The sequence below is a fragment of the Streptomyces sp. NPDC001594 genome, assembly GCF_042893675.1.
Taxonomy (GTDB): Bacteria; Actinomycetota; Actinomycetes; order Streptomycetales; family Streptomycetaceae; genus Streptomyces.
Map to the genome: position 1 here is coordinate 113,241 of NZ_JBIAVB010000021.1, position 43,257 is coordinate 156,497.

General features: G+C 74.5%; 26 protein-coding genes (1 of these 26 cut by a window edge). 13 read left to right on the plus strand and 13 right to left on the minus strand.

What is annotated here, in order from left to right; genetic code table 11:
• Positions 1-1,449 carry the 5' portion of a benzoylformate decarboxylase gene (mdlC, locus tag ACFY0O_RS33085; RefSeq protein ID WP_388953693.1) on the minus strand. It extends 162 nt beyond the left edge of the window, so the window shows 1,449 of its 1,611 coding nt (coding positions 1-1,449); it begins with the start codon at positions 1,447-1,449; its stop codon lies off the left edge, out of view.
• 488 nt (positions 1,450-1,937) lie between these two features.
• On the opposite strand from mdlC, the gene ACFY0O_RS33090 reads away from it, so the two are divergent.
• From ACFY0O_RS33090 to ACFY0O_RS33120, 7 genes are all read left to right on the plus strand, one after another.
• A complete protein-coding gene (locus ACFY0O_RS33090) occupies positions 1,938-3,272 on the plus strand; it encodes an ABC transporter substrate-binding protein (protein ID WP_388953694.1) in 1,335 nt (444 codons plus the stop codon).
• A complete protein-coding gene (locus ACFY0O_RS33095) occupies positions 3,269-4,171 on the plus strand; it encodes a carbohydrate ABC transporter permease (RefSeq protein ID WP_388953696.1) in 903 nt (300 codons plus the stop codon). Before ACFY0O_RS33090 ends, ACFY0O_RS33095 begins: the two co-directional genes overlap by 4 nt.
• Positions 4,168-5,043, plus strand: coding sequence for a carbohydrate ABC transporter permease (locus ACFY0O_RS33100; protein WP_388953699.1), 876 nt, complete (start codon positions 4,168-4,170; stop codon positions 5,041-5,043). The genes ACFY0O_RS33095 and ACFY0O_RS33100 overlap by 4 nt, the downstream gene beginning before the upstream one ends.
• A gap of 76 nt (positions 5,044-5,119) precedes the next feature.
• The gene (locus ACFY0O_RS33105; protein ID WP_388953702.1) at positions 5,120-8,143 is read left to right on the plus strand and encodes an alpha-mannosidase; all 3,024 of its coding nucleotides are present in this window, start codon (positions 5,120-5,122) and stop codon (positions 8,141-8,143) included.
• 154 nt (positions 8,144-8,297) lie between these two features.
• Positions 8,298-10,313: an FAD-dependent oxidoreductase gene (locus ACFY0O_RS33110; RefSeq protein WP_388953704.1), complete on the plus strand. Its 2,016-nt coding sequence runs from the start codon at positions 8,298-8,300 to the stop codon at positions 10,311-10,313.
• A 55-nt stretch (positions 10,314-10,368) separates the two neighbouring features.
• A complete protein-coding gene (locus ACFY0O_RS33115; protein WP_388953706.1) occupies positions 10,369-10,782 on the plus strand; it encodes a PaaI family thioesterase in 414 nt (137 codons plus the stop codon).
• 3 nt (positions 10,783-10,785) lie between these two features.
• The gene (locus ACFY0O_RS33120; RefSeq protein WP_388953709.1) at positions 10,786-12,108 is read left to right on the plus strand and encodes an MFS transporter; all 1,323 of its coding nucleotides are present in this window, start codon (positions 10,786-10,788) and stop codon (positions 12,106-12,108) included.
• A gap of 22 nt (positions 12,109-12,130) precedes the next feature.
• On the opposite strand, the gene ACFY0O_RS33125 is transcribed toward ACFY0O_RS33120, so the two are convergent.
• From ACFY0O_RS33125 to ACFY0O_RS33145, 5 genes are all read right to left on the minus strand, one after another.
• Positions 12,131-13,702 carry an alpha/beta hydrolase gene (locus ACFY0O_RS33125; protein WP_388953760.1) on the minus strand — a complete coding sequence of 524 codons (1,572 nt, stop codon included), beginning with the start codon at positions 13,700-13,702 and terminating at the stop codon, positions 12,131-12,133.
• Positions 13,703-13,881: 179 nt separating this feature from the next.
• Positions 13,882-14,334 carry a hypothetical protein gene (locus ACFY0O_RS33130; protein ID WP_388953711.1) on the minus strand — a complete coding sequence of 151 codons (453 nt, stop codon included), beginning with the start codon at positions 14,332-14,334 and terminating at the stop codon, positions 13,882-13,884.
• A 91-nt stretch (positions 14,335-14,425) separates the two neighbouring features.
• On the minus strand, positions 14,426-15,481 hold the full coding sequence (locus ACFY0O_RS33135; RefSeq protein ID WP_388953713.1) for an SCO0930 family lipoprotein: 1,056 nt from the start codon (positions 15,479-15,481) through the stop codon (positions 14,426-14,428).
• Between the two features lie 149 nt (positions 15,482-15,630).
• The gene (locus ACFY0O_RS33140; protein ID WP_388953716.1) at positions 15,631-17,094 is read right to left on the minus strand and encodes an NADH-ubiquinone oxidoreductase-F iron-sulfur binding region domain-containing protein; all 1,464 of its coding nucleotides are present in this window, start codon (positions 17,092-17,094) and stop codon (positions 15,631-15,633) included.
• Positions 17,091-18,095, minus strand: coding sequence for a hypothetical protein (locus ACFY0O_RS33145; protein ID WP_388953718.1), 1,005 nt, complete (start codon positions 18,093-18,095; stop codon positions 17,091-17,093). Before ACFY0O_RS33145 ends, ACFY0O_RS33140 begins: the two co-directional genes overlap by 4 nt.
• A gap of 513 nt (positions 18,096-18,608) precedes the next feature.
• Here ACFY0O_RS33145 and ACFY0O_RS33150 point away from each other — a divergent pair.
• Positions 18,609-19,787, plus strand: a complete 1,179-nt coding sequence (locus ACFY0O_RS33150) for a PucR family transcriptional regulator (protein WP_388953721.1) — start codon at positions 18,609-18,611, stop codon at positions 19,785-19,787.
• 33 nt (positions 19,788-19,820) lie between these two features.
• Here ACFY0O_RS33150 and ACFY0O_RS33155 read toward each other — a convergent pair whose 3' ends face one another.
• From ACFY0O_RS33155 to ACFY0O_RS33170, 4 genes are all read right to left on the minus strand, one after another.
• Positions 19,821-21,185, minus strand: a complete 1,365-nt coding sequence (locus tag ACFY0O_RS33155; RefSeq protein WP_388953724.1) for a DUF1996 domain-containing protein — start codon at positions 21,183-21,185, stop codon at positions 19,821-19,823.
• A gap of 4 nt (positions 21,186-21,189) precedes the next feature.
• Positions 21,190-21,912: a DUF4142 domain-containing protein gene (locus ACFY0O_RS33160; protein WP_388953726.1), complete on the minus strand. Its 723-nt coding sequence runs from the start codon at positions 21,910-21,912 to the stop codon at positions 21,190-21,192.
• A gap of 271 nt (positions 21,913-22,183) precedes the next feature.
• The gene (locus tag ACFY0O_RS33165) at positions 22,184-23,542 is read right to left on the minus strand and encodes a radical SAM protein (RefSeq protein ID WP_388953728.1); all 1,359 of its coding nucleotides are present in this window, start codon (positions 23,540-23,542) and stop codon (positions 22,184-22,186) included.
• 92 nt (positions 23,543-23,634) lie between these two features.
• Complete coding sequence (locus tag ACFY0O_RS33170; RefSeq protein WP_388953731.1) at positions 23,635-24,561, minus strand: AraC family transcriptional regulator; 927 nt, start codon at positions 24,559-24,561, stop codon at positions 23,635-23,637.
• Positions 24,562-24,675: 114 nt separating this feature from the next.
• On the opposite strand from ACFY0O_RS33170, the gene ACFY0O_RS33175 reads away from it, so the two are divergent.
• The 4 genes from ACFY0O_RS33175 (at position 24,676) to ACFY0O_RS33190 (ending at position 28,118) form a co-directional block, all read left to right on the plus strand.
• A complete protein-coding gene (locus tag ACFY0O_RS33175) occupies positions 24,676-25,584 on the plus strand; it encodes an MBL fold metallo-hydrolase (protein WP_388953734.1) in 909 nt (302 codons plus the stop codon).
• An 87-nt stretch (positions 25,585-25,671) separates the two neighbouring features.
• A complete protein-coding gene (locus ACFY0O_RS33180; protein WP_388953736.1) occupies positions 25,672-26,412 on the plus strand; it encodes a PP2C family protein-serine/threonine phosphatase in 741 nt (246 codons plus the stop codon).
• 20 nt (positions 26,413-26,432) lie between these two features.
• Positions 26,433-27,290 carry a DUF72 domain-containing protein gene (locus tag ACFY0O_RS33185; protein WP_388953739.1) on the plus strand — a complete coding sequence of 286 codons (858 nt, stop codon included), beginning with the start codon at positions 26,433-26,435 and terminating at the stop codon, positions 27,288-27,290.
• A gap of 135 nt (positions 27,291-27,425) precedes the next feature.
• Complete coding sequence (locus ACFY0O_RS33190) at positions 27,426-28,118, plus strand: RraA family protein (protein ID WP_388953741.1); 693 nt, start codon at positions 27,426-27,428, stop codon at positions 28,116-28,118.
• Positions 28,119-28,155: 37 nt separating this feature from the next.
• On the opposite strand, the gene ACFY0O_RS33195 is transcribed toward ACFY0O_RS33190, so the two are convergent.
• From ACFY0O_RS33195 to ACFY0O_RS33205, 3 genes are all read right to left on the minus strand, one after another.
• The gene (locus tag ACFY0O_RS33195; RefSeq protein WP_388953743.1) at positions 28,156-29,091 is read right to left on the minus strand and encodes a D-alanyl-D-alanine carboxypeptidase family protein; all 936 of its coding nucleotides are present in this window, start codon (positions 29,089-29,091) and stop codon (positions 28,156-28,158) included.
• A gap of 146 nt (positions 29,092-29,237) precedes the next feature.
• Positions 29,238-30,272 carry an LLM class flavin-dependent oxidoreductase gene (locus tag ACFY0O_RS33200; protein WP_388953746.1) on the minus strand — a complete coding sequence of 345 codons (1,035 nt, stop codon included), beginning with the start codon at positions 30,270-30,272 and terminating at the stop codon, positions 29,238-29,240.
• Positions 30,269-31,579 carry an LLM class flavin-dependent oxidoreductase gene (locus ACFY0O_RS33205; protein WP_388953748.1) on the minus strand — a complete coding sequence of 437 codons (1,311 nt, stop codon included), beginning with the start codon at positions 31,577-31,579 and terminating at the stop codon, positions 30,269-30,271. Before ACFY0O_RS33205 ends, ACFY0O_RS33200 begins: the two co-directional genes overlap by 4 nt.
• Positions 31,580-32,009: 430 nt before the next feature.
• Here ACFY0O_RS33205 and ACFY0O_RS33210 point away from each other — a divergent pair.
• Positions 32,010-43,257: type I polyketide synthase (locus tag ACFY0O_RS33210; RefSeq protein ID WP_388953750.1), on the plus strand; the 11,248-nt coding region annotated here is incomplete at its 3' end.

A 43,257-nucleotide genomic window follows, 5' to 3' on the forward strand; every position in this document is an offset into this window, starting at 1 on the left:
GATATCGAGTCCGGGCGCGCCCTGGGCCCGTTCCACCTGGGCGAACCACTGGAGGATGGCGTAGCGCTGGTTGCTCAGGACGACGAAGGTCACGGGCACCTTGTAGGCGGCTGCGGTCCACAGCGCCTGGACGGCGTAGTGGGTGGAGCCGTCGCCGACGACGCAGACCACCGGCCGCCGCGGGGCGCCGAGCTGAGCTCCGACGGCCGCGGCCAGGCCGAAGCCGAGGCCGCCGCCCGCCGTGAAGAGGAAGGAGCCGGGGGTGTCGATCCGGGTCGCGTCGTGGAACTGTCCCAGGTTGGAAGGGGATTCGTTGATCCAGAGGGTGTCGGCGGGGGCGCCCTGGGCGACGGCCGTCATCGCGGCGAGCGGGGTCAGCGCCCCGTCGACCTCCTCGAAGGACTCGGCCCGTGGGGTGCGCGGGGCGGCCGGCGGTGCCTCCCGGGCGGGCAGCGCGGCGGTCAGCGCCCGTACCGTCAGGGTGAGATCGGCGACCACGGCGTCACCGACGGGGGCGCGGGCGGCCTCCTCCGCGTCCCGGGTCAGCTGGACCAGCTCGGCGCCCGGGGGCAGATAGGCGCCGGGGAGGTAGGGGTAGTAGCAGAAGACCGGGGCGCCGATCACCAGGACCAGGTCGTGGCCCTCCAGGCAGCGGGACAGCGGCCCGATCGCCGGGGGCAGCATCCCCCGGTACTGCGGATGGGACTTGGGGAAGGCGATCCGGCCCTCGGTGGGCGCCGACCAGACCGGCAGACCGGTGCGCTCGGCCAGTTCCACGACCGCCTCCCAGGCCCCGGAGGCGTCCACGTCGTTGCCGGCGACCAGGACCGCGCTGCGGGCCCGCGAGATCCGTGCGGCCAGCCGCTCCACCACCTCGGCGGCGGGGGCGGCGGCGTGCGTCACGGTCCGGGCGGCGGTCCGCTGGGCGGCCCGGTCCTCGTCCTCGTCGAGCAGCACGTCGAAGTCGTCCATCGGGAGCGAGACGAACACCGGCCCCTGCGGCGGGGTTTCGGCGATCTGCGCGGCGCGGGCCAGGGCGGGCCCGATGTCCGCCGGGCGCGGCGGCTCGTAGGCCCACTTCACGGCGGGCTGGGGCAGGAGGGTGGGCTGGGGGTTGGCCAGCAGGGCTTCCATGGTGAGCATGGCGCGTACCTGCTGGCCGGCGGTGACCACCATCGGGGTGCGGTTGGCGCGGGCGTTGAGGATCGCGCCCATCGCGTTGCCGGTGCCCGGCCCGGTGTGCAGGTTGACCAGGCCGGTGGTGCCCGAGGCGAGGGCGAACCCGTCGGCCATGCCGACCACGACGGCCTCCTGCAGCCCGAGCACGTACCGGAAGTCCTCTGGGAACTGCTTGAGCAGGGGGAGTTCGGTGGAACCGGGGTTCCCGAACACCGTGGTCATCCCGCGGGCTCGCAGGACGTCGAGGACCGACTCACGGACCGTGCGCATGGGAGGTTCCTTCGCTGGCGGGTGGCGTCGCGACAGTGGGTGATCAATGCATCACATCGCGTTGATCCAGGCAAAATCCATGATCCTTTCGGGTCGGGACACGGAGATCCCTTGCCGGGCGTCCGCCGTGCGTGCTATCGGCCACCCGCCCGGACGGTTGCGCCGTATTGCGATAAACCGCATTAGTGCCCGCCGTGCGCATTCGTCTCCCCGCATCGCGCCGTAGCGGCGATATGAAGTCAAAAACGGCCGGAAAACGGACTGCCGCCCCCGGGCGGGGCGTAGGGCGAAAAGCCCCGGACTAAAGCGCATCAGCCGAGGTCACGTGGTACGGCGCCACCCCCGGCACGGGAGCCTTTCCGGACCCCCGGACCCGGTTTCCCCCGGCCATCGGGATTTCCGGCCGCATTGACGTGCCCCGCGCTTGCGTACAGCCTGGGGCACCGCCCTCCGGCGCCGGAGCCGGAACTCCCACGAAGGCGGCGACGATGCCCCGTTCCCCCCTGACCCGCACGGCCGTCGCCACCGCGGTGGCCGCCGGGCTGCTCACCCTCTCCGCCTGCGGCCTCGGCGGCGCCGGACACCCGGCGGGCGAGGCGCGCAAGACCGGCACGGTGGCCGGGGAGATCACCTTCCGGACCCTCCAGCTGAAGCCCGTCTACACCGCCTACGTCCAGGGCGTCATCGACTCCTTCGAGCGCAAGTACCCCGACGCCAAGGTGAAATGGGAGGACGTCCCCGGCGACGGCTACAACGAGAAACTCGTCGCCGACGCCCAGGCCGGAGCCCTCCCCGACGTGGTCAACCTCTCCACGGACTCCTTCCAGCTCCTCGCCGACCGCGGCATGCTCGCCGACGTGGCCGCACTCGACGGCGGGGTGGCCAAGGAGTACGTCCCGGGCGCATGGGAGCAGTTCAAGCTCCCCGGAAAGGGGGCAGGGGTGTACGCCTACCCCTGGTACGTCACCCCTGAGATCCTCACCTACAACGAGGACCTCTTCACCAGATCCGGGCTCGACCCCGCCAAACCGCCCACCACCGTCGAGCAGTTCTTCGACTACGCCGAGCAGATCGCCGCCCGCTCCGGCGGCCGGTACGCGGCCTTCATGGCCGACCCCAAGGGCCGGCTGCCCGGGGACTGGCAGAAGATGGGCGTACCCCTCCTCAACCAGGCCGGGGACCGTTTCACCTTCGACACCGACAAGGCCGTCGCCTGGGCCGACCGGATGAAGGACCTGTACGCCAAGGGCGCCATGCCCAAGGAGTCCCTCCTCAAAGCCGACGACATCAACCAGCTCTACGGCAGCGGCCGGCTCGTCTTCGGCCCCGGATCGCCCGGCTTCGTCAAGGACATCAAGGCCAACGCCCCGCAGGTCTACGCCCAGACCCGGGTCGCGGGCGCGGTCACCGGCACCCTCGGCCACATCGGCATCTACGCCCAGTCCCTCGGCATCCGCAAGGACACCGCACACCCGGACGCGGCGGCCGAGTTCGCCAAATGGGTCACCAACGGCCCCAACCAGGTCGAGTTCTCCCGCCGGGCCACCATCTACCCCTCCAACGCCCAGGGCCTGGCCGACCCCCGCTTCGCCGACCGCGGCGACGGCAAGGACGCCGAGACGCTGGCCCGCGCGATCGGCGCCGAACAGCTGAAGACCGCCGCGCTCGACGCCAACACCCCCGTCCAGTGGACCAGCCAGGTCGGCGACGCGGTGGCGCGCGAGATGCAGAAGGCCATCAAGGGCGAGGAGGACTCCAGGACGGCCGTGCGCAAGGCCGAGGAGGAGGCCAACCGGCTGCTGGCGGCGGCGGGCCGCAGGTGACGGCGCCGGAGGGCGGGGGAGGGCTGCCGCACCGCAGGTGGTGGAGCCCGTACCTGTTCCTCGCACCCGGGCTCGCCGCCGTGGTGCTGTTCAGCCTCTGGCCGTTCGTCAACACCGTCGTGCTGTCCTTCACCGACGCCCGGGTGCTGGAGGGCGGGGGATTCGTCGGTCTCGCCAACTACCGGCGCGCCCTGGCCGACCCCGACTTCTGGACGGCGGCCGCCAACAGCGTGCTGTACCTGCTGGTCGTGGTCCCCTGTCTGGTGGTGCTGCCGCTGGGGCTGGCCGTCCTGGTCCGGCGGGAGATCCCCGGCATCGGCCTCTTCCGGTCCGCCTTCTACACCCCGGTGATCGCCTCCGCCGTGGTCGTCGGCCTGGTCTGGCAGTGGCTGCTGCGCAGCGACGGCGCGGTCAACGCAGTCCTGGTCCGGCTGCGGGTGGTCGCGGAGCCCGTGCCGTTCCTCACGGACAGCACGCTGCTGCTCGTCTCCGCGATGATCGTCACGGTCTGGAAGGGCCTGGGCTACTACATGGTCTTCTACCTGGCCGCCCTCGGGAACGTGCCGGGAGCCCTGTACGAGGCCGCCGCGCTCGACGGGGCGGGCGCGCTGCGCCGGTTCGCCAGCATCACCGTCCCCTCCGTCAAGCCGATGATGCTGCTGGTCGGGACGCTGTCGGCGATCTCCGCCCTCCGGGTGTTCACCGAGATCTACATCCTGGGCGGGGAGAGCGGCGGTCCCGGCGGCGGCGCCCGCACCCTGCCCTTCCTGATCCGGCAGGTCGGACTCGGCTTCGCCGGCGAGACCGGTTACGCCTCCGCCCTGTCCCTGCTGCTGTTCCTGCTGACCCTGGCCTTCAGCCTGCTGGGGCGCCGGCTGTCGAAGGGGGACGAGGCGTGAGCGCGCGCGGGGTCGCCGTCCGGCGCGGGGCCGGCGCACCGCGCGGGGGCCCGGGCCGGCGCGGGGCCGGTCTCGTGGCCCGCTACCTGACGCTCTGCCTGGCCCTGGTGGTGACCACCGGCCCCCTGGTCTGGCAGTTCCTGACCTCCCTGCGCGGGCGCGGCGAGAACGTCTACGAGGGGGTGCTGCCGGCCCGGCCCACCCTCGGCAACTACGCCCGGGTCGCCGAATCCTTCCCGCTGCTCCCCTACACGGCCAACACCCTGGTCGTCGCGGCCCTCGCCGTCACCTCGAACCTGGTCTTCGCCGCGATGGGCGGCTACGCCCTCTCCCGGGAGGGCTGGAAGGGCCGCAGGACGGTCTTCACCGTGCTGACGGCCACGCTGATGTTCCCCTTCGAGTCCGTGATGATCTCGATGTTCCTCACCGTCCGCGGGATGGGCCTGGTCGACACCCTCGTCGGCGTGTGGCTGCCCGGAGCGGTCTCCGTCCTCAACATCATGATCATGCGGGCGGCGTTCCTCGCCGTCCCCCGGGAGCTGGAGGAGGCCGCGGTGCTCGACGGGGCGAACGAGTGGACCCGCTTCACCCGCGTCTTCGTCCCCTCGGCCCGCGGCGCCTTGGCCGTGGTGTGCATCACCAGCTTCATGGGGGCCTGGGACGACTTCCTGTGGCCCCTGATCGTCCTGACCGACAGCGACCACTACACCCTCCAGCTGGGCCTGAAGAGCCTGGCCGGCGCCACCACCGTCAACGACCAGCGGCTGATCGCGGCCGGGGCGATGGCCGCCCTGCTGCCGATGCTGCTGCTCTTCCTCGCCCTCCAGCGGTTCTTCTTCCGCGGCGTGGGCGAGGGAGCCGTCAAGGTCTGACCGGCGGCCGACCGCTCCGACCCGCGTCCGACCCTGCTGTGCCCCGCACCGACCCTCCCTCCCTGGAGCCGCCGTCATGCACGACGACCGCAGCATCACCGAGCAACGCCTCCGCCGGGTCCTGGGCGAACGCGTCAGGCCCGCCGTCCGCTCCCGCACCGTCCCGCTCACCGTCGAACGCTGGGACGCCCCCGGCGAGCCCGTCCCGGTCGCCGAGGCCCTGGCCGCCCCCTACGCGCCCTGCGCCGCGGGAGACCCCTGGGGCCCGGCCTGGGGCACCACCTGGTTCCGGGTCACCGGCGCCGTTCCCGCCGACTGGGCGGGCCGCACCGTCGAGGCCGTCCTCGACCTCGGCTTCGACCGGATGATGCCCGGGTTCCAGTGCGAGGGCCTGGTCCACCGGGCCGACGGATCCGAGGTCAAGGCCCTCAACCCGTACAACGACTGGGTGCGCGTCGCCGACCGGGCGGCCGGCGGCGAGCGGATCGAGTGGTACGTGGAGGCCGCCGCCAACCCCGTCCTGGTCGAGCACCGCCCCACCACCGAGGGGGACCGGCTGACCAGCGGCGACCGGCCCCTGTACCGGCTGGCCCGGATGGACCTGGCCGTCTTCGAGACCGAGGTCTGGGAACTCGTCCAGGACCTCGACGTCCTCGACGGGCTGATGGGCCAGCTCCCGGAGGACGACGCCCGCCGCCACACGGTGCTGCGCGCCGTCGCCTCGGCCCTCGACACGATCGACCTCGACGACGTCCCCGGCACGGCCGCCGCCGCCCGCGCCCGCCTCGCCGGGGTGCTCGCCGCCCCCGCCCACGCCTCCGCGCACCGGATCAGCGCCGTCGGGCACGCCCACATCGACTCGGCCTGGCTGTGGCCGCTGCGCGAGACGGTCCGCAAGGTGTCCCGGACCGCCTCCAACATGGTCGCCCTGATGGACGAGCACCCCGAGTTCGTCTTCGCCATGTCCCAGGCCCAGCAGCTCGACTGGATCAAGACCCACCGGCCGGAGCTCTTCGAACGGGTCAAGAAGAAGATCGCGGACGGGCAGTTCGTCCCCGTCGGCGGCATGTGGGTGGAGTCGGACACCAACATGGTCGGCGGCGAGGCCATGGTCCGCCAGTTCCTCTACGGCAAGAAGTTCTTCCTGGAGGAGTTCGGCATCGACACCAAGGGGGTCTGGCTGCCCGACTCCTTCGGCTACACCGCCGCGCTCCCGCAGATCGTCCGGCTGGCCGGCAACCAGTGGTTCCTCACCCAGAAGATCTGCTGGTCCCAGACCAACCGCTTCCCGCACCACACCTTCTGGTGGGAGGGCATCGACGGCTCCCGCGTCTTCACCCACTTCCCGCCCGTCGACACCTACAACAGCGACCTCGGCGGCGCCCAGCTCGCCCACGCCGCCCGCAACTACCGGGAGAAGGGCCGCGGTACCCGCTCCCTGGTGCCCTTCGGCTGGGGCGACGGCGGTGGCGGCCCCACCCGCGAGCAGCTGGCCCGGGCCCGCCGCCTGCGGGACCTCGAAGGCTCCCCGCGCGTGGAGATCGAACGCCCGGACGCCTTCTTCGACCAGGCCCGCGCCGAGTACGCGGACGCCCCCGTCTGGGCCGGCGAGCTGTACCTGGAACTGCACCGCGGCACCTACACCTCCCAGGCCGGGACCAAGCAGGGCAACCGCCGCGCCGAGTCCCTGCTGCGCGAGGCGGAGCTGTGGAACACGACGGCCGCCGTGCGCGTCCCCGGCTTCGCCTACCCCTACGAGGACCTGGAACGGCTCTGGAAGACCGTCCTGCTCCACCAGTTCCACGACATCCTCCCCGGCTCCTCCATCGCCTGGGTGCACCGCGAGGCCCGTGAGACCTACGCCCGGGTGGCGGAGGAACTGGGCGCCCTCACCCTGGCCGCGCAGACCGCCCTGGCCGGCGAGGGCACGCGCGAGCTCGTCTTCAACTGCGCCCCGCACACCCGCCGCGGCGTCCCGGCCGGCGGCGCGGACCTCCCCGCCCCGGCCCCGCAGCCCGTCACCGTGGAGGAGCGGAACTGCGGCGGCCACGTGCTGGCCAACGGGCGGCTGCTGGTGGAGGTCGACGGCCGCGGCCTGATCGTCTCCGCGTACGACCTGGAACAGGGCCGGGAGGCCCTCGCCCCGGGCGCCGCCGCCAACCTGCTCCAGATCCACCCGGACTTCCCGAACATGTGGGACGCCTGGGACATCGAAGCCTTCTACCGCAACCGGGTCACCGACCTCGACGGCCTCGACGCCCTGGAGGTCACCGCGCAAGGCCCCGACGCCTGCACCGTCACCGCCACCCGCTCCTTCGGCTCCTCCACCGTCACCCAGACGATCACCCTGCGCGCCGGGGCCAAGACCGTGGACCTGACCGCCGAGGTGGACTGGCACGAGACGGAGAAGTTCCTCAAGGCCGCCTTCCCGCTGGACGTCAAGGCCGAACGGACCTCCTCCGAGACCCAGTTCGGCCACGTCCAGCGCGCCACGCACACCAACACCTCCTGGGAGGCCGCCCGGTTCGAGATCTGCGCCCACCGCTGGATCCACGCGGAGGAGCCCGGCTGGGGCACGGCCCTGCTCAACGACTCCACCTACGGCCACGACGTCACCCGCGACGTCCGCCCCGACGGCGGCCAGACCACCACCGTCCGCCTCTCCCTGCTGCGCGCGCCGCGCTACCCCGACCCCGAGACCGACCAGGGCCGCCACACCCTGCGCTTCTCCCTCGCCCCGGGGGCGGACATCGGGGACGCGGTCCGCGAGGGCCACGCCCTCAACCTGCCCGAGCGGGTGCTGCGGGGTGCGGGCCCGGTCGCCCCGCTGCTGTCCGTCGACAACGACGCGGTGGTGGTGGAGGCGGTCAAACCGGCCGAGGACCGCGGCGGCGACGTGATCGTCCGGCTCTACGAATCCCGGGGCGGCCGCGCCCGGGCCGTCCTCACCCCCGGCTTCCCCCTCGCCGCGGCCACCGAGACCGACCTCCTGGAGCGCCCCCTGCCCCCCACGGCCGTCGGGCCCCCCACCCCCTCGGGCGCGGTCCCCCTGAACCTGCGCCCGTTCCAGATCGTCACCCTCCGCCTGCGCCGCGCCTGACCGGCCCCGGCGGCCCCTCGCGCCGCCCCTCCGGCACCCGCCGGAGGGGCATCGGGGCCGTGAGAGTCGCCACAGCTGTTTTGCACCTAGTTGCAAAACCGTCTCCCGCTCCCTTACAACAGGGTCAGGACACCGCGCGAGGAGACACGCACCCATGACCCTGTACCCGCACCTGCTGAGCCCCCTGGACCTCGGCTTCACCACCCTGCCGAACCGCGTGATCATGGGCTCGATGCACACCGGCCTGGAGGAGCACCAGGGCGGTTTCGAGCGCCTCGCCGCCTTCTACGCCGAGCGCGCCAAGGGCGGCGCCGGCCTGATCGTCACCGGTGGCATCGCCCCCAACGACGCCGGACGCCCCTTCGAGGGCGGCTCCCGCCTCACCACCGAGGAGGAGGCCGCCGAGCACCGGGTGATCACCGACGCGGTGCACGCCGAGGGCGGGAAGATCGCCATGCAGATCCTCCACTTCGGCCGCTACGCCTACCACAAGGACCTCGTCGCCCCCAGCGCGATCCAGGCCCCCATCAGCCCCTTCGTCCCGAACGAGCTCACCGCCGAGGAGGTCGAGCAGACCGTCGAGGACTTCGTCCGCGCCGCCCGCCTCGCCAAGCTCGCCGGCTACGACGGCGTCGAGATCATGGGCTCCGAGGGCTACCTGATCAACGAGTTCATCGCCGCCGCCACCAACCGGCGCACCGACGCCTGGGGCGGCGCCTACGAGAACCGCGTGCGCTTCCCGCTGGAGATCGTCCGCCGCACCCGCGCCGCCGTCGGCGAGGACTTCATCCTGATCTACCGCCTGTCCATGCTGGACCTGGTCCCCGGCGGCTCCACCCTCGACGAGGTCGTCCACCTCGCCAAGGAGATCGAGGCCGCGGGCGCGACCATCATCAACACCGGCATCGGCTGGCACGAGGCCCGCATCCCCACCATCGCCACCTCCGTCCCGCGCGGCGCCTACACCTGGGTCACGCGAAAGCTGATGGGCGCGGTCTCCGTCCCCCTCGTCACCAGCAACCGCATCAACACCCCCGAGAAGGCCGAGGAGATCCTCGCCGACGGCCGCGCCGACCTGGTCTCCCTCGCCCGGCCCTTCCTCGCCGACGCCGACTTCGTCGCCAAGTCCGCCGCCGGCCGCTCCGAGACCATCAACACCTGCATCGGCTGCAACCAGGCCTGCCTCGACCACACCTTCAGCGGCAAGATCACCAGCTGCCTGGTCAACCCGCGCGCCTGCCACGAGACCGAACTCGTCCTCTCCCCGACCCGGACGAAGAAGACCGTCGCCGTCGTCGGCGCCGGCCCCGCCGGACTCGCCTGCGCCGTCTCCGCCGCCGAACGCGGCCACGCCGTCACCCTCTTCGAGGCCTCCGGCCACATCGGCGGCCAGCTCGACATCGCCCGCCGGATCCCCGGCAAGGAGGAGTTCGAGGAGACCATCCGCTACTTCGGCAACCGCGTCCAGGCCCTCGGCATCGACCTGCGCCTGGACACCCGCGCCGACGTGGAGACCCTGCGCGGCTACGACGAGGTCGTCGTCGCCACCGGCGTCACCCCGCGCACCCCCGCCATCGAGGGCGTGGACCGGGAGAACGTCGTCAGCTACCTCGACGTCCTGCGCGACGGCGCCCCCGTCGGCGAGAACGTCGCCGTCGTCGGCGCCGGCGGCATCGGCTTCGACGTCGCCGAGTTCCTCACCGACAGCGGCGAGGGCGCCTCCCAGGACCCCGCCGTCTACTTCCGGCACTGGGGCGTCGACACCGCGTACGCCGGCCCCGGCGGCCTCACCGCCCCCGAACGCCCCGCCACCCCCCGCCGGGTCACCCTGCTCCAGCGCAAGACCACCAAGGTCGGCGCCGGCCTCGGCACCACCACCGGCTGGATCCACCGCGCCGAACTCAAGCACCGCGGGGTCGTCTCCGTCGCCGGCGCCACCTACGAGCGGATCGACGACGAGGGCCTGCACATCACCGTCGACGGGCAGCCGCGCCTGATCCCCGCCGACACGGTCGTCCTGTGCACCGGCCAGGAGCCGCGCCGCGACCTGTACGAGGCGCTGCGCGCCGAGGGCACCGCGGCGCACCTGATCGGCGGCGCCGACGTGGCCGCGGAACTCGACGCCAAGCGGGCCATCCGCCAGGGCACCGAGCTGGCCGCCGGCCTCTGATCCCTCCGGGGAAAAGGGAGTTGTGGCGGTCCGGCCGGGCCGCCACAATCTCCGGGTGACGCTGACACCCGCAGAAGCCGACAAGATCCTCGCCGACCACTTCGCCCCCTGGGTGCTCGCCCTCGGCCTCACCGTCGAGGAGACCGGGGAGCGGCACGCCGTGCTGCGGCTGCCCTGGTCGGACTCCCTGGCCCGCGACGGCGGCGGCCTGTCCGGCCAGGCCCTGATGGCCGCCGCCGACACCGCCACCGTCATCGCGGTCTCCGCCGCCCGCGGGGCGTACGGCCCCATGACCACCGTGCAGCAGTCGACCAGCTTCCAGCGGCCCGTCGTCGGCGCCGACGTGCTGATCACCGTCCGGGTCACCAAGCTCGGCAAGCGCATGGCCTTCGCCGACGCCACCATGACCCCCGACGGGGCCCAGGACCCGGCCGCCACCGCCTCCACCGTGTACGCCCTGCTGGGCTGACGGGTGCCGGAACCCTCCTCGCTCTGGCGCAACCGCGACTTCACCGTCTTCTGGCTGGGCCAGGCCCTCTCCGTGGTCGGCGGCTCGCTCTCACTGGTGGCGCTGCCCCTGCTCGTGCTCGCCGCCACCGGGTCCCTCGTCCAGATGGGCCTGATCACCGTCGTCACCGGGGTGACCGGGATCCTCACCGGGCTGTTCGCCGGCCATGTGGTGGACCGCTCCGACCGCCGGCGGCTCATGATCGCCTGTGATCTGGCGCGGGCCGTCCTGCTCGGCGCGGTGCCGCTGGTCTGGCTGACGGCCGGGCCGCTGATGTGGCCGCTGTACGTGCTGACCGTGCTGGTCACCGCCCTGAAGACGGTGTTCGACGTAGCGTACGTGACCGCCGTCCCGCACCTGGTGGGAACCGGGGAGCTCACCGCCGCCAACGCGCGGCTCATGGGCACCTTCGCCCTCGGGACGCTGGCCGGGCCGATCGCCGCCGGGTTGATCACGGGCGGGCCGGGCGGTGAATGGGCCCTCGGGATCGACGGGGCGACCTTCCTCGTCTCGGCGGTCAGCCTGCGACGGGTGACCTTCGGCCGCGCCGCTCCGCCCACGGACGAGACCCCCGCGCCGGCCCCGGCCGCCCCGGCCGGAGGGCTGCGCGAGGTCTTCACCGTCGGCTTCCGCTTCCTGTGGGGCCACGTACTGCTGCGCCCCCTGACCGTCCTCCTCACCCTGCTGACCTTCGTCACCATGGGCGCCACCGACCTGCTGGTCTACCGGCTGACGGAGGACCTCGGGCGGAACGCGGCCACCGTCGGCTACGTGATGGCCGTGAGCGGGCTCGGCGTCATCGCGGCCGCCCTCGCGGCCGGCCGGCTGCGGCGCGTCCTCGGCTTCGGGCCTTGCTGGCTGGGCTCCGTCGGACTCGTCGCGGTCTCGGTCGCGGGCATCGGCCTCAGCCGCAGCGTGCTTGTGATCGCCCTGCTGGCCGCCGTGTTCATGTTCGGCTCCACCCTCGGCGGAGTCAGCTCGATGACCCTGCGCCAGGAGGTCACCCCTGACGAGCTGCTCGGCCGGGTCACCTCGGCCTTCTGGACGGTGCACAACGCCGCGGGCCCCCTGGGCGCCGCCGTGCTGACCGTCCTGGGCGCCCGGTACGGGGTCCCGGCGGCCAGTGTGGCGGGCGGCGCGATCTGCCTGCTGATCCTCGCGGCGGGACTGACGACCCCGCTGCGGGGCGCCCGCGGCGGGCCCGTGGTGAAGGGGGCCGCCGACGGTGCGCGGACCCCGGGCGCAGGCCGGAGCCGGCGGGCCGGGGAGACGACGCCGGGGGCGTGAGCGGCGCCCCCGGCGGCGGGGCTCAGAACCGCCCGGGTCCGGCCGGGAAGGGCAGCGGCGACGGGCCCGGCACCGCCCCGCGCCGCTCGGCCTGGGCCGGGACGGTCGTGCAGGTCACATCGTGGCCGGGCAGCCGGCCGGTGGCCAGATAGGTGTTCACGGGGCCGTTCACACAGGACCCGGGCTCCGACAGGTACACCGTGTGCCCCTCGCCGCCGAGGGCCGTGACCATCCGCGAACCCCGCAGGACGGCGTGCATCCCCTGCCCGCTGACGAGCGGGGTCTGCGAGTCCCACTCGTTCTGCACGGTCAGCACGTCCGCCCGGAGCCGCATCGGCACGGCCGCCTCGGCCGGCCGCTGCCAGAAGGCGCACGGCTTGATGTTCGAGGCCATGTCCCCGTACAGCGGGTAACGGGCCTTGTCCCGCTCCGCGTCACGCCGGTACCGCTCCGGGTCGCGCGGCCAGGCGTCGGTGTCCCCGCAGACCACCGACCAGAACACGGCCGTGGCGTTGTCCGAGGCCGGCTCGGCCGCGCCGCCCCGCAGGGCCGCACCGATGTCCGGGACGGCCGCGGCCCGCGGCGGCGGGGTGCCGTCGGCGGCGGCCTTGAGTGCGCTGACGACGGGGGCCGCCTGGGCGGGGGAGAAGAACAGCGGCCGGGCCCTGCGGATGTCGTCCCCGGTGATCTTCCGGCCCTGGAACTCGACCGGATCGCGGTCCGCCCGCGCCACCAGGGCCCAGAACGCGGCGGACACCGCCTCCGGGGTGGCCCCCAGGTGGTACTCGGCGTCCCGTTCCGCCGTCCACCGCGTCCAGCGCGCGAACGCCGGCTCGGCCTCCGTGGCCCACACCTGGAGCATGCCGCGCCAGATCCGCTGCGGGTCGACGGCGCTGTCCAGCACGAACCGGTCCGTCCGGGACGGGAACAGCTGCGTGTACACCGCCCCCAGATAGGTCCCGTACGAGTAGCCCAGGTACGAGATCTTCCGTTCGCCCAGGGCCACGCGGACCGCGTCCATGTCGCGGGCGGTGTTGCGCGTGGTGACGTACGGGAGCACCGCACCGGCCTTCTCCCGGCACTTGTCCGCGACCCTGCGCGCCCAGGCCACGTCGGAGGGGAAGGTCTCGGGCCGGTAGGCGCGCTGGAACTCCTGCTCCGCGTCGGTCAGTCCGCAGCTGATCGGGCTGCTGGCGCCGACCCCGCGCGGGTCGAAGCCGATCAGGTCGTACCGCTCGCGGACCTCCTTGGGCAGGGCCCCGTCCGCCATCAGGGGCAGGTCCAGCCCCGGGCCGCCCGGGCCGCCGGGGTTCATCAGCAGGACCCCGCGCCGCTTGGCGGGGTCGGGGGCCTTGACCCGGGATATCGCTAGGTCGAGGGTGCGCCCCCGCGGCTGCCGGTAGTCGAGCGGCACCTTGAGCGTGGCGCACTCGTACGCGGCCGGCTGCTCGGCGGCGCACCGGTGCCAGGCGGGCTTGGGCGGGGCGTACTCCTGGGCGGCGGCGGGGTCGGCGGAGGCCTGGCCGGCCGTCAGCAGGGGGAGGGCGCCGGCGAGCAGCCCGGCGGTGGCGAGCAGGGGCGCGAGACGTTTCATCCGCAGCACGGAGGGGCCGTTCCTTTCGGAGTGGGGCGATACCCTGCCCACCCTGGAGGACCGGCGCGCGGGGCGAATCATCCCTCGCGACGGCTCTTGTCCTCCTCGCGAACGATCCGATTCCGGACAACTGGCCGACGCGCCGCAGGATCTGGCGGCGCGTCGGCAAGGGGCCCCGCTCAGTGGCCCGTGTGCTGCGTCCCCTTCTCCACGCTCCCGCCGAAGCGCTCGCGCAGCCCTGCTAGGGCGTCCTCGGTCGGGGCGGTGACCACCCAGCGGTCACCGACGAGGTAGACGCCGCCGTAGGGTTCGGCCTCCGCCAGCCAGGAGCGCAGGCCCTGCGCGGCGGCGAACGTGGTCATGCGGTAGGCGCCCTGCCCGGTCTCGCAGGAGCCTTGGCGCAACTCCTCCGCCTGGATGCCCAGTTCGGCGGTGCAGCCGAGGGCGGAGGCGAGCTGCTCGACCGTCGCCGCGGCGGCGGGGGCGGTGCTCGCCGCGGGGGCGGCGTGGGCCGCGTGCGCGGACCCCGGGCGGGCCGGCGCGGCGGCACAGGCACCGGCCGCCAGCGCGGCGCACAGGACGGCGCCCAGCGCGCACGCGCGGCGGATCCGGCGCTTGTCGGACGGGGACATGGCAACCTCACGGGCTGGTCGGGAAAGGACCGTGGTGCCCGGCGGGGGAGGGGGGCCGGGCACCACGGGGTCTGAGGGTGAGCGGGGCGGCCTAGCCGGCGGCCTTCGCCTTCTTGCCCTGGTCGGTGACGGCGAACCAGAGGTTCTGCTTGCCCTGCCCGTTGACGTCGCCCGGCTGCTTGTCACCGGTGAACGTGTAGACCGGCCAGCAGTCGATCGTCAGCTGCTCCGAACCGTCCGGCCGTTTCACCGAGCCGACCAGTTTCGCGGGAATTCCGGAGACCTGCGTCTTGTCCACCGGTGCGGCGGGCTTCCAGGTGTCCAGGCAGGCGTCGAGGCAGCCGAATTTCATCGGCCAGGCGCTGTCCTTGTCGAAACGGTAGAGGGTCCAGCCCTCCGCGTTCTGCACGATGGAGCCCAGTTGCGCGTTCTGCCGGACCGAGAGCGAGACCTTCTTCCCGTCCGCCGTGGAATTCGCCCCGGAACCCATGTCCATGGACATTCCGGCGCTCATTCCCGATCCGGAACCCATTCCCGCCCCCATTCCGGAGCCGGAGCCCGCGGCCTTGCCGGCGGCGGCCGGCTTGCCGTCGGGGCCGAGGGCGTGCCAGGTGCCGCCGACGCCCTCGCCGAGCGCGTCCCCGGCCTTGGTGTCCTTCGCGTAGCGGTACACCGGCCAGCCCCCGACCGTCAGCTGCTTCGTCCCGTCGGCCCGGGTGACCGAACCCAGCGCCGCGGCGTCCACACCCGCCCCGGCCTGCGCGTCGTCCGCGAGGACCACCGGCCAGGCCTGGGCGCAGTCGCCCTCGCAGTTGGACTTGGGGGGCTTGGCCGTGTCCTTGTCGAACCGGTAGAGGGTGAAGCCCTCGCCGTCGGTGACCGCGGAGCCCACGCCCGCCACCTCCTGCGCCTTCAGCTGTCCGGCCGGGCCGCTCTTCGCACCCCCGCCGGCCGGGGCGTCACCGGAACCGGAACCGGAACCGTAGCCCGACCCGTAGAGGTCGAGCTGCTTGCTGTCGCCCACCGGCTTCACCGCGTCCTGCTTCGCGGCGGAATTCCCGCCGGAACCGCAGCCGGCCGTCAGCAGAAGTACCGCGACCGCCGCCGATCCGGCGAATATCTCACGGCGCATTGTCCTGGTCTTCACGATCTCTCCTCGAGGTTCTGGTTCGATCCCGTGGGCTCGCTGCCTTCGCCCATTGATACGGGCCCCGGACCGGGCGGAGCCGAATTCCCCGGGAATTTGTCAGATCGCGACAGGAATGAACTCGGGTGCCCGCCGGGGCCGTGCGCGGCTCATTCCCGGAACCGCAGCGCGAGCGCCGGACAGCGCCGTACCGCCCGCAGCGCCTTGGGCCGCAGCCGCGCCGGGACCGGCATGGAGGCCTGGGCCGGGTAGCCGTCCGCGTCCAGCCGTACGACGTCGGGCAGCACGTCCACGCACAGCCCGTGCCCCTTGCACAGCGTCCAGTCGACGACCAGCCGCTCCGCGCCCCCGGCCGCCTCCTCGTCCGGCGGCAGGGGCAGCGCCCCGGTCACCGGGCGGCCGCAGCCGCTGCCGAGGGCGTGGTCGCGGAACTCGTCGGGGAACGAGGCGAGGGCCGAGGCGACGAAGTACGACGTGCCGTCCGGATGGCTGCACGCACCCCGGCGCCGGACCCCCCTCAGCCGGGCCTCCACCGCCTCCAGCGCGGCCCGGCCCCCGCCCCGTACGGCGTCCTCCAGGACGTCGGCCAGTGCGGGCAGCCCCCGGACGCACGGCCCGCACTGGCCGGCCGACTCCTTGGCCATCCAGCGCGTCACCGCCGCCACCTCCCCGGCCGGACAGGTCTCCTCGGGCAGCGGCAGCACCGCCCCGGCGCCCAGCACCGCGCCGAAGGCGGCCAGGGACTGCCGGGACAGGTCGGCGGAGCGGGCCGCCCCGGGATCCAGCCAGCGGCCGTGGTAGCCGCCGACCAGCACGCCCTGGCCGACGCCGCTCCCGCACAGGTCCAGGACGTACGCGAGGGAGGTGCCGGACGGGGTCTCGACGACCGTGGACCCGGCGACCGTCAGCAGGACGGTCCCCGGTTCGGAGGGCAGGCCGACCGAGCGGTAGGCCGGCGCCCCGAGCCGGGCGGCCACGGCGAGCTGCGCATAGGTCTCGGTGTTCGACAGCAGGGTCGGCACCCCGCCCAGGCCCCGCTCGCTGGTCCGCACCCGCTGCCCGGACGGCAGCGCCGGGCCGCCGTTCAGCCCGTTGACGAGGGCGGTGCCCTCACCGGTGACGAACCGCTCGGGCAGCCGGGCCACCCGAACCCGCCGGCCGCCGGGGCCGCGTTCGTCGACGGCGTCGCGCACCGAGCGCTCCACGTCCGCGCGGGTGACGGCCACGACCACCTCCTCGGCGGACACGGCGGCGGCCGCGAGCAGGGCGCCGTCCAGCACCAGGTGCGGGGCGTGCAGCAGGAGGGCCGTGTCCTTGAGGCAACTCGGTTCGCCCTCGCTGCCGTTGACCACGACGGCGGTGGCGGACTGCTTCTCCGCGGCCGACCGCATGACGGCCTGCAGCTTGCGGGCGAAGGGGAACCCCGCGCCGCCGCGTCCCCGCAGGCCGATGTCGGAGGCCAGGTCGGTGAGTTCGTCCGGGTGGAAGCGGGGGAGGGGGCCGTGCGCCGCCAGATGGGCCTCGCGGTCGAGCCACCCGGTGCGGTCCAGCCCGGTCAGCAGCCGGGGAGCGCCCACGCAGCCGAGTCCCGGGCGCTCCGCCGGGCCGCTCACAGCCACCCCTCAGGGCCGGCGCCCCGCCCGGAGCCCGCGCCGCCGCCCGGGCCCGCGGGGGCCGTGGCGGCGGCGTACGGCTGGGAGCCGGGCCGGGGTGGCGGCGCGGTCGGCCGGGCGGCGGACGAGGTGCTGCCCGCGGCGCGCTGCCCGGGCACCGACGGCATCCCGGTGAGGGGGATGTCCTGGACGAACTCAGCTCGCTCGCGCGGCTGTTGGGCTGCCGGTGCGGCGGGGGCGGGCTGCGGGGCGGCGGCCACCCGCGGGGGCGCGCCGATCCTCCTGGAGCGCAGGCGCAGCACGATGACCCCGGCGACCCCGGCCAGGCACAGGGCGTAGGAGGCCGTCACCCAGGCGTCCGCGGCGCGGCCGGCCTTCAGCCCGTGCACCAGGGACGCGCCCCATGCCGGGTAGGCGCCGATGTGCAGCGCCCGCCACCACACGGAGCGGTTCTTGACCGCGAACACACTACGCACGGCTCCGGAGACCGCGACGGCGACGAAGAGATATCCGGCCAGGGTGCCGAGGCCGATCAGGACGGGCCGGTCCGCGTCGGCGAACGGCAGGAACGCGCCCGCGGCCGTGGTGTGCCCCTGGGCCACCTTGACCCAGACGTGCAGGGCCAGGAATCCCAGCCCGGCCACGGCCAGCCCGCGGTGCACGCCCTGGGCCAGCAGCCGGTGCCCGGAGCCGAGGACGGCCCGGTCGGTGGCGGCCAGGCCCCACAGGACGGTGGCGGTGAGACTGACGAGCGAGAGCACGCCCACGCCGTAGTCGAGGAACTCCCACAGATGGGACAGGGCCCCCGCGCGGACCGCCACGAGGAGCGAGACGAGTGCGGCACCGGCGGCGCAGAGCGCGCTCGGGCGCAGCCGGCCGGAGGCGGGCAGGAGCGGGGGCCGCCGGACGGCCCGCCGTCCCGCGGCCGGGGCCGCCGCCGCGTGGCGGCTCCTGCGTCGCGACCGGTGGGAGCGGGGTATGTGCGGCTGGGGCAGGGGCATCCAGTTCTCCTGTGCACCGGGGCTCCGAGCACAGTCCACCTGGCGCTCGGCACCCGGGATCGTGGTGGTGACGGCCGGCAGCGCTGTGGAATTCCCGCGCCGGCCGAAGGGGCTCGGGGCCGGAGTGCAGCAGCATCGTGGAGCTGCGCAGCATCTCCACAGGATTTATCGAAACGTGATAATTTCTCGCACCGCGTCTCCGGCGCATCGAACAACGCCGGAAGATTCCCCTCCAGTGGAGGTCGTGACAGGCCGCCGCGTCGCACGCCATCCATGCGTCCCCCGGGGCAAAAACAAGGCAAACCCGCGGGGCGCAAAAGTGGCCGGATCCCTCCAGAAGGGCGCGTGGGAGCTGCAACTCTCTTGACAGGCTGGGTTGTTGGCGAGGCAGACAACCCTGACGGGCTTGTCGCTCCTCCACTGGACAGGCCTCACCCCGGCAAGAACGAGGAAACGATGTGCGAACTTCTGAACCGCATCTGGTCCCGCCCGCGAGGAGAGTGGACGCGTGTCGTGCGCAGGGAACTCCCCGCACTGGCCGCGGAGATAGTGGAGGAGCTCCTGCAGGGAATTCCCGGATTCTCCACACTTGTCGACGGTAATGACGCCGTCGGCGACGAACTGATCCGGCAGCGGGTGGAGGAGGCCCTCCTCACCGCCCTCGGCTACCGCGACGAACCCGCCCGCGACGAGGCCGGGGGCGACGAACCCGCCCGCGACCGGGCCGCAGGCGACGCCGGACACGAGGTCCGGCACGACGGCCGCCGCGAGCACCCCCGCGGCGGCGCCCCCGAGGCGGTGCGCGGGGCCGGCCACGAGCACGGCCACGCACACGGCCACGCCCACCCGCACGACCACGGCCACGGGATCCGGCACGAGGCCGGCACCGGCGCGCCCGACCGGCTGCGCCAGGAACTCTTCAAGGCCCTCACCGACGACCGGGCCGCCTCCCAGGACTCCCTGGACGACCTCGCCCGGGCCGCCGGCTGGCCGCTGCCCGCCGCCGTCCGGGCCATCGCGCTCGCCACCCCCGGCGAGGCCCAGCAACTGGCGGCCGTCCTCGACGACGCCCTCGCCGGCATGTTCGCCGGCCGCCCCTGCCTGCTGCTCCCGAGCCCCGACGCCGACGCCCGCGCGGTCCTGGAACCCCCGCTGCGCGGCCGGGTCGCCGCCGTCGGACACGCCGTCCCCCTCCGCGACACCGCCTCCTCCCTGCGCTGGGCCCTGCGCCTGCTCACCCTCGCCCCCGCCCGCGGCGGCCTCGACGCCCGGGCCGTCTTCGTGGACGACCACCTCTCCACCCTGCTCCTCCTCCAGGACGAGCCCCTGGCCCACGCCCTCGCCGCCCGCTGGCTGCGGCCGCTGGCCGACCTGACCCCGCGCCAGAGCGAACGCCTGGAGGTGACCCTGCTCGCCTGGCTGGAGGGCGGCGGCGCGCCCGAGGCCGCGAAGGCCCTCAACGTGCACCCGCAGACCGTCCGATACCGGATGCGCCAGCTGGAGAAGCTGTTCGGGCCCGGACTGCGCGACCCCCGGACCCGCTTCGAACTGGAGATGGCCCTGCGCAGCCGCCGCCTGATGGCGCAGGTGCGCCGCCAGCACTCCCGGGTGGCCCGCCGCGCCGCCCGCGTGGTCGGCGCCGAGTTCCCGCCCCTGGCCGTCGGACGGATCGCCCGCGTCAACGGCCTGTGACCGCCGGGCCGGCCGCCGTGCGTCGCGGGCGGGTCAGCGGCAGGACCGCCCGCCGTTGATGCAGCCCACCGCCCGGGCCATCAGACCGTCCGACATCACGTTGATGAAGTCGCCGTGGTCGGTCACCGGCTTGTGCAGCTGCTCGGGGAAGCTGTCCACCGCGAACCGCGCCCCGGGCGCCACCCCGTAGGTGACCCGCTCCACCAGCTGCGGGATGGCGGTGAAGCCCTTCTTGCACCGCCCGTTCCGATCGGGGAAGTCCACGTGGGTGCGGTGGTTGGCGCTGTCGGTGTTGCGGCCGTCCCAGCAGCTCTGGAAGGTGAACGTGCGCACCACGTCACTGCCCTTGGGGCAGAGCGGGTACTTGTCCTTCAGCTGCCGGTCCTCGAAACCGGTGCAGCTCCAGGAGGCGTTGGCGTTGGCGGTGCCGTTGCTGAAGGCCTTCGCGTCGCCCGTGATGATCCGCAGGAACCGGGGCATCGCCTTCACCGGGCCGACCGGGCTGCCCTTGAAGCTGATGCTCGCCTGCTTGGGCCGCAGGATCGTGCCCACATTGGCGTCCTGCCCGCCGCCCGGCGCCTTCGCGTCGCGCTCCGCCCGGCCGTCGCGCAGCCGCAGCACCGGCCAGTAGTAGGTGGACTGGTCGCCGTTGGCGCAGGTGGTCCCCGACGCTGCCAGGCTGTTGTTCGTGGAGAAGGCGCTGGTGGTCTTGTTGCCCACGTAGTCGTGCATGTGGTGCGCCCCGTTGGAGACGCCCGGCGCGACGATCACGTTGTCCGGGTTGAAGTGCCCGTTCTCGTTGCGCCCGCACTCCGAGGTGAACGTGCCCTTCGAGGCGGCCGCGGAGGCCGCCGGGGCCTTCGCGTTGGGCCGGACCTTGGTGATGTCCACGAAGTCGCTCTTCGCCGGACCGGCCTTCTGCCCGATGCTGCGGGCCCCGTCGGCGGCCGTGTCCTCCTGCGCCGGAGCCTCCTTCATCGAGCAGCCGCCCAGCGCTCCCAGCCCCTCCTGGCGGCCGCCCGAGCGGCCTATCGCGTCGGAGACCCGGGAGATGGTCGTCCCGCGCTGGTCGCGCAGCCGGCCCAGCAGCGCGTCCTGCTGCGCCTTGCCCCGCACCTGCCCCCCGGCGAGCTGCCGGTAGGCGTCGGCCACCTGGACGTCCAGTTGCGCCAGGTTCTCGTCCACCTCCGCCCTGGCCCCGTCGGGCACGGCCGTGAGCTTGTCGCCCACGTCCGGGCAGTCGATGGTGGCCGTCACCTGGCCGGTGCGGGAGGCGTCCTGGCCGGCGTTCGCGGTGCCGGCGACGATCGCCACCCCGCCGCCGCCCAGTACCAGGGCGCTGACCACGGCCAGGAGCTTCTTCGACAACCGGGGGCGCCTGTGGCCCTGTTGACTCATGCGATCACTTCACTTCGTATCGTCGGTCGGACATCGGAGGGGCAGAGGCCCCCTGGGGGCGCGCCGGGCCGGGCGAGGAGGGCGCCGGGGTCGCGTCGGAGAGGGAGTCGAAGTCGACGAGCCCGGTCTCCTCCAGCACCGTGATGTGGTCCAGGACGGTGGTGTTGGCCGAGGTCGCCAGCGCGCGCACCATGGAGTTGCGGGTCTGCGCCCGTACCTGCGCCAGCAGGGCGAACACCTTGCCGTGCGCCCGGCGCAGCAGCTGGACGAACAGACGCTCGTACTCCGGGCCCTGAGCGGCCGTCAGCTGGTCGAGCCAGCCCTGCTGCTGCGCGGAGGGCTTGTCGGGCAGGTCCACGCCGAGGGCCTGGCCCACCTGGATCACCTGCCGGTCCAGTGCGGTGTGGCCCTCCACCAGGTGCGCTCCGGCGGTGCGCACCGCCGGGCGGGTGCCGCGCTGCTGCGCCTGCCCTCCGGCGGGCAGCTCCCACAGGCCGGCGAGCCGCACCTTGCGCACGAAGTCCCGGTCGACGGGGCTGAGCGGCCCGTACGCCGTGCTCATGGTCCCGGCCCCGTCGTCCTCGACCCCGGGCGGCAGGGCGGAGGCCCCCGCGGGCGCCGCGGCGGCCCGGTCGCCGAACTTCGACACCGGGACCAGCAGCGCGACCAGCGTGGCCACCAGCGCGGTGATGACCAGGCCGCTCCCGATCGTGTATCTCGTGGCCACGGACAGGCCGCCGGTGGATCGCCGCCGCAATGACAGCACGCTGCCTCCTCGCTCGGTGGGCTGGGGGTGGCACGGGACGCTAGTGCCCGGCGCGCCGGAGTCGGGGAGGACCATCACCATCCGACAAACATCGCCACGGCTCCCGGCGAGGCTGCTACCTTGCCCGCGTCCGGGTCGGACCCGAAGCCCCCGCCGCACGGCGAAGGGGCCCGGTCCGTGCGGACCGGGCCCCTGGGGCCGTGCTGGGCGGGGAGGAGCGGAAAAGAGGAGGTCAGGAGGCGGCGGGAGCGTCGGCCGCGGGCTCCTCCAGCCCTTCCAGGCTGTCCATGAACGAGCTGACGGAGAACACCGCGCGCCCCGGACCGGCCGGCCCGTACCCGGGCGGGGAGCTCAGGCCGAACTCCTCCAGCGTCGCCCGGTACGCCTCCAGCAGGCGGATGTGGTACTCCAGCGGCGCGCCCAGCGGGTTGGCCTTGCCCAGCGGGGTGGTCGGCTCGGGGCACCACGTGGTGAAGCGCGGCACGACCCCGTGCGACATGAAGAACCGCAGGCCCTCGGTGGTCGAGTCGATGGCCTCGCCCACCGTGGTGAACCCGAAGGGCTCGGCCATCTCGATGCCCGCCACGAAGTTGGGGATCACGTGGCGCGGCCCGAACACCTCGGTGGAGTCCAGGATCCTGCGGTGCCACTCGTCACGGCCGACATACCGCTCCTTGCCCGGGCAGTGGAGCTGGAACAGCCGGCGGTCCCACACCTCGAAGTTGGGGTGGTAGATCCGGATGCCGTGGTCGTGGAAGCGCTGCACCGCGTCGCGCGGCAGGGCCTGGGCGACGACCTTGCCGATCCAGCGGCCGGGGAAGCGCTCCTCGATGGCCTGCGCGTAGTGGCCGTAGAAGTCGGCCTCGTCCCGGCCGCCGACCTGTGAGGTGATGGAGCCGCCGGTGAGGGTGTAGGCGCGCGAGGTGCCGGCCGTGTCGTACCGGTCGATGATCTCCAGGGCCTCCAGCACCTCCTCCACCGGCTTCACCCCCGTGTAGGGGCGGCCCGCCGCCTTGTGCTGGCGCCAGTTGTGGTTGATGTCGCAGAACTGGCACTCCTCCTTCGCGCCGAAGTACTGGCACACCCGGAAGACGGTGAGGTAGATCAGGTAGCCCCACTGGATGGTCGGCGCGACCTCCATCACCGACTTGCCGTTCGACAGCTTGTGCCGGTAGTACTCCGGCATCGGCGGCAGCCCCACGTCCGAGATCCGCGCCCCGTCCAGGTACAGGCCCAGCGTGCCGTCCTCGCCGCCGCGCACCACGTACGGGGAGTCCGGGTTGACCCGTACCGACACCACGGTGCGGCGCAGCCCGTACGGGCCGCCGGTGAGCACGATCTCCTCCGGCGGCCGGTTGAGCGCGGCGGCGCCCAGCTCCGGGAGGGTGCGGTGGTCGAAGGAGAAGATGAAGTACGACTTCGGCTTGACGTCGCCGCCGCCCGGTCCGTCCGCCCCGCCGCCGCTGAGCGCCGACTCGTCGAAGGCCATGCCGCCCCGCAGCAGGTCCTCCTTGATCACGGCCTCCCGCGGCACGTGGGGGAAGCGGGCCATCAGGTCCTCGACCAGCGCGGTACGGGTCTGGGTTGCCATGCGAACTCCTCGGGCAGACGGGTGCCCGCGGGGCTCGCGCGCCCCGGCGGACACATCCATGGGATCCACGGTATCCGCTCGTTTGAACAGGTTCAGACCGGGGTGGTGCCGAGCGTGGCGCGGTAGCGGCCGGGCGTGGTGCCGAACTCCCGCACGAAGGCGTGGGACAGGGCGTACGGGCTGCCGTAGCCGACCCGGGCCGCGATGGCGGCCAGCGAGTCCGGGGTGTCGCGCAGCCGGGTGGCGGCCAGCGTCAGCCGCCACCAGGTCAGGTACGCCATCGGGGGACGGCCGACCAGCGGGGTGAACCGGCGCACCAGGGTCGGCCGAGAGACGCCCGCCTCGGCGGCCAGGCGGTCCGCGCTCCAGGGGGCCGCCGGGTCGGCGTGCATCGCCTGGAGGGCCGCCGCGGTCACCGGATCGGCCAGGGCCGCCGACCAGGCACCCGGCGCCGCCCCGGCCACCGCGGCGCGCACCATGTACACCAGGAGCAGGTCCAGCAGGCTCGGCAGGGCGATCGAGGACCCGGGCCGCCGGGAATCCAGCTCCCCGCCCAACAGGTCGATGGCCGCCTGGAGTTCGCCGTGCACCCCGTCCGGAAGACGGACCACGCCGGGCAGTTCCGCCAGCAGCGGGTGCACCCGGCTGCGGTCGAGCCGGTACTTGCCGCACAGCATCTGCACCGGTTCCGCCGCCCCACGGCCCGGCTGCGGGGCGGGCGCGGCCCGCCCGTCGCGGTAGTGCTCCAGCGGCAGGGCCCGCGCCGCGGCCGCCGGATCCACGGGGGAGTCCGCGAGCACGTGGCCCGCCCCGTGCGGCAGCAGCACCGCGTCCCCCGCGGCCAACGGGACCGGCTCGCCCCCGTCGGCCAGCAGCCAGCACTCGCCCGCGAGGACGACGTGGAAACCGGCCCCCTCGTAGGGGTCCAGCCGTACGCACCAACTGCCCCCGATGCGCACCCGGTCGGAGGAGGGGCGCCCCAGGCGTACGGCGGAGATCGCGTCGCTCACCACGTCCATGCGCGCAGGGTACCGCCGGTACCCGCCGCCCCCCGCCGACGGTGAGCGGCACGCGTATCCGTTTGAGCGGAACGAGCATTGGACGGATCATCCCGCCTTCCTACGCTGAGGCGCATGACCAACGAGAACACGCAGACCCTCGTCCTGGGGGACGTCGAGATCACCCGCGTCATCGAGGCGCAGGGGCCCTTCGCGGCCGCCCGGGACCTCGTCCCGCACGCCGGCGCAGAACTGTGGAAGGAGAACGAGGACTGGCTGGCCCCCGACCACTGGCAGCCCGACACCGACCAGGCCGTCCTCACCCTCCAGACCTGGGTGCTGCGCAGCGCCGGCCGCACCGTCCTGGTGGACACCGGGGCGGGCAACGGGCGCGAACGCCCCGGCTCCCCGCTCTTCCACCGGCGGCAGGGCGGCTTCCTGGCCGACCTGGCGGCGGCCGGCGTCCGGCCGGAGGAGGTGGACGTGGTCGTCAACACCCACCTCCACGCCGACCACGTGGGCTGGAACACCGTGGACGCGGACGGGGAATGGGTCCCCGCCTTCCCCCGCGCCCGCTACCTCGTCCCTGCCGCCGACGACGCGTACTTCGGCCCGCGCGGCGGCTACGGCGGCGGCGCGCGCGAGGTCGACCGGCTGGTCTACGAGGACAGCGTCGCCCCCGTCCACCGGTCCGGCCAGGTGGTGCTGTGGGAGGACTCCCACCGCATCGACGGCCACCTCACCCTGGAGGCGGCCCCCGGCCACACCCCCGGTTCCTCGGTGCTGCGCCTGGCCTCCGGCAGCGACCGGGCGGTCTTCGTCGGGGACGTGCTGCACAGCCCCGTGCAGGTCCTCCAGCCCTCCTGCAACAGCTGCTTCTGCATGGACGAGGGCCGGGCGGCGGACACCCGCCGCCGGATCCTGGGCCGCGCGGCCGAACAGGGGGAGCTGGTCCTCCCCGCCCACTTCGGCGGCACCGGTGCCTTCGAAGTCCGGGAGGAGAACGGACGGTTCGCCGTCGCCGGGTGGGCGTCCGGCAGCTGACCGCCGCGCCCCGGCTGACCCGGCTCCCGCCGGATCCGCCGGGGCGCCGATGGTGTGCCGCGCCGCGCGCCGCGCGACAATGGGGGGATGCCGTACGTAGCGGTGACCGCCCTGAGCCACGCCGGCCTGGTCCGCGAGCACAACGAGGACAGCCTCGTCGTCGGACCGTGGACCCTGTGCGCCACCGTGACCGACAGCCCCCAGACCTTCGTCTTCCCGCTCGGCCGCCCCCTGGTCGTCGCCGTCGCGGACGGACTCGGCGGGCACCCGGCCGGTGAGGTGGCCAGCGCCCTCGTCGCCCGCCGCCTCTCCGCCCTCGGCCCCACCCTGGACGGGCCGGACACCCTCCGTCACGCCCTGGAGGTGTGCGACCACGAGGTGGACGCGACCGCCGAGGGCCATCCGGAGATGTACACCATGGCCACCACCGTCGCGGGCGTCCTCGTGCTCGAAGGGTCACTGCTCGTGTTCAACGTGGGCGACAGCCGGGTCTACTCCGCCGGCCCCGACGGCCTGCGCCGGGTCAGCGTCGACGACAGCCCGCCCCCGCCGCCCGGGCACCGCACCACCTCCGCCGTCACCCAGACCCTCGGCGGCAGCCGCGCCTCGGGCACCCCCGTCCCCCATGTGGCGGCCCTGCCGCTGTCCCCGGGCGACCGCTACCTGGTGTGCAGCGACGGACTCACCGACCCGCTGCCCGACGAGGCCGTCGACGCCGTCCTGCGGGTCCACGACGACGGCCGCGCCGCCTTCGAACTGTGGAAGGCCGCCATCGAGGCAGGCGGCCCCGACAACATCACCCTCGCCCTGGTCCGGGTCGGGGCGTAGGAACGCGAGGGGAGCCGCACATGCCCCTGTACGTGGGAACCTCGGGCTGGCAGTACAAGGACTGGCGCGGCCCCCTCTACCCCGAGGGCCTGCCGCAGCGGCTCTGGCTCGAGGAGTACGCCCGCGGCTTCGCCACTGTGGAGAACAACAACGCCTTCTACCGGCTCCCGGAGACCGGGACCTTCGCCTCCTGGCGCGAGCGCACCCCCGAGGACTTCGTGATGGCGGTCAAGGTCAGCCGCTACCTGACCCACGTCAAACGCCTGCGCGACCCCGAGGAGCCGGTGCACCGGCTCCTGGAGCGCGCCGCGGGCCTCGGCCCCCGCCTCGGCCCCTTCCTGCTCCAGCTTCCGCCCACCCTCCGGGCGGACCCCGGCGCACTCGACGCCTGCCTGGCCTGCTTCCCGGGCACCGTGCGGGTGGCCGTCGAGCCGCGCCACCCGTCCTGGTGGGCCGCGGAGTCCCGGCTGAGGGCCGTCCTGGAAGCCCACGGCAGCGCCCTGTGCTGGGCCGACCGGTGGTCGCGGCCGGTGACCCCGCTCTGGCGCACCGCGTCCTGGGGGTACGTACGCCTCCACGCGGGCGCCGCGAACCCGCCGCCCCGCTACGGCCGGCAGGCACTCGACTCCTGGGCCCGCCGCATCGCCGACGGCTGGCCCGACCGGGACGACGTCTACGTGTACTTCAACAACGACCCGGGCGGCGCGGCCGTCGCCGACGCGTCCCGCTTCGCCCGGTCCGCCGCCGCACACGGCCGCACTGTCACCCGTACCCCGCCGCCCGCTCCGCCGGGGCACTCCGCACCGCCCACCGCGGAGAACCGCGGCGTGCGCCGCTCCTACCCGGCCGCCGACTCCTCGGCCACCCACCGCAGGTAGTCCGCGGCCCCGCCCGTCACCGGCGGCGTGATCACGATCCCGGTGGTCTCCCTACCCCCGGCCCCATCCAGCGGCGTACGCCTAGGATCGGCGTACGCCTGCGGGGCGGGTCCGATTCGGGGTCAGGAGAACGCCGTGCTGAAGGAATTCGCCGAACTGTCCACACCGCTGATCGCCGACGCCTGCGTGCGCACCGGGGTACCGCTGCGCGTCGCACCGCCGGGCATCGCCGCCGTCCCGGCCGCGGGACGCCTCGCCGGCCGGGCCCTGCCGGTGCGGCACTACGGCAGCGTCGACGTCTTCCTCGAAGCCTTCGCCGCGGCCGCGCCGGGCGACGTGCTCGTCATCGACAACGGCGGCCGCACCGACGAGGCCTGCGTCGGCGACCTCGCCGTCCTGGAGGCACGGGCGGCGGGCGTCGCGGGGCTGGTGGTGTGGGGCCTGCACCGCGACACCCCGGAGCTGGCGGCGATCGGCCTGCCGGTCTTCAGCTACGGCAGCTGCCCGGCCGGCCCCGTACGGCTCGACGCGCGCGAGCCCGAGGCTCTGACCAGCGCCCGGTGCGGGGACCACCTGGTGCGGGGCGGGGACCTGGTCTTCGGCGACGAGGACGGCGTCCTCTTCGTCCCCGCCGCACGCGCCGAGGAGGTCCTGGCGGCGGCGCACCGCATCCACGGCACCGAACGCGAACAGGCCCGCAGGATCCGCGACGGTGAGACCCTGCGCGAACAGACCGCGTTCGCCGACTACCTCGCCCGCCGCGCCGCCGACCCCTCCTACACCTTCCGGGCGCACCTGCGGCGCATCGGCGGGGCGATCGAGGAGTGACCCGCGAACGCCCCGCCCCCGGCCCGGCCGGGCGCGGTCAGTCGAGGACGTCGGGGACCGGCCCGCCGCCGCCGCGAAGCGCCGTCCTCGCCCCGGTGGCCGGGCCGAGGGCCCAGTCCGAGAGGGCCATGGAGTCCATGTAGCGCTCCTCGTCGTTCAGCAGCACGCCGATGACCGTCCTGCCGCCCCGGGTGACCGAGAAGACCAGGCACTTGCCCGCGGCCGTGGTGGTGCCGGTCTTCACCCCGAGGGCGCCGGGGTAGCCGTAGCCGGTGGGCCGCGGCTGGACCAGCAGGTTGGTGTTGGACCAGGCGGCGAGGGACGAGGTGCCGCCCGTGCCGTAGGCGGTGGTCTTCACCACGGTCTGCAGCAGCGGGACGGCCATCGCCTGCCGGGTGAGCCGGGCGAGGTCGCGCGGGGTGGTGAGGTTGTTGCCGGTCGGGGAGATCCCGTCGAAGCTGTCGTAGACGGTCCCGGTCATGCCCAGCGCCTTCGCCTTGGCGTTCATCCTCGCGATGAAGTCCGCGGTGCGCCCGGCGGTGGTGGGGCCGGTCCCGAAGGCGTCCGCGAGGGCGTACGCGGCGTCGCAGCCCGAGGGCAGCAGCATGGCGTAGAGCAGCTGACGGACCGTCGGCGCGGCCCCGGCCTTCAGCCGGGCGGAGCTCGCGCCCTTGCGGTAGACGTAGTCGAGGTACTCCTGTTTGACGGTGACCTTGCGGTCGAGGTCGAGGCCGGGCTGCGAGGTGACCACGACAGCCGTCATGATCTTGGTGGTGCTCGCCATCTGGCGTTTGGTGTCGGGGGCCTTGGAGGTCAGCACGGCCCCCGTGCCCGCGTCGACGAGCATCGCGCCGGCCGCGGTCAGGGCGGGCGGGGCGGCGGCGTGGGCGGGGACGGCGGCCGTGAACAGGGCGCCGGTGGTGAGGGCGACGGCGAGCGCGCCCCGGGCGCGCCGCATCAGACTGGCGATCATTCGATCCTCACAAGAGCGGGAGAAGAAAGCCCGGAGGGGAGACAGGTGTTGGTCTCCCCATCCTTCCGCCCGCCGACACCGGGCACGGCCCGCCGCGCGGCCCCGACGGCGTCAGGTGCACCGAACGCCGCCGCGGCCGGCCCGGCTCAGACCGTCCGGTGGCGCCCCGCCGGCCGGGGCAGGCCGAGCCGGGCGCGCAGGGTGGCCCCGGCGGGGACGGACGGTCCGCCGGTGTCCGCAGCGCGCAGCTCGGACACGAGGGCCAGGACCGCCTCGTGCGCGGCGTCCGCGGGACCGGCCGGGGCCAGCAGGGTGAAGCCGTCCACCGCGCCCGAGGCGAACAGGGCCCGTATCCGGCCGGCCGTGTCCGGACCGCCGTCGGCCGGGACGTCCAGCAGGACGGCGAGGTCACCGGCCTCGCGCCCGGCCTCCTTCGCCCCCGCGTGCAGGGCCTCCCGGACCGCGGCGGCGTCCCGGCCGTCCTGCGCCGGGAGGAGGACGACATCGGCCACGCGGGCGGCGAGGGCGAGGTCGTCCGCGTCGCGCACCCGCTGGACGAGGACGGGGTGCCCCTGGGGCGGACGGCCGATGTTCAGCGGCCCGGCCACGTCGAAGTACTCGCCCTTGTGGTCGAGCGGGTGCAGCTTCTCGGGGGTGAAGTACACGCCCGACTCCCGGTCCCGCAGGAAGGCGTCGTCGTCGAAGCTGTCCCACAGCCCGGTCAGCACCGTGACGAACTCCGCGGCGCGTGCCCGCCGCTCGGCCGCCGAAGTCACGCCGCCGCGGCTGTAGTTGGCGGCCGCGTCCGGGTCGGCGTCGATGAGCGGCTGCCAGCCGGCGCGCCCGGGGGCGAGGTGGTCGACCGTGGCCAGGATGCGGGCCGCGTGGTAGGGGAGCGCGTGCTGCGTGGACACGGAGGCCACGAGACCCACGGCGCTGGTGCCGACCGCCAGGGCGGCGGCGAGCGTGCCGGCCTCGAAGTACGGGGCCTCGGCGTCGTCCGGCGCCGCCGACTGGCGGTCGTGGACCAGCAGCGCGTCGATCCCGGCGGCCTCCGCCTGCCGGGCCCGCTCCCGTACCCGGGCGAACGGGCCGTGGCCGGAGCCCGGGGCGGGGTCCGCCGCGCCCGGGGCGGTGATCAGCCGGGTGAACAGGGTGATGCGTCCGTCGCGCTGGGTCATGCGGCACCTGCCGTGATCGTGGCCTCGTCGGTGGTGGTCGGCTCGTCCTCGGGGGCGTCCAGCCCCAGCTTCCGGCGCAGGGTGCCCTCGGCGTACTCCTCCTGCACCAGGCCGCGCCGGCGCAGCTCCGGCACGACGTGGTCGACGAAGGCGTCGAGGGAGGAGGGGAGGTGGGGGAAGTCCACGATCCAGCCGTCGGCCGCACGTGCGGTGAAGCCCTGCTCCATGTGGTCCGCCACCTGCTCCGGCGTGCCGGCGAAGAAGTCGGCGACCTGGCGCAGCGCGAGCTGTCGCAGGGTCAGGTTCTCCCGCCGGGCCAGCGAGACCCACATCCGGTTGGTGCTGGACGAGCGGTTGGACGCCGGGAGGTCGGGGACCGGGCCGTCCAGGGGGTAGCGGGTCAGGTCCACGTCGCCCAACTGCTCCTGGAGCGCCCGGACGGCGGCGATGTCGGGGACGAGGTCGTGCAGCTCGCCGATCAGCCGGCGGGCCTCCTCCTCGGTGCTGGCCACCAGCGGCTGGACACCGGGCCAGATCTGGACCCGTTCCGGATCCCTGCCGTGGGCGGCGACCCGCCGCTTGAGGTCGGCGTAGGTCTCCTGCCCGTCCTCCAGCCGCGTGTGCCGGGTGAAGATCACCTCTGCGTGCCGTGCGGCGAACTCCCGGCCCACGGGCGAGGCCCCGGCCTGGAAGACCACCGGACGGCCCTGGGGGGAGGCGGGCAGGTTCAGCGGTCCCCGTACGTCGAAGAACTCGCCGGGACCCGGGGCCGGGGGCCGGACCCCCGTCCGCGCCTGCTCCCACAGCCGCTTGGCCACGCCGATGAACTCCTCGGCGCGGACGTAGCGCCGGTCGTGCTCCATGTGCTCGGGGAAGCCGAAGTTGCGCGACTCCCAGGGCGCGGCGGAGGTGACCACGTTCCAGCCGGCCCGTCCGCCGCTGATGTGGTCGAGGGAGGTGAACCTGCGGGCGATGTCGTAGGGCTCGTTGTAGGTGGTCGTCGCCGTCGCGGCGAGTCCGAGGTGCTCGGTACCGGCGGCGTAGGCGGCCAGCAGGCCCAGCGGCTCGAAGTGCTCGTTGCGTGCCGTCTGGCTGATGTGCCGGACGTCGGTGCCCCAGACGGCCACCACGTCGGGCACGAAGAGGCAGTCGAACGTGCCCCTTTCGAGCGTCCGGGCGCACGCCAGGTGGAAGGCGAAGTCGAGCTGGGCGTCGAGCGGAGTGGACGGGTGGCGCCAGGCGGCGATGTGCGAACCGGGGCCGTCGATGATGGCCCCCAGTTTCATCGTGCGTTTCCGATGAACCATGCGATTTCCCCTCGGCTGAAGTTTTCCGGGTGAAGAGAGCTGTCCACTCGAAACACGCGCTCCCGAGGCGTTCCGAGCATCTACTGTGCGGTAACCGTACAAGGTCGCGGCGGTACTTGTCCGTCCCCGGGGCGAGCCGGGACGGGTATGGCGGGCCCCTGCCCGACGGGTCGGCCGTACTGAAACCGCACTGAAACCCCAGCCGTCCATACTGGCCGGTAACCGCCCGGTTCCCGGCGTGTTCTGACAGGAGGAACGCCGTCGTCAGGGGCTTGGCGGCCGCTCCGGAGGCCGGTCCGGGGAAAGGTCCGGTCCTTTTCCACCGAGGGACGACCAACCCGGTCGACGGATTTCCGTCCCCTTCCGGTTCTCGTCGTGAACCGGTCCGCACGTGTGCCCATGTTCCGGTCTTTCTGGAGGGATGTCGCCGATGAACAGCGAAGTTATGCCCGAGTACGGTGACCGGAACGCGAGTGCGAAAATCGCGGTCGTCGGATTCTCCTGCAGGGTCGCCGGAGCGGCCACTCCCGAAGAATTCTGGGACCTCCTCAAAAGCGGGCGGTCCGCGGTCGGAGAATTTCCGGCCGGGCGGAAAGCGGGCGCGGAGGAGGGCTTCCCCGGCCTCCCGGGCGGCTACCTGGACGCCGTGGACGGGTTCGACGCCGGCTTCTTCGGGGTCTCGCCGGCCGAAGCCGCCGCGATGGACCCCCAGCAGCGCCTGGCGCTGGAGCTGGGCTGGGAGGCGCTGGAGAACGGCGGTACCTCCCCAGATGACCTCCGGGGCACCCGGACCGGTGTCTTCGTGGGCGCCATCAACGACGACTACGCCGCACTCCTGCACCGCCGGGGCGCGGACTCCGTGACCCGGCACAGCCTCACGGGCACCCAGCGCAGCTTCATCGCCAACCGGATCTCCTACCACCTGGGCCTGCGCGGCCCCAGCGTCCTGGTGGACTCAGGCCAGTCCGCCTCGCTCGTCGCCGTCCACCTCGGCGTGCAGAGCCTGCTGCGGGGCGAGTCCGACGTGGTACTGGCGGGCGGCGTCAACCTCGTCCTCGCCGAGCACGGCAGCGAGAGCCTGCGGCGGTTCGGCGCCCTCTCTCCCGACGGCCGGTCCTACACCTTCGACGCGCGCGCCAACGGCTACGCGCGCGGCGAAGGCGGCGGGTTCGTGCTGCTCAAGCCCCTCGCACGGGCGGTCGCCGACGGCGACCGGGTCCTGGCCGTCATCGAAGGCAGCGCCGTCAACAACGACGGCGGCGGCGACGGCCTGACCGTCCCGAACGTGGCGGCCCAGCGCGAACTGTTGCTTGAGGCCTGCGCCGCGGCCGGGGTCTCGCCCGCGCAGATCCAGTGCGTCGAACTCCACGGCACCGGCACCCGCGTCGGCGACCCGCTGGAGGCCGCCGCCATCGCGGAGGCCCTCGGGTCCGCACGCCCCCAGGGCGAGCCCCTGCGGGTCGGCTCCGTCAAGACGAACATCGGCCACCTGGAGGGCGCGGCCGGGATCGCCGGGCTGCTCAAGGTCGTCGCCTGCGTCAGCCACCGCGAGCTCGTCCCCACCCTCAACCACGAGACCGGCAACCCGGACATCCCGCTCGCCGCATGGAACCTCCTGGTCCAGCGCGAGCACGAGCCCTGGCAGGGCGAGGACGGCCGGCTCCTCGCCGGCGTCTCCTCGTTCGGCCTGGGCGGCACCAACTGCCACGTGGTCGTCTCCGACGCCCCGGCGGAACTGCGCGAGCCCGCCGGGCCGCGGCCCGGGCCGTCGCGGCCGGCGGGCACCCCCGTCCCGTGGCTCCTGTCCGCCGACAGCGAGCCGGCGCTGCGCGCCCAGGCCGACCGGCTCGACACCCATGCCGACGAGCACCCGGACACCGACCTCCACGCCACCGGCCGCACGCTGGCGGCGGGCCGGGCACGGCTGGCGCACCGGGCCGTCGTCGTGGGCGAGGACGCGCGGAGCCTGCGCGCCGGACTGCGGGCGGTGGCGGACGGCACCGGCGCCGCGCGCGCCGTCCGGGGCGTCGCCGCCGTCGCCGGCGGCGCGCGCACCCGCGGCGGACAGGCCGCGCCGTCCCCCGAGGGCACCGGAGTGGTGTTCGTCTTCCCCGGCCAGGGCTCCCAGTGGGCCGGCATGGCCCTGGGACTGCTGGAGTCCTCCCCGGCCTTCGCCGAGCGGATGGCGCAGTGCGAGGAAGCCCTGTCGCCGTACGTCGCCTGGTCGCTGACCGAAGCGGTCCGCGACCTCGCCGCCGAGGGCCGGCTCGACCGGGTCGACGTGGTACAGCCCGTCCTGTGGGCGGTGATGGTGTCCCTGGCCGAGGTCTGGCGTGCGGCGGGCGTCGAGCCCGCCGCGGTGATCGGGCACTCCCAGGGCGAGATCGCGGCGGCCGTGGTGGCGGGCGCCCTCCCGCTGGCCGACGGCGCCAGGGTGGTGGCGCTGCGCAGCCGGGCCATCCGGCAGGGGCTCTCCGCGCGAGGCGGCATGGTCGCCCTCTCCACGGGCGCCGCGGCGGCCGCCGGGCTGATCGCCGGATACGGCGGCCGGCTGTCGGTCGGCGCGGTCAACGGCCCCTCCTCGACGGTGGTCTCGGGCGAACCGGGAGCACTGGAGGAGCTCCTCGCCCACTGCGAGGCCGAGGGGATCCGCGCCCGCAGGGTGCCGGTGGACTACGCCTCGCACTGCGCCGAGGTCGAGGCCGTCCGCGACGAGGTGCTGCGGGACCTGGCCGCCACCGCCCCCGCGCGGGCGGCGGTCCCCTACTACTCGGCCGTGACCGGCGGACCGCTCACCGGCCCGGAGCTGGACGCGGACTACTGGTACCGCAACCTGCGCGAGACCGTCCGCTTCGAGGACGCCGTACGGGCCGCGGCCGCCGCCGGGTTCACCCGCTTCGTCGAGGTCAGTGCCCATCCGGTCCTCGTCGCGGGCGTCGAGGAGACCCTTGAGGCGGCCGGTGCGGGCGAACACGGCACGGTGCTCGGCACCCTGCGCCGCGACCAGGGCGGCTGGGACCGCTTCCTGCTGTCGGCCGCCGAAGCCTGGACGCGCGGAATCGACGTGGACTGGTCCGCGCTGCTGGGCCCGGGCCCGAGGGCGGCCGGCCTGCCCACCTACCCCTTCCAGCGCCGCAGCCACTGGCTGGAGGCCGCCCCCGCCGCCACGCCGGAGCGGGGCGCCGGGCCACAGGCCGACGCACCGCCCGCACCGCGGCCGCAGACACCCGCCGCCCCCACGGCACCGGGGCGCCCGGAGGACCTCGTGCGCGACGAGGTCGCCCTCATCCTCGGGCACGCGTCCCCGCACGACGTCGACATGGACCGCACGTTCAAGGCCCTCGGCTTCGACTCCGTGGCCATGGTCGACCTGCGCAACCGGCTGAAGGCCGCCACCGGCGTCAACCTCGTCACCACCGCCCTCTTCGACCACCCCACCCCCTCCGCGATCGCCGCGCACCTCGCGCACCGGCTGCTCGGGACCGACGCGGATGCCACCGGCCGGACCGCCGCCCCGGCCGCCGGCGCCGCCGCCGACGAACCCATCGCCATCGTGTCGATGACCTGCCGCTTCCCCGGCGGTGTGGAGTCGCCCGAGGACCTGTGGGACCTGGTGCTGGCCGAACGCGACGCGATCGGGGACTTCCCGGCCAACCGCGGCTGGGACCTGGAGAAGCTCTACGACCCGCAGCTGGAGCGCCCCGGCACGAGCTACGTGCGCCACGGCGGGTTCCTGCACGACGCCCCCGAGTTCGACCCGGAGTTCTTCGGCATCTCCCCGCGCGAGGCCCTCGCGATGGACCCCCAGCAGCGGATGCTGCTGGAGACCTCCTGGGAGGCCCTGGAACGTGCGGGCCTGGACCCGTCGTCGCTGCGCGGCACCCGGACCGGCGTCTTCTTCGGCCTGATGTTCCAGGAGTACGGCCCCCAGCTCCAGGACGGCGCCGAAGGCGTCGACGGGCACCGGCTGACCGGAAGCACCATCAGCGTCGCCTCGGGCCGGGTCGCCTACACCCTGGGCCTGGAGGGGCCCGCGGTCACCGTGGACACGGCGTGCTCCTCCTCCCTGACCGCCCTGCACTGGGCGGTACGGTCCCTGCGCTCGGGCGAATGCGCCATGGCACTGGCCGGCGGCGTCACCGTCATGCCCACGCCCGGCATGTTCGTGGAGCTCAGCCGCCAGGGGGCGCTCTCCCCGGACGGACGCTGCAAGGCCTTCTCCGCGGCCGCCGACGGCACCGGCTGGGCCGAGGGCGCCGGCGTGGTCCTCGTGGAACGGCTCTCGGACGCGCGGCGCAACGGGCACCAGGTCCTCGCCGTCATCCGCGGCAGCGCCACCAACCAGGACGGCGCCAGCAACGGCCTCACCGCGCCGCACGGCCCCTCCCAGCAGCGCGTGATCCGCGACGCGCTGGCCGACGCGGGGCTCGAACCCCAGGAGATCGACGCCGTCGAGGCGCACGGCACGGGCACCCGGCTCGGCGACCCCATCGAGGCCCAGGCGCTGCTGGCCACGTACGGACAGGGGCGGCCGGAGGACCGGCCGCTGCGCCTGGGCTCCCTGAAGTCGAACATCGGCCACACGCAGGCGGCCGCGGGCGTGGCCGGCGTGATCAAGACGGTGATGGCGATGCGGCACGGAGTGCTGCCGCGCACCCTCCACGCCGACGAACCCTCCCCGCACGTCGACTGGTCCGAGGGCGCGGTGGAACTGCTGACCCGGGCGCGGCCCTGGGAGACGGACGGCCGTCCGCGCCGGGCCGGCGTGTCCTCGTTCGGCATCAGCGGCACCAACGCGCACCTGATCCTCGAAGAGGCGCCCGCCGACCTCCGGCGGCCCCGCTCGGCCCCCGCCCCCGCAGGCGAGCACGGCGGCACCGGCCTCGCGGCCGCCGACGGCACGGTGCCGTGGCTGCTCTCCGGCTCCTCCGAAGCGGCCCTGCGCGCCCAGGCCGGACGGCTCGCGGCCCACGCCCGGGCCCGTACGGAACTCTCGCCGGTGGACGTCGGCTGGTCGCTGGCCGCCTCGCGCGCGGTGCTGGAGCACCGGGCCGTGGTGCTGGCGTCCGGCCCGCAGGGCCACCTCGGCGGGCTGGCCGCGACGGCCGAAGGCCTGCCCGCCCCCGGTGTGGTCAGCGGTGCGGCGGACGTGCGCGGCCGGGTGGTGTTCGTCTTCCCCGGCCAGGGCTCCCAGTGGCAGGGCATGGCAGCCGAACTCCTCGACTCCTCGCCCGTGTTCGCCGCCCGCCTCGCCGAAGTCGACGCCGCGCTGGGCAAGTTCGTGGACTGGTCGGTCGCGGACGTGCTGCGGCAGGAGCCGCACGCGCCCCTGGCCGAGCGGATCGAGGTCCTCCAGCCCGTCCTGTTCGCCGTGAACGTGTCGCTGGCCGCGCTCTGGCAGGCGTCCGGCGTCCGCCCGGACGCGGTGGTGGGACACAGCCAGGGCGAGATCGCCGCCGCGCACGTGGCGGGGGTGCTGTCCCTGGAGGACGCGGCCCGGCTGATCGTGCTGCGCAGCGCGCTGTTCGCCCGGGAACTGGTCGGCAAGGGAGCCGTCGCCTCGGTGGCGCTGCCGGCCGACGCCGTGGAGGAGCGGCTCGCCCGCTGGGAGGGCCGCCTGGTGATCGCCGGACGCAACGGCCCCCGGGCGGTGACCGTCGCCGGTGAGCTGCCCGCGCTGGAGGAGTTCGTGGCCTCCTGCCAGGAGGACAAGGTCCGGGCACGCGTCGTGGGGTCCACGGTGGCCTCGCACTGCCCGCAGGTCGACCCGCTGCGCGAGGAGATCCTCGAACTGTTCGCCGGTGTCGTCCCCGGCCCGGGCGGCGTCCCGTTCTACTCCACCGTCACCGGCACCCTCCGCGACGCCCACGAACTGACGGCGGAGTACTGGTTCGAGAACGCCCGCCGGCCCGTGGACTTCGAGACCACCGTACGCACCCTGCTCGCCGACGGCTTCCGCTTCTTCGTCGAGTCCAGCGCGCACCCCGTGCTGACCACCGGCATGCAGGCCACCTTCGAGGACGCGGAGACCGAGGCGGTGGCGGTCGGAACGCTGCGCCGCCACGAGGGCGGCCCGGCCCGGTTCCTGACCTCGCTGGCCGAGGGGTACGTCCGCGGCCTGCCCGGCGTCGACTGGAAGGCCCTGTTCACGGGAACGGACGCCGAACCCGTCGAACTGCCCACCTACGCCTTCCAGCGCCGACGCCACTGGCTGGAGACCGCCTCCTCCGCCACCCCCGACCCCGGCGGCCTCGGCCTCGACGCCGCCCACCACCCGCTGCTGGGCGCGGCGGTGCGCGCCGCCGACGGCGGCGACCTGCTCCTGACGGGCCGGCTGTCGCTTCGCACGCACCCCTGGCTCGCCGACCACGCCGCCCTGGGCAGCGTCCTCCTGCCGGGCACCGCGTTCGTCGAACTGGCCCTGCGGGCGGGCGAGAGCGTCGGCTGCGACCGGCTGGCCGAACTCACCCTCGAAGCCCCCCTGGTCCTCCCCGAGCACGGCGGCGTACAGCTGCAGGTGACGGTGGAGGCACCCGACGCCGCCGGTCAGGGCCGGGTGGCCGTGTACTCCCGGCCCGAGACCACGGACGGCACCGGCGCCGACGGGCCCTGGACCCGGCACGCCGCCGGCCTGCTGGGCACCGCCGGCGCAACCCCCGCCGCGGACCCCGCGGACCTGACCGTCTGGCCGCCCCGGGGCGCGGACCGCGTCGACGTGGACTCCTTCTACGAGCGCGTCGCCGGCACCGGCTACGGCTACGGGCCGGCCTTCCAGGGCCTGCGCGCCGCCTGGCGGCTCGGCGAGGAGCTCTACGCCGAAGTGGCCCTGGCCGAGGAGCAGGCCGCGGAGGCCGCCCGCTACGGCATCCACCCCGCCCTGCTGGACGCCGCCCTGCACCCCGTCCTGCTCGCCGCGCTCGACGCGCCCGGCACCCAGGACGAGGCGCCCGTGCGGCTGCCGTTCGCCTGGACCGGCATCGCCCTGCACGCCGTCGGCGCCACCTCCGTCCGGGTGCGGGTCACCCCGGACGGCCCCGACACCGTCCGCCTGGTGATCGCCGACGCCTCGGGCGCGCCGGCGGCGACCGTGGAGTCGCTGACCCTGCGCCCCGTCTCGGCGCAGCAGCTCACCGGTCCCACGGACCCCACCCGCGACGCACTGTTCCGCACCGAGTGGACCGCACTGCCCGTGGCCGGCGGCGCCCCGGACACCAGCGGCTGGGCGGTGCTCGGCACCCCCCGCACCGGCCTGTTCGACGCCGTCCGGCACGCCCCCGACCTGGAATCCCTGTTCGCCGACGGAGCCCCGTCCGTCGTCCTGGCCCCGTTCGGCGGGACACCGGCCGGCGACGGCCTGGCGGCCGCCGCCCGCGAGGCGACGGCCGCCGCCCTGGAGCTGGCGCGCGCCTGGCTGGCGGACGACCGCGCCGCCGGCTCCCGGCTGGTCCTCGTGACCCGGGGAGCCGTCGCCACCCGTGACGGCGAGGACGTCGAGGACCTGGCACACGCGCCGGTGTGGGGACTGCTGCGGTCGGCCCAGTCCGAGAACCCGGACCGGTTCGTGCTCGTGGACGCCGACCCCTGCGACGCCCCCGCCGAGGCCCTGACCGCGGCGGTCGCCGCCGCGGTGGCGGCGGACGAACCCCAGCTGGCGGTCCGTCAGGGCCAGGCCCTCGTCCCCCGCCTGACCCGCTTCACCGCCCCGGCCCCCACCCCGGCCGGCGGACCGCTGGACACCACCGGCACGGTCCTCGTCACCGGCGGCACCGGATCCCTCGGCGGCCTGCTCGCCCGCCACCTGGTCACCGGGCACGGCGTGCGCCACCTGGTACTCGCCAGCCGCCGCGGCCCGAACGCGCCGGGCGCGGCGGAGCTGGAGGCCGAGCTCCTCGCGCTGGGCGCCGCCCGGGTGGAGATCGCCGCCTGCGACGCCGCCGACCGCGACGCCCTGGCCGCCCTGCTGGCCGCCGTCCCGGCCGACCGGCCGCTGACCGCCGTGATCCACGCGGCCGGGATCCTGGACGACGGCCTCGTCGCCGGGATGACCCCCGAGCAGTTGGAACGCGTACTGCGGCCCAAGGCCGACGCGGCCGTCAACCTCCACGAACTGACCCGCGGCCTGGACCTGTCGGCGTTCGTCCTGTTCTCCTCCATCGCCGGCACCTTCGGCAACCCCGGCCAGGGCAACTACGCCGCGGCCAACGCCTTCCTCGACGCCCTCGCGCACCACCGCCGCGCCCAGGGCCTGCCCGCGCACTCCCTCGCCTGGGGCCTGTGGGCCCAGGCGAGCGACATGCTCGGCCACCTGGCCCAGGACGACCTCGCCTGGATGAAGCGCTCGGGCATCCGGCCCCTGCCGTCCGACCTGGGCCTCGCCCTGCTGGACGCGGCGACCGGGCAGGACGGGCCCCACCTGGTGCCCGTACGCATGGACCTGAACACCCTGCGCGGCGAAGCCGCGTCCGGCATGCTGCGGCCCCTCTTCCGCGGCCTGGTCCGGGCCGTGGCCCGCCGCACGGCCGCCACCGCCGACGCCGCCGCCAGCGGCGGCCTCGCCGGGCGCCTGACCGGCCTCGCCCCCGACGAGCAGACCCGGATCCTCCTCGACCTGGTCCGCACCCAGGTGGCGACCGTGCTGGGGCACGCCACCCCGGAGACCGTCTCCGCCGGCCGCCCCTTCAAGGACCTCGGCTTCGACTCGCTCACCGCGGTCGAACTGCGCAACCGCCTGAACGCCGCCACCGGGCTGCGCCTGCCGGCCACGCTGGTCTTCGACCACCCCACCCCCGGTCGGCTCACCGAGCACCTGCGCACCCAGCTCCTGGGCACCCGCCCGGAGCCCGCCGCCCCGCCCGCCCGCACGGTGCCCGCCGGGGACGCGGACGAACCGATCGCGATCGTCGGCATGGCCTGCCGCTACCCGGGCGGCGTCAGCTCGCCCGAGGACCTGTGGCGGCTGGTCGAAGCGGGCGGCGACGCCGTGTCCTTCCTGCCGGCCGACCGCGGCTGGGACGAGCACCTGTACGACCCGGACCCGGACGCGCCCGGCAAGAGCTACGCCCGCGAGGGCGGATTCCTCTACGACGCCGGCGACTTCGACGCGGCCTTCTTCGGGATCTCCCCGCGCGAGGCCCTCGCCATGGACCCCCAGCAGCGGCTCCTCCTGGAAACCTCCTGGGAGGTGTTCGAACGGGCCGGCATCGACCCCGGCACGCTCAAGGGCAGCGCGACGGGCGTGTTCACCGGCGTGATGCACCACGACTACGGCAGCGCCTCCGAAACCCCCGAGGGACTGGAGGGCTATGCCGTCACCAGCACCCAGGGCAGCGTCGCCTCCGGCCGCATCGCCTACACCTTCGGCCTGGAAGGACCCGCCGTCACCGTCGACACCGCCTGCTCCTCCTCGCTGGTCGCCCTGCACCTGGCCGCCCAGGCACTGCGCTCCGGCGAGTGCTCCCTCGCCCTGGCCGGCGGCGTGACCGTCATGGCCACCCCCTGGGTCTTCGTCGAGTTCAGCCGGCAGCGGGGCATGGCCCCCGACGGACGCTGCAAGGCCTTCTCGGCTGCCGCCGACGGCGCCGGCTGGTCCGAGGGCGCGGGCGTCCTCCTCGTCGAGCGCCTCTCGGACGCCCGCCGCAACGGACACCGGGTCCTGGCCGTCCTGCGCGGCAGCGCCGTCAACCAGGACGGCGCCAGCAACGGCCTCACCGCACCCAACGGCCCCTCGCAGGAACGCGTCATCCGCCAGGCCCTGGCCGCCGCCGGACTGTCGGCCGCCGACGTCGACGCCGTCGAGGCGCACGGCACGGGCACCCGGCTCGGCGACCCCATCGAGGCACAGGCGCTGCTCGCCACCTACGGCCAGGACCGGCCCGCCGGCTCGCCCCTGCGCCTGGGCTCCGTCAAGTCGAACATCGGCCACGCACAGGCCGCCGCGGGCGTGGCGGGCGTCATCAAGATGGTGCAGGCCATGCGGCACGGAGTGCTGCCGCGGACCCTCCACGCGGACGAGCCCTCCCCGCACGTCGACTGGACGGCGGGCGCGGTGGAACTGCTGACCGAACCGGCCGAGTGGACCACGGACGGCCGTCCGCGCCGCGCCGGCGTCTCCTCGTTCGGCATCAGCGGCACCAACGCGCACGTCATCCTCGAGGAGGCCGGACCCGACACCCGGACCACGCCCACCGCCGAGTCCGCTGCCGGGGCCCCCGCCGAGCCCGCCGGTCCCACGCCGGACCCGGCCGTACTGCCCTGGCTCGTGTCCGGCGGGACCGAGGCCGCCCTGCGCGCCCAGGCCGAGCGGCTCGCCGCCTTCGTGGAAGCCTCCCCCGGCACGGCCCCTTCCGACGTGGCCCGCACCCTGGCCTCGACCCGGGCCGCCCTCGGACACCGCGGCGTCGTCCTCGCCTCCGACCGCGCCTCCGCCCTCGCGGGCCTGACCGCCCTCGCCGAAGGCGTCCCCGCCGCCGGCACGGTCACCGGCCGGGCCGCCGAGGACCCGGGCCAGGTCGTGTTCGTCTTCCCCGGCCAGGGTTCGCAGTGGCAGGGGATGGCGGCCGAGCTCCTCGCCTCCTCGCCGGTGTTCGCCGCACGCCTCGCCGAGTGCGACGCGGCGCTGCGGCCGCACGTCGGCTGGTCCGTCACGGACGCGGTCCGGGACGGGGTCCTGGACGACGTGGTGGTCGTGCAGAGCGCCCTCTGGGCCGTCATGGTCTCGCTGGCGGCCGTCTGGCAGTCGGCCGGCGTGCGGCCCGCCGCCGTCATCGGGCACAGCCAGGGCGAGATCGCCGCCGCGGCCGTCTCCGGCGCGCTGTCCCTCGACGACGCGGCGAAGGTCGTCTCACTGCGGGCCAGGGCGATCGCCGAGCACCTGTCGGGCCGGGGCGGCATGGTCTCCGTACCCCTGCCCGCCGACCAGGTCCGCGAGCGGCTGGCCCCGTGGGGCGAGCGCATCTCGGTCGCCTCCGTGAACGGCCCCCTCTCCACCGTCGTCTCGGGCGAACCCGGGGCCCTGGAGGAGCTGCTGGCCGCCTGCACGGCCGACGGGGTGCGCGCCAAGCGGATCCCGGTGGACTACGCCTCCCACTCCGCGCAGGTGGCGGCCATCCGCGAACGGGTCGTCCGCGAACTGGAGGGCATCCGCCCGCGGCGCGGCGAGATCCCGTTCTACTCGACCGTGACCGGTGCCCTGTTCGACACCTCGGGCGTCGACGCGGAGTACTGGTACACCAACCTGCGGCAGGAAGTGCGCTTCGAGCAGACCGTACGGGCCCTGGAGGCCGACGGGTTCGGCGTCTTCGTCGAATGCAGCCCCCACCCGGTCCTGACCGTCGGACTCCAGGAGACCTTCGAGGACAGCGGCACGGCCTCCCTCGCCCTCGGCACGCTGCGCCGCGGCGAAGGCGGCCGGGAGCGCTTCCTCGCCTCCCTCGCCGAGGGATACGTACACGGCCTGGCCGTGGACTGGGACGCGGTCTTCGACGGCGCGGGCGCGGCCGTCGGCGCGGAGGGCCACGTCGACCTGCCGACGTACGCCTTCCAGCGGGAGCGCTTCTGGCTCGACGTACCGGTGCGGCGCCCCGCTGATGCGGCGGGTCTGGGTCTGGTCGCTGCTGGTCACCCGTTGTTGGGTGCGGTGGTGTCGTTGCCGGAGGGGCGGGGTGTGGTGTGGACGGGGC

What these genes read in the sequence shown, in the direction of transcription:
- ACFY0O_RS33090 (WP_388953694.1), top strand. Translation starts at nt 1,938, where the DNA reads ATGCCCCGTTCCCCCCTGACCCGCACGGCCGTCGCCACCGCGGTGGCC.
- ACFY0O_RS33105 (WP_388953702.1), top strand. Translation starts at nt 5,120, where the DNA reads ATGCACGACGACCGCAGCATCACCGAGCAACGCCTCCGCCGGGTCCTG.
- ACFY0O_RS33110 (WP_388953704.1), top strand. Translation starts at nt 8,298, where the DNA reads ATGACCCTGTACCCGCACCTGCTGAGCCCCCTGGACCTCGGCTTCACC.
- ACFY0O_RS33125 (WP_388953760.1), bottom strand. Translation starts at nt 13,702, where the DNA reads ATGAAACGTCTCGCGCCCCTGCTCGCCACCGCCGGGCTGCTCGCCGGC.
- ACFY0O_RS33130 (WP_388953711.1), bottom strand. Translation starts at nt 14,334, where the DNA reads ATGTCCCCGTCCGACAAGCGCCGGATCCGCCGCGCGTGCGCGCTGGGC.
- ACFY0O_RS33145 (WP_388953718.1), bottom strand. Translation starts at nt 18,095, where the DNA reads ATGCCCCTGCCCCAGCCGCACATACCCCGCTCCCACCGGTCGCGACGC.
- ACFY0O_RS33155 (WP_388953724.1), bottom strand. Translation starts at nt 21,185, where the DNA reads ATGAGTCAACAGGGCCACAGGCGCCCCCGGTTGTCGAAGAAGCTCCTG.
- ACFY0O_RS33165 (WP_388953728.1), bottom strand. Translation starts at nt 23,542, where the DNA reads ATGGCAACCCAGACCCGTACCGCGCTGGTCGAGGACCTGATGGCCCGC.
- ACFY0O_RS33170 (WP_388953731.1), bottom strand. Translation starts at nt 24,561, where the DNA reads ATGGACGTGGTGAGCGACGCGATCTCCGCCGTACGCCTGGGGCGCCCC.
- ACFY0O_RS33175 (WP_388953734.1), top strand. Translation starts at nt 24,676, where the DNA reads ATGACCAACGAGAACACGCAGACCCTCGTCCTGGGGGACGTCGAGATC.
- ACFY0O_RS33180 (WP_388953736.1), top strand. Translation starts at nt 25,672, where the DNA reads ATGCCGTACGTAGCGGTGACCGCCCTGAGCCACGCCGGCCTGGTCCGC.
- ACFY0O_RS33185 (WP_388953739.1), top strand. Translation starts at nt 26,433, where the DNA reads ATGCCCCTGTACGTGGGAACCTCGGGCTGGCAGTACAAGGACTGGCGC.
- ACFY0O_RS33195 (WP_388953743.1), bottom strand. Translation starts at nt 29,091, where the DNA reads ATGATCGCCAGTCTGATGCGGCGCGCCCGGGGCGCGCTCGCCGTCGCC.
- ACFY0O_RS33200 (WP_388953746.1), bottom strand. Translation starts at nt 30,272, where the DNA reads ATGACCCAGCGCGACGGACGCATCACCCTGTTCACCCGGCTGATCACC.
- ACFY0O_RS33205 (WP_388953748.1), bottom strand. Translation starts at nt 31,579, where the DNA reads ATGGTTCATCGGAAACGCACGATGAAACTGGGGGCCATCATCGACGGC.